At 54.2% G+C, this 48,467-nt stretch carries 35 protein-coding genes and 6 pseudogenes; 23 read left to right on the top strand and 18 right to left on the bottom strand.

Annotated elements, in window-relative coordinates:
- A partial coding sequence (locus tag JWR98_RS10100) for a cbb3-type cytochrome c oxidase subunit I (protein ID WP_205489930.1) occupies nt 1–971 on the bottom strand: 971 nt, incomplete at its 3' end.
- Between the two features lie 78 nt (nt 972–1,049).
- Here JWR98_RS10100 and JWR98_RS10095 point away from each other — a divergent pair.
- On the top strand, nt 1,050–1,742 hold the full coding sequence (locus JWR98_RS10095) for an alpha/beta family hydrolase (protein ID WP_205489928.1): 693 nt from the start codon (nt 1,050–1,052) through the stop codon (nt 1,740–1,742).
- Nucleotides 1,743–1,889: 147 nt separating this feature from the next.
- Here the strand turns inward: JWR98_RS10095 and JWR98_RS10090 are convergent, their stop codons facing one another.
- Nucleotides 1,890–3,455: a methyl-accepting chemotaxis protein gene (locus JWR98_RS10090; protein ID WP_003175454.1), complete on the bottom strand. Its 1,566-nt coding sequence runs from the start codon at nt 3,453–3,455 to the stop codon at nt 1,890–1,892.
- Nucleotides 3,456–4,229: 774 nt separating this feature from the next.
- Here JWR98_RS10090 and JWR98_RS10085 point away from each other — a divergent pair.
- The 5 genes and pseudogenes from JWR98_RS10085 to rfbC all read left to right on the top strand — a co-directional run bounded on the left by JWR98_RS10085 (nt 4,230) and on the right by rfbC (nt 8,602).
- Nucleotides 4,230–5,202: pseudogene (locus JWR98_RS10085) on the top strand (glycosyltransferase family 2 protein).
- A gap of 4 nt (nt 5,203–5,206) precedes the next feature.
- Nucleotides 5,207–6,277, top strand: a complete 1,071-nt coding sequence (rfbB, locus tag JWR98_RS10080) for a dTDP-glucose 4,6-dehydratase (RefSeq protein ID WP_205489926.1) — start codon at nt 5,207–5,209, stop codon at nt 6,275–6,277.
- Nucleotides 6,274–7,170 carry a dTDP-4-dehydrorhamnose reductase gene (gene rfbD / locus JWR98_RS10075; RefSeq protein ID WP_205489924.1) on the top strand — a complete coding sequence of 299 codons (897 nt, stop codon included), beginning with the start codon at nt 6,274–6,276 and terminating at the stop codon, nt 7,168–7,170. The genes rfbB and rfbD overlap by 4 nt, the downstream gene beginning before the upstream one ends.
- Before the next feature lie 2 nt (nt 7,171–7,172).
- Entirely contained in the window at nt 7,173–8,057 is an 885-nt protein-coding gene (gene rfbA / locus JWR98_RS10070) for a glucose-1-phosphate thymidylyltransferase RfbA (protein WP_205489936.1), read from the top strand.
- Nucleotides 8,057–8,602: a dTDP-4-dehydrorhamnose 3,5-epimerase gene (gene rfbC / locus JWR98_RS10065; RefSeq protein WP_205489922.1), complete on the top strand. Its 546-nt coding sequence runs from the start codon at nt 8,057–8,059 to the stop codon at nt 8,600–8,602. The genes rfbA and rfbC overlap by 1 nt, the downstream gene beginning before the upstream one ends.
- Nucleotides 8,603–8,865: 263 nt before the next feature.
- Here rfbC and JWR98_RS29365 read toward each other — a convergent pair.
- A pseudogene (locus JWR98_RS29365) lies at nt 8,866–9,308 on the bottom strand (DNA adenine methylase); the annotation flags it as partial.
- Between JWR98_RS29365 and JWR98_RS10060 the strand changes: the two are divergent.
- From JWR98_RS10060 to JWR98_RS10025, 8 genes and pseudogenes are all read left to right on the top strand, one after another.
- Nucleotides 9,309–9,708: pseudogene (locus JWR98_RS10060) on the top strand (IS66 family transposase); the annotation flags it as partial.
- Nucleotides 9,709–10,123: 415 nt separating this feature from the next.
- Nucleotides 10,124–11,149: a glycosyltransferase gene (locus JWR98_RS10055; RefSeq protein ID WP_205489921.1), complete on the top strand. Its 1,026-nt coding sequence runs from the start codon at nt 10,124–10,126 to the stop codon at nt 11,147–11,149.
- Entirely contained in the window at nt 11,149–12,330 is a 1,182-nt protein-coding gene (locus JWR98_RS10050; protein ID WP_205489920.1) for an NAD(P)/FAD-dependent oxidoreductase, read from the top strand. Before JWR98_RS10055 ends, JWR98_RS10050 begins: the two co-directional genes overlap by 1 nt.
- Nucleotides 12,323–13,117: an NAD-dependent epimerase/dehydratase family protein gene (locus JWR98_RS10045; RefSeq protein WP_205489919.1), complete on the top strand. Its 795-nt coding sequence runs from the start codon at nt 12,323–12,325 to the stop codon at nt 13,115–13,117. Before JWR98_RS10050 ends, JWR98_RS10045 begins: the two co-directional genes overlap by 8 nt.
- Nucleotides 13,114–13,950, top strand: a complete 837-nt coding sequence (locus tag JWR98_RS10040) for a sugar phosphate isomerase/epimerase family protein (protein ID WP_205489918.1) — start codon at nt 13,114–13,116, stop codon at nt 13,948–13,950. The genes JWR98_RS10045 and JWR98_RS10040 overlap by 4 nt, the downstream gene beginning before the upstream one ends.
- A gap of 2 nt (nt 13,951–13,952) precedes the next feature.
- Entirely contained in the window at nt 13,953–14,309 is a 357-nt protein-coding gene (locus JWR98_RS10035; RefSeq protein WP_205489934.1) for an SMR family transporter, read from the top strand.
- Between the two features lie 11 nt (nt 14,310–14,320).
- Nucleotides 14,321–15,139: a glycosyltransferase family 2 protein gene (locus JWR98_RS10030; RefSeq protein WP_205489917.1), complete on the top strand. Its 819-nt coding sequence runs from the start codon at nt 14,321–14,323 to the stop codon at nt 15,137–15,139.
- Between the two features lie 64 nt (nt 15,140–15,203).
- A complete protein-coding gene (locus JWR98_RS10025; protein WP_205489916.1) occupies nt 15,204–17,168 on the top strand; it encodes a hypothetical protein in 1,965 nt (654 codons plus the stop codon).
- Between the two features lie 503 nt (nt 17,169–17,671).
- On the opposite strand, the gene tnpC (JWR98_RS10020) is transcribed toward JWR98_RS10025, so the two are convergent.
- Together tnpC (JWR98_RS10020) and tnpB (JWR98_RS10015) are read right to left on the bottom strand one after the other, a co-directional pair.
- Entirely contained in the window at nt 17,672–19,204 is a 1,533-nt protein-coding gene (tnpC, locus tag JWR98_RS10020; RefSeq protein ID WP_205489915.1) for an IS66 family transposase, read from the bottom strand.
- A gap of 18 nt (nt 19,205–19,222) precedes the next feature.
- Nucleotides 19,223–19,570, bottom strand: coding sequence for an IS66 family insertion sequence element accessory protein TnpB (tnpB, locus tag JWR98_RS10015; protein ID WP_225908657.1), 348 nt, complete (start codon nt 19,568–19,570; stop codon nt 19,223–19,225).
- Nucleotides 19,571–19,667: 97 nt separating this feature from the next.
- On the opposite strand from tnpB (JWR98_RS10015), the pseudogene JWR98_RS10010 reads away from it, so the two are divergent.
- The 3 genes and pseudogenes from JWR98_RS10010 to JWR98_RS10000 form a co-directional block, all read left to right on the top strand.
- Nucleotides 19,668–20,514 (top strand): annotated as a pseudogene (locus JWR98_RS10010) (IS630 family transposase); the annotation flags it as partial.
- A gap of 182 nt (nt 20,515–20,696) precedes the next feature.
- Nucleotides 20,697–21,920 carry an acyltransferase family protein gene (locus tag JWR98_RS10005; protein ID WP_205489913.1) on the top strand — a complete coding sequence of 408 codons (1,224 nt, stop codon included), beginning with the start codon at nt 20,697–20,699 and terminating at the stop codon, nt 21,918–21,920.
- Nucleotides 21,921–21,922: 2 nt separating this feature from the next.
- On the top strand, nt 21,923–22,384 hold the full coding sequence (locus JWR98_RS10000) for a hypothetical protein (protein WP_205489911.1): 462 nt from the start codon (nt 21,923–21,925) through the stop codon (nt 22,382–22,384).
- Nucleotides 22,385–22,655: 271 nt separating this feature from the next.
- Here the strand turns inward: JWR98_RS10000 and tnpC (JWR98_RS09995) are convergent.
- The 3 genes and pseudogenes from tnpC (JWR98_RS09995) to tnpB (JWR98_RS29360) form a co-directional block, all read right to left on the bottom strand.
- Nucleotides 22,656–23,736, bottom strand: a pseudogene (tnpC, locus tag JWR98_RS09995) (IS66 family transposase); the annotation flags it as partial.
- 65 nt (nt 23,737–23,801) lie between these two features.
- A complete protein-coding gene (locus tag JWR98_RS29745) occupies nt 23,802–23,879 on the bottom strand; it encodes a hypothetical protein (RefSeq protein WP_263974481.1) in 78 nt (25 codons plus the stop codon).
- 5 nt (nt 23,880–23,884) lie between these two features.
- Complete coding sequence (gene tnpB / locus JWR98_RS29360; RefSeq protein WP_263974266.1) at nt 23,885–24,049, bottom strand: IS66 family insertion sequence element accessory protein TnpB; 165 nt, start codon at nt 24,047–24,049, stop codon at nt 23,885–23,887.
- A 213-nt stretch (nt 24,050–24,262) separates the two neighbouring features.
- On the opposite strand from tnpB (JWR98_RS29360), the gene JWR98_RS09985 reads away from it, so the two are divergent.
- On the top strand, nt 24,263–24,454 hold the full coding sequence (locus tag JWR98_RS09985; RefSeq protein WP_205489932.1) for a DUF2514 family protein: 192 nt from the start codon (nt 24,263–24,265) through the stop codon (nt 24,452–24,454).
- 23 nt (nt 24,455–24,477) lie between these two features.
- Here JWR98_RS09985 and JWR98_RS09980 read toward each other — a convergent pair whose 3' ends face one another.
- Complete coding sequence (locus JWR98_RS09980; RefSeq protein WP_205489909.1) at nt 24,478–26,022, bottom strand: hypothetical protein; 1,545 nt, start codon at nt 26,020–26,022, stop codon at nt 24,478–24,480.
- Nucleotides 26,023–26,313: 291 nt separating this feature from the next.
- Between JWR98_RS09980 and JWR98_RS09975 the strand changes: the two are divergent.
- Nucleotides 26,314–26,504, top strand: a pseudogene (locus tag JWR98_RS09975) (DNA adenine methylase); the annotation flags it as partial.
- An 81-nt stretch (nt 26,505–26,585) separates the two neighbouring features.
- Here the strand turns inward: JWR98_RS09975 and JWR98_RS09970 are convergent.
- The 7 genes from JWR98_RS09970 to JWR98_RS09940 form a co-directional block, all read right to left on the bottom strand.
- Nucleotides 26,586–27,542, bottom strand: coding sequence for an NAD-dependent epimerase/dehydratase family protein (locus JWR98_RS09970; RefSeq protein WP_205489907.1), 957 nt, complete (start codon nt 27,540–27,542; stop codon nt 26,586–26,588).
- Nucleotides 27,539–28,951: a glycosyltransferase gene (locus JWR98_RS09965; RefSeq protein WP_205489905.1), complete on the bottom strand. Its 1,413-nt coding sequence runs from the start codon at nt 28,949–28,951 to the stop codon at nt 27,539–27,541. Before JWR98_RS09965 ends, JWR98_RS09970 begins: the two co-directional genes overlap by 4 nt.
- Before the next feature lie 150 nt (nt 28,952–29,101).
- Nucleotides 29,102–29,911: a glycosyltransferase gene (locus JWR98_RS09960; protein ID WP_205489903.1), complete on the bottom strand. Its 810-nt coding sequence runs from the start codon at nt 29,909–29,911 to the stop codon at nt 29,102–29,104.
- Nucleotides 29,833–30,432: a glycosyltransferase gene (locus JWR98_RS09955; protein WP_205489901.1), complete on the bottom strand. Its 600-nt coding sequence runs from the start codon at nt 30,430–30,432 to the stop codon at nt 29,833–29,835. Before JWR98_RS09955 ends, JWR98_RS09960 begins: the two co-directional genes overlap by 79 nt.
- Nucleotides 30,429–34,553 carry a methyltransferase domain-containing protein gene (locus tag JWR98_RS09950; RefSeq protein WP_205489899.1) on the bottom strand — a complete coding sequence of 1,375 codons (4,125 nt, stop codon included), beginning with the start codon at nt 34,551–34,553 and terminating at the stop codon, nt 30,429–30,431. Before JWR98_RS09950 ends, JWR98_RS09955 begins: the two co-directional genes overlap by 4 nt.
- Nucleotides 34,554–34,557: 4 nt before the next feature.
- Complete coding sequence (locus JWR98_RS09945; RefSeq protein WP_205489897.1) at nt 34,558–35,877, bottom strand: ABC transporter ATP-binding protein; 1,320 nt, start codon at nt 35,875–35,877, stop codon at nt 34,558–34,560.
- The gene (locus tag JWR98_RS09940; RefSeq protein WP_205489895.1) at nt 35,867–36,700 is read right to left on the bottom strand and encodes an ABC transporter permease; all 834 of its coding nucleotides are present in this window, start codon (nt 36,698–36,700) and stop codon (nt 35,867–35,869) included. Before JWR98_RS09940 ends, JWR98_RS09945 begins: the two co-directional genes overlap by 11 nt.
- A gap of 799 nt (nt 36,701–37,499) precedes the next feature.
- On the opposite strand from JWR98_RS09940, the gene JWR98_RS09935 reads away from it, so the two are divergent.
- Nucleotides 37,500–37,958, top strand: a complete 459-nt coding sequence (locus JWR98_RS09935; RefSeq protein ID WP_205489894.1) for a hypothetical protein — start codon at nt 37,500–37,502, stop codon at nt 37,956–37,958.
- 199 nt (nt 37,959–38,157) lie between these two features.
- On the opposite strand, the gene JWR98_RS09930 is transcribed toward JWR98_RS09935, so the two are convergent.
- Both JWR98_RS09930 and JWR98_RS09925 read right to left on the bottom strand, forming a co-directional pair.
- Nucleotides 38,158–39,057, bottom strand: coding sequence for an EamA family transporter (locus tag JWR98_RS09930; RefSeq protein WP_205489892.1), 900 nt, complete (start codon nt 39,055–39,057; stop codon nt 38,158–38,160).
- A 64-nt stretch (nt 39,058–39,121) separates the two neighbouring features.
- Complete coding sequence (locus tag JWR98_RS09925; RefSeq protein ID WP_425273177.1) at nt 39,122–40,675, bottom strand: methyl-accepting chemotaxis protein; 1,554 nt, start codon at nt 40,673–40,675, stop codon at nt 39,122–39,124.
- 462 nt (nt 40,676–41,137) lie between these two features.
- Here JWR98_RS09925 and aceK point away from each other — a divergent pair, with 462 nt between their 5' ends.
- The 3 genes from aceK to JWR98_RS09910 all read left to right on the top strand — a co-directional run bounded on the left by aceK (nt 41,138) and on the right by JWR98_RS09910 (nt 48,331).
- Nucleotides 41,138–42,847 (top strand): bifunctional isocitrate dehydrogenase kinase/phosphatase, encoded by a 1,710-nt coding sequence (aceK, locus tag JWR98_RS09920; RefSeq protein WP_205489888.1) that lies wholly within the window; start codon nt 41,138–41,140, stop codon nt 42,845–42,847.
- 109 nt (nt 42,848–42,956) lie between these two features.
- Nucleotides 42,957–46,868 (top strand): ATP-dependent RNA helicase HrpA, encoded by a 3,912-nt coding sequence (hrpA, locus tag JWR98_RS09915; protein WP_078734187.1) that lies wholly within the window; start codon nt 42,957–42,959, stop codon nt 46,866–46,868.
- Between the two features lie 341 nt (nt 46,869–47,209).
- Nucleotides 47,210–48,331 carry a beta-ketoacyl-ACP synthase III gene (locus JWR98_RS09910; RefSeq protein ID WP_078734186.1) on the top strand — a complete coding sequence of 374 codons (1,122 nt, stop codon included), beginning with the start codon at nt 47,210–47,212 and terminating at the stop codon, nt 48,329–48,331.
- The last annotated feature ends 136 nt before the right edge of the window (nt 48,332–48,467 follow it).

Below are 48,467 nucleotides of genomic sequence, written 5' to 3'. Positions count from 1 at the left end.
CCTTCGAAGGTCGACATGCCGTAGAACGCCAGGGAAACGACGAGGAAGCGCAGGATCGGGTCGCTGCGCAACTTATGCCAGGCGCCCGAGAGGGTCATCATGCCGTTGATCATGCCGCCCCAGCTCGGTGCCAGCAGCACCAAAGACATCACCATGCCCAGCGACTGTGCCCAGTCCGGCAGCGCGGTGTAGTGCAAGTGGTGAGGGCCGGCCCAGATGTACAGGGTGATCAGTGCCCAGAAGTGCACGATGGACAAGCGATAGGAATACACCGGACGCTCGGCCTGCTTGGGCACGAAGTAGTACATCATCCCCAGGAAGCCGGCGGTGAGGAAAAAGCCTACCGCGTTGTGCCCATACCACCACTGCACCATGGCATCCGTCGCACCGCCGTACAGCGAGTAGGACTTGGTCAGGCTGACCGGGATTTCCAGGTTGTTGACGATATGCAGGATCGCCACGGTGATGATGAACGCACCGAAGAACCAGTTACCGACGTAGATATGCTTGGTGTTGCGCTTCATCACCGTGCCGAAGAACACAATGGCGTAGGCCACCCAGACAATGGTGATCAGGATGTCGATCGGCCATTCCAGCTCGGCGTATTCCTTGGAGCTGGTATAGCCCAGCGGCAAAGTGATAGCGGCCAGGAGGATAACCAACTGCCAACCCCAGAAGCAGAACGCGGCGATTTTCGGCGCGAACAGCTGAGTCTGGCAGGTGCGTTGCACCGAGTAGAACGAGCTGGCGAACAGTGCGCAGCCGCCGAAGGCGAAGATCACCGCGTTGGTGTGCAGCGGGCGCAAGCGGCCGAAGCTGGTCCAGGGCAAATCGAAGTTGAGCGCAGGCCAGACCAATTGGGCGGCGAGAAAAACCCCGAGCCCCATGCCGACGATGCCCCACACCACCGTCATAATGGCGAATTGGCGGACCACCTTGTAGTTATAGGCGGTACTTAAAGTAGTGTTCATGGTTCCCCATCCACGGTTCAACCCAAGCAAAGCGGCACTTGGGCTGGAGTTATAGGCAGACTGAATAGCGAGGCAAGCATGGGCAAAGAGCACAAGGCCAGTATTGACGGGGATCAATGGGCGCGGTGTGCGCGTGAACACGGCTGGTTGTGGGACCTCGCCTCGAACGCGGCTGCGGCTGCGCCACCGACGCTGATCCTGGCCCATGGTGCCGGTGCGCCGATGGACTCGGCGTTCATGAACGACATGGCTGCACGCCTTGCCGCACACGGCGTGAACGTATTGCGCTTCGAGTTTCCCTACATGGCCCAGCGCCGGCTGGACGGCGGCAAACGCCCGCCGAACCCGGCGCCGAAACTGCTGGAGGCCTGGCGTGAGGCGTACGCTGAGGTGCGGCGCCATGTCGCTGGGAAACTGGCCATCGGCGGCAAGTCCATGGGCGGGCGCATGGCCAGTTTATTGGCTGATGAAGTGGGGGCTGATGGGCTGGTGTGCCTGGGATACCCGTTTTATGCGGTGGGCAAGCCCGAGAAACCACGGGTCGAGCATTTGGCCCGGCTGAAAACGCCGACGCTGATCGTGCAGGGCGAGCGCGATGCCCTGGGGAACCGGGCGGCAGTGGAGGGGTATGACTTATCGCCGAGCATCGAAGTGATGTGGCTGGTGGCGGGGGATCATGATTTGAAGCCGTTGAAGGCGTCCGGGTTTAGCCATGAGCAGCATCTGGAGGCGGCGGCGGTGAAGGTGGCCGGGTTTCTCGGCGGCCTATAGGGCCCTATCGGGGGCAAGTCGAATCGTCGCACCGCCCCTCCCACATTTGACTGTATTCACAAATCAAAATGGGGGAGGTGGCTGGTCCCAATGCCGGTCAGTCAAACGCAGATCCCCTGTGGGAGGGGGCTTGCCCCCGATAGCGGTCTACCGGTTAAAACGCTCCACCAGCGAGTACTGGCTATTGGCCGTATGCGTCAGCTCTTCACTCAACTGCGCCGAGTTCAGCGCCTGCTCCGAGGTCTGATCCGCCAACAGCGCAATGGTGCTGATATTGCGGCTGATCTCCTCGGCCACCGAGCTTTGCTCCTCGGTCGCGGCCGCGATCTGGGTGGTCATGTCGGTGATATGCGCCACCGCTTCGCTGATCCCCACCAGCGCCTGGTCCGCTTCCATCACCCGCGCCACGCCTTCCTCGGCCTGGCGATGCCCGGCGTCCATGGTCTGCACGGCGGCGGCGGCGGTTTGCTGCAGCTTGGCGATCAGGGCATGGATCTGCCCGGTGGATTCGGCCGTGCGCTGCGCCAGTTGGCGAACCTCGTCAGCCACCACCGCAAAGCCACGGCCCATCTCACCGGCACGCGCCGCTTCGATGGCCGCGTTCAATGCCAGCAGGTTGGTCTGGTCGGCAATGCCCTTGATCACATCGACCACGCCGCCGATCTCATCGCTGTCCTTGGCCAACTGAGTCACGGTCACGCCCGTCTCCCCAACCGCCACCGACAAACGCTGAATCGCCTCGCGGGTTTCCCCGGCGATATCACGACCGCGACCAGTCAGGCGATTGGCCTCCTGGGTCGCATCGGCGGTGCGCTGCACATGGCTGGCCACTTCCTGAGTCGTGGCTGCCATCTGATTGACCGCCGTGGCCACCTGCTCGGTTTCGACGCGCTGGCGTTCCAGGCCGCTGGAGCTGTTGTGCGCCAGGGTGTTGGACTGCGCTGCCTGGTCGTTGAGATGCTCGGCCGTGTCCTGCAAGCGCGTAAGGCAAGTCTTCAGACGCGCCTCCTGGCTGAGAATCGACATCTCCAGGCGCGCCTGGGCGCCACGGCTGTCGGTGTACATCTGCGCGATCAACGGGTCGGACGTGGTCTGCTCGGCCAGGCGCAGCAGGCGCTTGAGGCCACGCTGCTGCCAGCTCAGGCCCAGCAGGCCCAACGGCACCGACAACCCCGCCGCCAGGGCAAAACCCCAGTGGGAATTGAACGACGCGCCGATCATGAAACTCACCTGGCTGATCAGGATAAACGGCACCCAGTCCTGCAACACCGGCAGCCACTTGTCCCGCTGGGGAACGGCCGACTTGCCCTGGTTGATGCGTTGATAGAGCGCCTCGGCCCGGCGGATCTGCTCGCTGGTGGGCTTGACGCGCACCGATTCGTAGCCGACCACCTGATTGCCGTCGAAGACCGGCGTCACATAGGCGTTAACCCAATAGTGATCGCCCGTCTTGCAGCGGTTCTTGACAATGCCCATCCATGGCAAGCCTTGTTTGAGCGTGGACCACATATGCCCGAACACCGCCGCCGGCACATCCGGGTGACGCACCAGGTTGTGCGGCGCGCGCAGCAGTTCTTCGCGGGAAAACCCACTGATCTCGACAAACGCGTCGTTGCAGTAAGTGATCACGCCTTTGGCGTCGGTGGTGGAGATCAATCGTTGCTGAGCGGGGAAGGTACGTTCGCGCTGGGTAACGGGCTGGTTATTACGCATGATTGTTCAATCCGCAAGGCTTTCAGGGGGTATCGGCCGGAGACGGGGGTTATTTAACTTATTTTTGCAATAATCCGTCGGCCGATATCAGGGGGCGACCTAGCCTTGAGCGGGTGAAGTGGCCGCGGCGCGAGACGGTCTGAATAGAGCGACGTGCCCCGGCCTATAATTGTACCGCCAGCGTTGAGCCCGCACCGATGATAGCGAGAGGGTTGGTGTTCATTTACAGCTCTAGTTCCAACGCCGCTCATATTTTCAGCTGACAAAGTGGTCACTTGCTATTTTGGAGCTGGTGACGATAAGTGTTGGGTAGCTTCAAACGAGCGTTGGTTATTCGCGGCCTAATGAAGTAGGCCGGGCTTGCCATCCACTACGCCACGCAGCTATTCAACGTTCGTTGATGCAAGTCAGTCTGCATTTACGAAGTCAAAGTATTCAACGCTAAATATGAATTGAACTTTTCATGATGGCATGAATCCCGCAGGTGATGCTGCAAAGGCTTCCTCTTGGGCGCTGCTTTTAGAGCGCAGTGGTGTTGTTTGGTTTGTAACGGGGGCGATGCAGGGGCGCGTCAGAATTTCAGAATTGGGTCGGGCTGAAATGCAGCCGCCATCGGTGCGGCCCCCGTCCCTGACGCGCTTGTAGGACCCACAGGGGCGCGACGGTTGGTCACCAGTGTGATTGTACTCACAGACCAATACTGCAATAATTCGCAAATTATTGTGGTCCATGTCCTGCATCCCCGTAGGATGTAGTTAGCTCGCAAGGGATATTGTGCCTATTTCCGCATCGTGTAGTTCCCCCAGCGCTCTGTCGGACGATGCTTGCTCTGCAAAAGTCGCGATTTTGATGTGCTCATACAACGGCGAAACCTTCGTTGCGGAGCAACTCGACTCCATTGAACGGCAGAGCCACCACGCCTGGACATTAGTTGTCTCGGATGATGGCTCCAAAGATGGCACTTTGGCGATTTTTAACCAGTACGCTGATCGTTGGGGCAGCGACCGGCTGAGCGTCGTGTCCGGACCGCAAAAAGGCTTCGTGGCCAATTTCCTCTCGCTGACGTGCCGTACTGATATCCAGGCGGATTATTTTGCATGGTGCGATCAGGACGATATCTGGGATGACGAGAAGCTGCAGGTGGCCGTCGACTGGCTGCGCAGCAGCCCTCGGACGTACCTGCCCTGTATTGCGGGCGCACGCGCTTGGTCAGTGATGCGGGCGTTGCGTTCGGTTTCTCTCCGCTTTTCTCCCTGCCTCCGCACTTCTCCAACGCACTCGTTCAGAGCATTGCGGGCGGCAATACCATGGTTTTCAACCAGGCTGCGCGGGAACTGATCACCGAGGCGGGTGCGAATGTCGTTGTCCCTTCGCATGATTGGTGGGCCTATCAGCTCGTCACGGGAGCGGGCGGGGTCGTTCACTACGACCCGTGCCTAGAATGCAATACCGCCAGCATGATGAAAATTTGATTGGCAGCAATTCCGGCTGGGCAGCGCGCCTGGCTCGGGTATGGATGATTTTTCAAGGACGTTTTTACGAGTGGAACGATCAGAATATTCGTGCGCTCGAAGCCATGCAGCATCGTCTTTGCAAAGAGCATCAAACGACCCTCGCGCGCTTCAAGCGTGCGCGCAGTCAAACATTATTTAGACGAGTGCTGGGGTTCCGGTCGGCTGGTTTGTACCGGCAGACGTTGATGGGAAATCTCGGGCTAATTCTTGCAACACTACTGAAAAAGATCTGACTCAATGACTATCTTAGTAACCGGCGGTGCTGGCTTTATTGGTGCAAACTTTGTACTGGACTGGGTTGCCCAGACGGATGAGCCGGTCATTAATCTGGATAAGCTGACGTACGCTGGCAATCTGGAGAACCTCAGCTCGCTCGAAGGTAACAAGCGCCACGTATTCGTACAGGGTGATATCGCCGATACGCAACTGGTCCAGCGCTTGCTCGCTGAATACCAGCCGCGCGCGATCCTGAACTTCGCTGCTGAATCCCACGTTGACCGCTCTATCCATGGCCCGGAAGATTTTATCGAGACCAATGTCGTCGGTACCTTCCGCCTGTTGGAAGCGGTGCGCGCCCACTGGAAGGCGCTGGATAGCGATGCGCAGCAAGCTTTCCGCTTCCTGCATGTCTCGACCGACGAGGTCTATGGTTCCCTAGGCAAGGACGATCCGGCATTTACCGAAACTCACCAGTACGAGCCCAACAGCCCATACTCGGCGAGCAAGGCGGCGAGCGATCACCTGGTCCGTGCCTACCACCATACCTATGGCCTGCCGGTACTGACGACCAATTGCTCGAACAACTACGGTCCGTATCACTTCCCGGAAAAACTGATCCCACTGATGATCGTTAACGCGTTGGCAGGCAAAGCCTTGCCGGTGTATGGCGACGGTCAGCAAATTCGCGACTGGCTGTACGTAAAAGACCATTGCAGCGCCATCCGCCGTGTACTGGAAGCCGGCACAGTGGGCGAGGTCTATAACGTAGGCGGCTGGAACGAAAAGCCGAACCTGGACATCGTCCACACCGTTTGCGCCCTGCTCGATGAGCTGCGCCCGCAAGCCGACGGCAAGCCTTACAGCGATCAGATCGCTTACGTAACGGATCGCCCAGGCCATGACCGCCGCTACGCCATCGATGCGCGCAAACTGGAACGTGAGTTGGGCTGGAAACCAGCCGAGACCTTCGAGACCGGTATCCGCAAGACGGTGGAGTGGTACTTGGACAACCAGGATTGGGTGAGCAATATCCAATCCGGTTCGTACCGCGAATGGGTAGAAAAGAACTACACCGAGCGCTCGGCATGAAGATCCTTCTACTTGGCAAAAATGGCCAGGTAGGGTGGGAATTACAACGCAGCCTGGCCCCATTGGGCCAGCTGCTTGCGTTGGATTCGAAAAGCCAGGACTACTGCGGCGATCTGAATGACCTGCAAGGCCTGGCCGCCACTGTGCAGCGGTTTGCGCCTGACGTCATCGTCAACGCAGCCGCGTACACCGCCGTCGACAAAGCCGAAAGCGAGCCCGCCCAAGCGCTGCGTGTCAACGCAGAAGCCCCGGCGGTACTGGCTGCAGAAGCACTAAAGTTGAATGCACTGCTCGTGCACTATTCGACGGACTACGTGTTTGCGGGCGATGGCGATACACCTTGGCAGGAAACTGATCCGGTGGGGCCGCTGAGCGTCTACGGCACGACCAAGCTGCAAGGTGAGCAAGCCATTCAGGCCAGCGGTTGCGCGCATCTGATCTTTCGCACCAGTTGGGTGTACGCAGCGCGTGGCAACAACTTCGCCAAGACCATGCTGCGTCTGGCCAGGGAGCGCGACAGCCTCAACGTGATTGACGATCAGTTCGGCACGCCGACTGGCGCGGACCTGCTGGCCGACATCACCGCCCATGCGATTCGTGCACTGCACTTGAACCCGCAATTGAGTGGGGTCTATCACCTCGCGGCAGCGGGGGAGACCACTTGGCACCGCTACGCTCGTTTCGTCCTCGAACAGGCGCAAGCGGCCGGTGTTCAGCTTTCGGTAACGCCTGCGAACGTGGGTGCAATTACCACCGCAGCCTACCCGACGCCCGCCAAGCGCCCCGGCAACTCCCGACTTAACACTCAAAAACTGCAGAATGCCTTCTCACTGCGCCTGCCTGAATGGCAGGACGGCGTGGCACGGATGCTCATAGAAATTCTAGAGAAATGAACATGCTTAAACGTAAAGGAATTATTTTGGCCGGCGGTTCAGGCACACGTCTGCACCCTGCAACCTTGGCGATTTCCAAGCAGTTGCTGCCGGTTTACGACAAGCCGATGATCTACTATCCGCTGACCACGCTGATGCTGGCGGGGATTCGCGACATCCTGATCATTTCCACGCCGCAGGACACTCCGCGTTTTGAACAGCTGTTGGGTGACGGCAGCAAATGGGGCTTGAATATTTCCTACGCCGTGCAGGCGTCCCCGGACGGCCTGGCCCAGGCGTTCATCATCGGTGAAGACTTTATTGGTAACGATCTGTCGGCGCTGGTGTTGGGTGACAATATTTATCACGGCCATAATTTCAATGAGCTGCTCAAAAGCGCGATGCACCGTGAGGACGGCGCCAGTGTGTTCGCCTACCACGTGAACGACCCGGAGCGTTATGGTGTCGTCGAGTTCGACGCGCAGGGCAAGGCAATTAGCCTGGAAGAGAAACCACTCGAGCCCAAGTCGAACTACGCCGTCACGGGTCTGTATTTCTATGACCGGGATGTGGTTGAAATCGCCAAGAGCATCAAGCCGTCGCCACGTGGCGAGCTGGAAATCACTGATCTCAATCGTGTTTACATGGAACGTGGCGGTCTTTCTGTTGAAATCATGGGGCGGGGTTATGCCTGGCTTGACACTGGGACACATGAGTCCCTTCTTGAGGCGAGTCACTTTATCGCTACTCTGGAGCATCGCCAGGGCCTTAAAGTCGCATGTCCCGAGGAAATCGCGTTTCGACAGAAGTGGATCGATACGGAGCAGTTGGAGCGGTTGGCAGCACCTCTGACTAAAAATGGATACGGGCAATACCTCAAGCGGCTTCTGAGCGAGACCATCTACTGATGAAAGCAACACCATTAGCCATAGCTGAAGTCGTGCTATTTGAACCGAAGGTATTCGGTGACAATCGGGGTTTCTTCTTTGAGAGCTTCAACCACCAACAGTTTGAAAATGCTATCGGTCGTCCTGTGCAATTTGTCCAAGACAACCATTCGCGATCGGCAAGGGGTGTGTTGCGCGGGCTGCATTACCAGATCCACCAGGCTCAAGGGAAGCTGGTGCGTGTAGTCCAAGGTGAAGTGTTTGATGTTGCTGTGGACATTCGTCGAAGTTCCCCGACCTTCGGCAAATGGGTGGGTACGTATTTGTCTGCCGAAAACAAACACCAGCTATGGGTGCCGGAAGGCTTCGCTCATGGTTTTGTGGTGCTCTCTGAAACAGCAGAGTTTCTTTATAAAACAACGGATTACTATGCTCCTGAACATGAGCGTAGCATTCGTTGGGATGATCCTGCCCTGGCTATTGATTGGCCATTTGAAGGGGATGTTGTATTGGCTGCTAAGGATGCGAATGCCAAGGTTCTCGACGAAGCGGATGTCTTTATATAATGGTAAATCGCGCAGGTCTTCTGAGTAGAAAGCTGCGCGAGATACTTACAGAAAATAGTTGTCTCGTGAGGTTTGTTATTTGGCCGTGTACATATCTGGTTGAAAGGGTGGCCTGCGCGTTAACAGCAACACCAACTATAAAAAAGGCCCCAATTGCGGAAAGTGCGGAGGTCTTTTTTTGTCACTATTGATGGATTATCCCGTTTGCAAAAAATCTGGGACATCCTCTAAGAGTTGCCTCAAGCCGGTATCTGTTTCTGGGTTTATAGAACTCCAGGCGAACAGAAACGGACACCTGTATCTAACCAATCCCACCAATCAATAACAACCTGGGCACTGACTTCAGCCTTCCCCTGTCGCTGGTTTGTGTTGCAATAGCGAATGTCCAGCGTCTCGACGTGGAGGTTATATAATCCGTCGAATCTCTGGGCGATCGTTGATGCTGACTATCACCTTGCCCTTACAGCGGCGCATGAAGTCGGCCACCGCTCATAGCTTTCAGATAGTTTTCAAACGGGAGCTTCACGCCATAGCGGGTGGCCTGCCAGTAAGGTGGGGTCGTAATGGTAGGTGTGGGCATGGTCGTGGCGTTCAGCGCATTCAAGAGAGGGAGGATTCTCAACATAAATTCCAGGCTCGCGCTGCCAAGCGGCCGAGAGGCTTTCTCCATTCACAGTAAGTTGATTGCCGGTCCGGTAGTGGTGGAGCTGGACCGCCGAATCAGCTAGTGATCCTTCTTGATTACTCGACCAGCCGAGCGCAAGAGGTACCGTTGCACCTGCTCGAAGGTTATCGCGGCTATCTGATGACCGGCGATTACGCCGGCTATAACACCTTGGGCGTGCAGACTGGTATCGAACGTTTAGGCCGCTGGGCCCATGCGCGACGCAAGTTTGTCGAGGCGCAAAAAGTGCGACCCAAGGGCAAAACCAGACGTGCCGATATAGCTCTGAATCTGATCAGTAGGCTGTACGGGATATCGAGCGAGATTTAAAGAAGTCGGCGATGAACATCGTCATGAAGGCCGACAGTAAAACAGCCTCTCGGTTCTGGCGCAGTTACACGCCTGGCTGGAGAAGACGTGGTCTGATTGCGTGGCTCAAAATCCCTCTGCAGCACACCTGGTATCCAGCTCTCTCGCCCGTTTCAAGTCAGCAGATACTGATGCCCTACAGCGACTAAGCTGCCGCTAAAGCCAATAGGTCCAGATACTCCAAAGACTGAGCGGAAGGGTAGATTCCTGATGCTAAAAAAGTACTCTTTTGCTAGTATGGTGCCCATTTTGTTCCGGCGAGAGCAGGAGCGGGTCGCGCGGACCGTGAAATCCTCTACGTACACGTCCAAGATCAGCTTGAGGCTTCCAGGGCGAATAATGCCCAAACTTGTGTCGTGTGCATGAAGTCTTCCTCTTCAGGATTTTATGAAGCTGGAAGCGCCACCGTTGCGCGGGATACATTTTTTCGCTATTGCTCGGATTGGTGTTCTAGCAGGAGCTTTCAGCCATTCACTTAAGAGTAAGAAATGTCCTTTTATCCGTGTTTTTTGTCTGTCGTTTTTGTAGTGAGAAATCAGGCAGCAAGCCTGGAAAGCACCCTGTCTGACGCAGTGGCGGCCATTGCAGGCATAGTCAGTGACTATGAATTGATCGTGGTGGATAACGCCTCGGACGATGACAGCATTTCAGTGCTGAAACAGCTCACTAGTGAGAATGGCCTGGCCAATTTGCAGGTGTACGCGTTGACCAAAGAGGTCGATGCGGATACCGCCTCTTGGGTTGGACTGGAGAACGCGCTTGGCGATTTCGTTGTCGTGGTTGATCCTCTTGTCGACGACATTGGCTTCGCACCGAAAATGCTCGATTGCGCAGTCAGCGGTGCTGATGTGGTGTTTGCCAATAATTCACAAAAACCCGCACAAAGCCTTGCTTATCGTGGGGCTAACATCGTTTTCCATAGCATCTACAACCGCTTCAATGGCGTCCATCTAGCCAAAGAGGCACCGCAATATCGAATCCTGAGCAAACGGGTCATCAATTTCATCCTGCAACATCCGCAGCCGGTAATGACCTACAGACATTTGCCTGCCACCGGTGGATTCGCGCGCGCGTACCTGGATTACAGCTCTGCGCCCAAGTCCTCCAGACCCAAGCGCTTGGGGGAGAGCATTGACCGTGGCATGCGTTTGCTGGTCTCGACGACACGTACACCGATGCGTTTAGTCACGACGCTTTCCCTTTTTGGTGCCATCTCCAATGTGGTGTACAGCGTCTATGTGCTGGCGATCGGCATTTTAAAAACAGATGTTGCACCAGGATGGGTCAGTTTTTCGCTACAACAATCGGGCATGTTCTTTCTGATCTCGCTTGTTCTGCTGGTTTTGGGTGAATACATCCTGAACATGGCCAGCCTGTCGAATGAAGGCCCGCTGTATCATGTAGCCCAGGAGTTCACCAGTGCCCGCATGACTCGGCTTGAAAAACTGAATATCGAAACAGTGGTGTCGGATTCAGATAAGGCGACAGAACCCACTCGTGAATTCGTTTCCTGATGTCGCATCTCGATCCACACCCACCGTCTCAGGATGCCGTGATTATTGGTGGGGGATTTTATGGCGCGGCTATTGCGGTCTATCTGGCCAGGCAACGCGGCCTCAAGCGCATCGTGCTGATTGAGCGAGAGCCCGCGCTACTGATGCGCGCCTCTTACAACAATCAGGCGCGTGTGCATAACGGTTATCACTACCCACGCAGCTTCACGACTGCGTATAGAAGTCGGGTTAACCTGCCTAAATTTATCCGGGACTGGCCGCTCGCCATAAAGAAAGACTTCACCAAGCTCTACGCTATCTCCCGACGCAACTCGAAGGTCACGGCCAAACAGTTTGAACGCTTCTGCCAGCAAATCGGGGCGGATATCAAACCGGCAGATTCCATGTTGCGAGACCTATTTGAGCCTCGTTTGATCGAGGATGTATACCTCGTTGAGGAGTACGCGTTTGACACCACGCAACTAGCGAGCTGGGCAGAGCGCGAACTAAAAGAAAACGGTGTTCAGGTCCGCTATCAAACTCGGGCGACCGCGATTTCGAAAGGGGCTCAGGGGGCTTTGCAAGTTGTCGTCGAAAGGCATCAGGGAGAGCAGGAGGTTCTCAGTAGTCGTTATGTATTTAACTGCACCTATAGCAGCCTTAATCAGTTCAAGGGTGATTTCCCTGGCGTTAGTACGGGCCTCAAGCAGGAAATCACGGAAATGGCCCTGATGCAGATGCCTCCGTCACTCGAAGGTCTAGGTGTCACGGTGATGGATGGCCCGTTTTTCTCCATGATGCCCTTCCCTGCGCGTGGACTGCATACCTTGTCCCATGTTCGCTATACACCGCACCTGAGCTGGAGTGACCAGCAAGGGTTAGATCCTTACGAAAAGCTACGCCATTACAAGCGCGACACTCGCGTGGACAGGATGGTCCGGGATGTGGGGCGTTATATGCCCGAGGTATTGAAAGCCAAATACATGGACTCGTTATTCGAGGTCAAGACCGTTCTGCTGAAAAACGAAGGCGATGACGGAAGGCCAATCCTTTTTGAGAAGCACGCAGAGTTGCCCGGATGTTATTCGGTCCTCGGCGGTAAGATTGATAATATTTATGACGTCTTTGAAACCCTCGAAGCTGAAAACATCACCAGCATTGACGATCAAGAAAAAACTAAATTTGGAGTGGTGAATGTTTAATTCGCTTATTGGTTATTCGGGCTACGTAGGCGGCACCCTTCTCAAACAGGAAAGTTTCACCTCTCTTTATCGTTCAACTAATATTGGCGATATTGATAACCAGTCATTTGATACGGTGGTGTGTGCTGGTGCTCCGGCGCAAAAGTGGATCGCCAATCGGGAGCCGGAAGCCGATCGTCAAAAAATCGAGGCACTGATTGCGCACCTCAGAACCGTCAAGTGCCAGACCTTCATCCTGATCAGTACCGTGGATGTCTTCAAGAGTCCCCTGGGCGTTGACGAAGACACGCCTGTCGATGAGGCGGACCTGCATGCCTATGGTTTGCATCGCAGATTGCTGGAGAAATTCGTCGAAGAGCACTTCCCTAACCATCTAATTGTGCGTCTGCCAGGCCTGGTAGGCCCAGGGTTGCGCAAGAATGTCATTTTCGATTTTCTCAATGACAACAACCTTCAGGCCATTGATAGCCGCGGCGTGTTCCAGTTTTACCCAATGGTCAACCTTTGGTATGACATTCAAACCGCCCTCGCTGCTGGTTTGAAACTGGTTCACCTCACTGCCGGACCTGTCAGCGTGGCAGAGGTGTCTCAACAAGGCTTCGGTAAGACATTCACCAATACCTTGCCTAATCCCGCAGCGACCTATGACCTGCAGACCAAACATGCCCAGGTATTTGGTGCGACGGGGCACTATCAATACAGCGCCCGGGAAACGATCCAGGCCGTCAGGGCGTATGCGCAGTCGGAACCACTTGCGATCAAGGCCGATGTGAGGATAAACACATGAGGTTGGCGATTTCTAATATTGCGTGGGACGCCGCCGAAGATGAAGCGGTCGCAGTCCTGCTTCAGCGATTTGCAGTTGACGCTATAGATATTGCACCGAGCAAGTATTTTCCAGAGCCCACAAAGGCTACAAACGAAGATATCGCGGCTGTCAAAGACTGGTGGGCTCAGCGTGGGATTGAAATCACCGGCATGCAGGCGCTCTTGTTTGGTACCACGGGTTTGAACGTCTTTGGTTCCTCTGAAACCCAGGCGGCGTTGCTGGCGCATTTGACGGAGGTATGTCGAATCGGAGCCGGTTTGGGTGCGCACCGCTTGGTTTTTGGCTCCCCCAAAAATCGCGATCGTGGCGGATTGAACAATCAAGAGACCTCGGACATCGCTGTTTCTTTCTTTCGGCGGCTAGGCGATATCGCTTCCACCTGGGGGGTAACAATCTGCCTTGAGCCCAATCCTACTTGTTACGGCGCTAATTTCATGACCACCAGCGCAGAAACCGCCCTCGTGGTGAAGACGGTTGGGCATCCGGCCATCCGTATGCAGTTGGACACCGGAGCGCTCACGATCAATGGCGAAGATCCTCTGGCGGTTCTGCAAGACTGTGCCGCGCTGATTGGGCATGTACATGCCAGCGAACCTGACTTGTTGCCATTGGGTGACGGTGGCACTGAGCATGGGCAGGTAATGGCTGCCCTGGCGCAGTGCCTGCCCACTCATGTGGTCTCCATCGAGATGGTGGCGACCAGAGAAGAGCCGCATCTGGTATCGATTGAGCGCGCCCTTCAGGTGGCGACGCGGCATTATCGCCGGGCTGGTGTCGAGGTGAGCATATGAGCATGAAATGGCTAATACTGGTTCTAGGTATTCTCTCCAATGCTTCCGCCAGTGTTCTGGTGAAGATGGCCATGATGCCCCCACGCAAGTTTCCCTCACTCAGTGACCCATTGGCGGCGTTGAGTAATTGGCCATTTTGGCTGGGGCTTGGGCTATACGGCGCAGCCTTTCTGCTTTATGCCGCTGCCTTGGCGCGCCTGCCGTTGAACGTGGCACATCCTGTTCTGACCGCAGGTGCGGTAGCGACTGTCGCCTTGTTTTCGGTCGTGTTTTTTCGTGAATCCTTCCACTGGACTACAGGGGCAGGAATCGTATTGGTAATTGCTGGCGTCGGGCTGATTACTGCTCGGGTGGCGTGATGGAAAACATGATGAACTCTTCTGAAATTGTTCCTGCTGGCCGCGAATCATGGCAAGTCCCTTCTTTTGATACGCAACTCTGGCTGGGTCGCCAGCACCCCTGGTGCGTGGTGATTCCGGTAATCAATGAGGGCGAACGAATCAAGAGCCTGCTGGCCAGAATGGCAGCGCATAAAATTGAAAGTATTGCCGATATCATCATTGTCGACGGCGGTACAACGGACGGCTCGCTGGAGTTGCAAGCCTTGCAACAAGTCGGCGTGCGAGGTTTGCTGCTAAAGACTGCTCCTGGAAAACTCAGCGCCCAGCTTCGCTGCGCTTATGCCTTTGCGCTCGACCAGGGCTATGAGGGCATCGTTACCATTGATGGTAACGACAAAGATGACCCTGAGGCTATCTTGCGCTTTATTGATGCACTAAAACAGGGTGTCGATTTTGTGCAAGCCTCGCGGTTTGTGTCCGGTGGAGTGGCTGAGAACACACCTAAATCGCGCGATTTCGCTATTCGCTTTATCCATGCGCCCATGTTGAGTCTTTTCTCTGGTTTCAAGTGGACTGATACCACTCAAGGTTTTCGGGCTTATAGTCGGAAAATGCTGCTAGATCCAAAAGTCTCTTTGTTTCGTGATGTATTTGTGACATACGAGCTTTTGGCTTATCTTTCTTATCGGGCACCGAAGTTGGGTTATCGCTGTGTTGAATTAGCGACTGTTCGACGTTACCCAAAAGGTGAGGTGCCGACAAAGATCAGTGCTGTCAAAGGCAATTTGTTGGTGATTTCGGTTTTGTTTAAGTCTTGTTTTGGTATGTATAACCCGCAAAAACTATGATAGGTTGGTGTCTATGTTGTGTACTTATCGCTTTTTTGAATTTCACTAATTATAAGAGCTAGACATGTTATTGATAGGTAGTAAAAAGCATGGGTTCGCTTTGTCTTCAAAGTGCTTTATTTTCATTTACGCGGTTTTAGTCTTTTTCAGATTCTGGCTGACTGGTGACAGGGACATAGTTGCAACTAATAGTCCATATGATGAGTATTGGTATATAGAGAGCGCATCTAGGTATATTTGGGGAGGTGGATATACCCACATGGCTTTCGCTCAAATACCTACCTATTCAATTTGGCTGCTGAGTTTGAATTTTATAGGTATTCCTGCTCGGTTGGGTATCGATGCTCTTTGGATATGCTCCAGTCTTTATCTTGCCCTAGCGATTACACGGTTTACCCGTTGGAGAGTAGCAGGATTACTGGTATTCCTGCTGTTAGGTTTTCATCCTTATGCAATCATGGTTTTTGATCGCGGGCTTGCAGAAACATTGCTTGGCGCATTAACAGTTTTAACTCTGGCGGCAGGCATCGAAGTCTGGAATCTAAGAAGCGCAGAAAATTGCCTTGCTAAGCGGCTCTCCTATATTTTATTTGTTGCAGGTTTCGCCTTTGCCTATTTGACTCGCAAGGAAGGCATCGTTTTACTTGCACCCTTGATAGTCGTTCTTTTCTTTTCTTTTTTTCAGAAAGACGTTTGGTGGCATGGCCGCTATTGGCAGAAATTGGGGGCAAAACTAATTATCGCTCCTCTGCTTGCAACAATTTTTCTAGGTGGTGTGATTTCTGTCTGTAACTATAGTCGCCTGCATATGCTGGTGCTCAATGAGCTTTCCGCTCCTGGTTATCAAAGTGCGGTCAAAGCGTTGAATAGTATCGATGTTGGTCGTACTCCAAAGCACGCTACTGTTACTGCTGCTGCCCGATCTCTAGCGTATGAGGTAAGCCCAACATTTCGAGAGCTGGCTCCGTTTTTTGAAGGGCCAATCGGTAAAGAAATTGCAGCGCATCCTATTGCCGGATCAGATGGTGAAATAGGAAATGGCTGGTTCTATTGGGCTCTTCGTGATGCTGGTGCAACTGCTGGTTGGTTCACTAGTGCAAAAAAAGCTGATAAGAAGTTTTCCCAAATTGCCTTGGATATTAATAATGGTTTCGAACAGGGGAAACTTATAAAAAGGCCGTACGTACTATCCTCTTTTATAGATCCCGATATGGGTAAGTGGGTAGGGGATGTGCCTGATTCTACCTGGAAAACTTTCCTGCTGTTGATACTTCCTAGGTATCAATTTGAGCCACCTAATGAAACTGCGACACCAATACAATTTGAAAAATATGTATCCATTGATGGCCGAAGAAAAGTCCCCCAGGAACGCGGCATTTCTGGCTGGGTTGCAGCACCGTTAGGTAGTCTATTGGCTCTCGCCGGTGATGAAACGCCAAACAATTGGAAATCTATAGGTCCCCAGAGACGGGCTGATATTTCGGCGGAAGCTTACCCATTTCAACTTTCAGTCGGTGCAAACACCGTTCCAAAGTACATCTACTTAAAGGGTTTGAATGGCGAAATTTCGAAAGCAGATATTTCAAAAGTAAGGGCAGGTGATAGTATTTCTTTACAAGGAAAGGTTAACTCTGTTATCGGAGTGGACGAGGTCTCTAGCCTTAGTAGTTCTCGCTTAGATAAGGTTTTTGCATCTGCCAAAGCCGCTGGTTCAAACAATTATTTCCTTTATCAAATGTATAGTTTTATTGGGTACTTGCTTTCTGTAGCGATCGTGGTGGGCTTCATCCTGTCCGTGTTCGCTAATCATAAAGATATATCTTTTTTGATTCTAATTGTCATGGCCGGTTTGGCTGCCCGGTGCTTGACCCTGGGTATTCTGGATGCTAGTTCCTGGCCGGGCACGCAGGTCAGATATGTATTTCCTGCGCTTCCGTTTTTCGTCACTGCAGGTGTCATAGGGTTCTATGCAACTGTACGCTCGATTCAAACTATAGCCAGGCGTACTTGCGCCCCGCAGTCGTTGTAGCAATGATAGCTCCTGCCCTTCTATCCAGCAGAGATCGGCAGGTGTGGCGTTTTCGAATGCGGTTCTTGCTTTAGCTTTTGGTGCAAAACTAACAAAGCACAGAATCCGAGTGAACATGCGCTGATTAGTGTTTTTTTAGTGAAAACCAACTTAGTGGTGCTGGCGAAATTAATGTTCTATCACGTCTGAAGCTTACATCATTGTTGAACTTCTTGGCATTCAGTGAGGCAAATGAGAGCACTAGTGTCCTGAGCGGTTAGTTCGATTATCGAAAAACATGTCGATATACTAACCAGACGTCGGCCTCACTTAGCAGTAGTGCGCATGGCCAAACCTGCCGCCCCATTCGTTTTAACGCTATCTGACCAAGCCACACTGCAAGACTGATCGCGGATGGTCTGGCTGGCACAACGTCTCGGGCAGAGGGCCAAAATTCTGCTGTTATTGGCTGATGGATTGTAAGCGCTCCATAAACCCCACCTAGTCAAAAGCGGGCGGTGCGTTTAGCTGTGGGATCCAGGCTTGCAATTCCACGGCAACAGAGCTTCGTAATCTTCGACCGAGGATGCCTGTGGTAGACGCTCCAGTGCGTGGCGCAGCCACGCATAAGGCTCTTGGCCGTTGGCTTTGGCGGTCTCGACCAGGCTGTAAAGTTGAGCACTGGCCGTCGCGCCTTTGGGTGTATCGCTGAACAACCAGTTCTTCCTTCCGATGACGAAAGGCCGGATCGCGCGCTCGGCGGTATTGTTGTCGATGGGCAGGTAGCCTTGCTCGACGTATCGTTCCAGTTTGCTCCAGTTGTTTGCCAGGTAGGTCACAGCCTTGCCCAGTGCATTCTGCGTGGTCATGTATGGGTGCGTTTTTTCCATCCAGGCCTTCAGCTCACTCATCACCTTGAGACTTAAATCTTGACGTCCATTTTTCCGCCCCTCATCGCTGCTCTCTTTGAAGGCGATCTCGATGCCGTATAGTTTGCTGATCAGCTTCAGCGCTATATCCGCCCGGCCTGTCTTGCCTTTGGGTTGCACTTTTTGCGCTTCGACAAACTTACGGCGTGCATGAGCCCAGCACCCTAAACGCTCGACTCCGTCCTGCGCGCCAAGCGCGTTGTAACCGGCGTAATCATCGGTCATGAGATAGCCGCAGTAGCCATCGAGCAGGCGCGTTGGAACCTCCTGCGAGCGGCTGGTGGAGTAGTCAAAAAGGATCACTGGTTTGTCTGGCGGGCCACCGGTTTGCACCCACATCCAGGACTGACTGCTTGGCTCCCGGTCAGGCTCTTTCAACACCTGCACGCGTGTTTCATCGCAGTGGATGACCCGACTGGCCAAGAGGCTGTCGCGCATTAAATTCAGCAATGGCTGAAAGTGCTCACCGCATTGGATAACCCAGCGAGCCAGGGTCTGACGTGGAATATCGATGCCATGGCGGCCCAGTACTTTTTCAAAGCGGTGGAGCGGTAAACCGTCCACGTATTTGGTGGTCAGCAGCATCGCCAGAAAACTTGGGCTGGCCATGCTTTTTTCAATCAGTTGAGCCGGCTTGTCCGCAGTAACCGGGGCCGTTTCGCAGTCGCGACAACCGTAAACTTTACGAACGTGTTTGATCACTCGGATCTGCATCGGTACGATTTCAAGCTGCTCGCTGACTTCCTCGCCAATCGCGTGTTTACGGCAGCCGCAGGCACACGTCAGTTCATGCTCGGGAAGTTCGTGGATAACCTCGATACGTGGCAGGTCGGCAGGCAGCGGCTTGCGTTTGCCGCGACGCTTGCCTGGTGCGACAACCTCTTCTTCGACGTCTTCGTCGACAGGCTCGGCGATGCTTTCCGCCTCGTTGAAAAGGGCTAGCTGAGGCGTCGCCAGATCGGCTGTCTGCTCGGACTTACGTCCGAACAGGCGCTGGCGCAGTAGCGCGTTTTCTTCTTCAAGATGGACGATGCGGCCCTTATTAGACTCGCGCTCAATCAGCATCTGCTCTAGCAATTGCTTGAGTAGCGCGGGGTCGTCAGGAAGGTCTTTGGGCATCGAAATCATGCCCTGGATTATACCGAATCAGGCCACGAATCGTGGCGTCAAAACCTGATGGGGACGGTTACGCCAGAGGTCAAAACCGTCGAGCATCCAGTTGAGTTCCTGGACGGTCAGGACTATCGCCTCGTCGCTGGCATCGGGCGATGTTTTAAAGCGCTCGGATTCGAGGCGCTTGAGCCATAGGCAGAAGCCATTGCGCTCCCAATATAAAATCTTCACTCGGTTGCGGGGCTTGTTGAGGAAGACGAAAAGCACGGGGTCAAAAACCGCGACCTTAATGTCCAACTCGACCAGCGCAGCCAGGCCGTCGATGGACTTTCGGAAGTCGACGGGTTTGGGGATACAGATACACTTTTTCGACTTTTGCATCGGGTCGCATCATGGCGAACGAGCTCCAGAAAGAATCGGGAGCACAGCATCCGGGATCAGCTAAGCGCTTTGAATGTGGGGTTCATGGAGCGCTTACGATGGATTCACGTCCAAAGACGTCAGCCATCCGCTTCAGATCTCGGAGCCGATGGTTCAAATGGCGAAAGCGCTATCTGGAGGCGGGTCTTGAGGGCTTGAACGACCCGAAATCCTGACGTTGACCACTCGGCGCGTACCCCCCAGGAAGTCACTCACTGGAGCGTTCGTTTGATGGTCAAGTATTCGCGGGTCACCACGTGGCAGGTTCGTCAGGTCTGGGCCGCTTCCGACCTCAAATCCCATCGTCTGAAGACCTTCAAAATCAGCAGCGATCCTCATTTCGCCGACAAGGCGGTCGACGTGATCGGGCTCTATCTGAACTCGCCGGATAACACCCTGGTGTTGTCGGTTGACGAGAAAACCCTGATCCAGGCGTTGGATCGCACCCAACCGATGCTGCCGCTATCCCCAGGTCAATCGACACATGATTACAAACGCCATGGTACAGCAGTCTATACGCGGCATTCGACATAATGACCGGCCAAGTCATTGGGCGGTTTATCCGCGCCATCGAGTCAAGATACTTCTGGCTTTTCTGTAACAGATTGAGCGCAGCACGCCAGCTGGCCTGGATCGGCATGTGATCCTAGATAACAGTTCGATCCACAAAACTGCTGCATCAAGCAATGGCTGGAAAGCATTCGCGTTTCAAATTGCACTTTACATCGACAAGCGCGTCCTAGCTGAACGCCGTGGAAGGTTGGTTTGCACAACTGGAAAGACTAGCGCTGTACCGGGGCGCCCTTACCAGCGTCGCCGACCTGACGACGGCTAGCCGCCAATTTATCGAGGCTCACAATGAGCATTCAGCCGAGCCGTTCGAGTGGAATAAAACGGTTGAGGCCGCAACAGCTACGCACGCTCCTATCGCCTCATCCCAACTAATGAGACGCCTGGACCAGTGGTTACATCAAAAAAATTTGACATGGATCCGAGGCATCGACAATTTGAATACATGTCGTGTACTCCTTTAAATCAGAGTGACATAGCGATACCATATCCCCCCTTTTTTATCGTGGTACGAACTGTGAACGTTAAGCACAAATTGGACGCGCTGACGTCCCTGCGGTTTTTCGCTGCAGCGATGATCGTACTTACCCACGCGCACCCGATCTTTGGGTCATTCGGGATCGCCGAAGCCGCTCCGTTAGGCCAGGGCGTTTCATTTTTCTTTGTGCTTAGCGGATTCATTCTCGCCTATAACTACAAAGACTTCTCGAAAGATGGGTCTATCAAGCGGTTTTTGGTAGCTCGATTTGCGCGTGTGTGGCCGCTTCACTTCGTCACCTGCATCATGTGGATAGGGCTGATATTCCACTTTGACCGTTATACCTATTTCGGTGGGGAATCAGGCATGTTGCGGCTGATTTCAAACCTAACATTGGTTCAGTCTTGGATCCCCCTCAAACTGTGGGCCTTGTCATTCAATGGCGTCGCATGGAGCATTTCCAACGAAATGTTCTTCTACCTACTGTTCCCGCTGCTCATCGGGCTGTGGAGCAAGCATTGGGCGAAGCTATTCTTTGCTGCAACCCTCGTGGTGACCGCGTTCATCGTGGCCGGTAATGCCTTGGAATTGAAGTCTACCGACAATTATAACGGCGTAAGCTTGCTGGGAACGATCTACTTCAACCCAATGGTCAGGGTTTTCGAGTTCATGTTCGGGATTTTCTTGGCAAAAGTATTCATGACGCCAGCAATACATGAGTTCAAAGCCAGTACATTCGGCTGGTTGTATTTTGAACTGATGGCGCTCGCTCTGGTTGTCGCAGGTATGCTGCTGGCTGGCAATCCTGCACGGATTGCTGATACGTTTGGCACCGCTGCTGGCTATTACTTTCAACGCGAGGGTATCTGGCTTATTTGGGGCGTACTAATCCTGGTATTTGCTTTGAGCAAAGGGCCAATTGGTGCACTCCTATCGACCAAGCCGCTGGTCTTCTTGGGGGAAATCAGCTTCTCGCTTTACCTCGTTCATGCAATTCTGATCACATTTATTGAACCTTACACCGAAGCGATCAAACCTTACGGTCTTGCTGGATACGCAATATTCTGGACGATTGCATTAGCCTCATCGGCCCTGCTCTATAAAGGCATTGAGGACCCTTGCCGTTGCTTGATCATGAACGCATGGGATCGTCGCCACATATCCATGAAAGAAAATTTCAGATCAAGCTACGGCCCGGTTGCGATCAGCTGTGTTCTCGTGCTCACTGCCACCGTCGCTGCATTTCATCTGAATAGGTTCTGAAAATGAAGAAATATTGGTTGATCCCCGCTATCGCGGTAGCTGCAGTTGCAATGAGTATGATTTATTCAATGCTAAGCATAGAAAAGCCGAAAATTGTCGACGGAAAGGTCACATTTATTGATGGCACAACCATCTCTGAAGTAAAATATGAGTCGTCTGACTCCATTGACAAACACAAAGTCGCACTCATCAAAATCATCCCAGGAACACTTAGCGGGCTAAGTTTCGCCATTCACTTAAACGATTCAAATCAAAAGATAATCTCCAACGTAGGCGACTTCCCTCTGGTAAAGTACTGTCAAGGGAACAAGCTTCTCGAATGTATTATTCCTATCTCTCGCGAAGACTTTGAGAACGCCGTAACACTGGGCATCGCTGCATATGCGATACCTGGCCAGCTTGTTCAGATCAAGGAAGGCAGGGCTGATTGGGACGATCATCGCGCCATTTTCCCAACAAAGTAGCGCATGCCATTTACTAGATTTGAATCTAGGCGGATGGGCTTATTCAATTGAAAAACCGGCCAATTCAGCATTTCTGTCCACTTGAGGCAAAAGCTATCTAGTGTTTACCCCCATTGGCCTTGATGGCCTTGGGTGATCACCCAGCAATTCCTCCAATACCGAGCCTCCCAATTTGTTGCTGAACTATCGGCTATGGATGACTCGCGACGATGAGGGAAGAGTAAGCGCTCCATAAACCACCGAGCTCAAGGTTGGTGGCGCGCTCTCTGCTAGGAGATGCCAGCGAGCAGTTCCACGGCAACAAGGCTTCGTAATCTTCAATCGAGGATGCCGCTGGCAAGCGCTCAAGCGCGTGGCGCAGCCACGCATAGGGCTCCTGACCGTTGGCTTTGGCGGTTTCGACCAGGCTGTAAAGTTGAGCGCTGGCTGTAGCGCCTTTGGGCGTGTCGCTAAACAGCCAGTTCTTGCGTCCGATCACGAAGGGGCGGATCGCGCGCTCCGCGGCGTTGTTGTCGAGCGGTAAGTAGCCTTCCTCGACGTATCGCTCCAGTTTGCTCCAGTTGCTTGCCAGGTAACTGATGGCTTTGCCCAAGGCGTTCTGAGCGGTAACCTGTGGCTGCGTCTTTTCGAGCCAGCTTTCAACTGAGCAAGTATCGGCAAACTTTTTTCGTGACGGCCGACTTTGCGTTCAGCGTCACTGAAGTCTTTAAGGTCGCGCTCGATACCATACAGCTTGTTGATCAGGTCAAGTGCGATGTCGGCACGCCCCGTTTTGCCCTTGGGCTGCACTTTTTGTGCTTCAACGAACATGCGACGAACATGCGCCCAACAGCCTAAACGCTCGACGCCTTCCTGTGCGCCCAAGACGTTGTAACCGGCGTAATCATCGGTCATCACGTGTAACCGCGATAACCATCGAGCAGGCGCGTCGGCACCTCCTGCGCTCGGCTGGTGGAGTAGTTAAAAAGGATTACCGGCCTATCGGGTGGGCCGTCGGTTTGCACCCACATCCAGGAGTGGCTGCTTGCCTCGCGGTCGGGCTCTTTCAACACCTGCACCCGCGTTTCATCGCAGTGGATCACGCGGCTGCACAGCAGACTGTCGCGCATTAAATTCAGCAGCGGCTGGAAGTGCTCGCCGCACTGGATCACCCCGCGAGCCAAGGTCTGGCGCGGGATATCAATGCCGTGGCGGCCCAGCACTTTTTCAAATCGATGAAGCGGTAAACCGTCCACATATTTGGTGGTCAGCAGCATCGCCAGAGCGCTCGGGCTGGCCATGCTTTTTTCAATCAGTTGCGCTGGTTTGTCCGCCGTGACCGGTGCCGTTTCGCAGTCGCGGTAACTGTAGATGCCCGAGGTCAAAACCGTCGAGCATCCAGTCGAGTTCCTGACAGTCAATACAATTGCCTCGTCCGTTACAGCAGGCGATGTTTGAAGTACTCGGACTCCAGTTGCTCGGGCCAAAGGCAGAAGCCGTTGCGCTCCCAATACAAAATCTTCAACCGGTTGCGCGCCTTGTTGAGGAAGACAAAAAAAGCACGGGGTCGAACACCGCGGCCTTGATGTCCAGTTCGACAAGGGCAGCCAAGCCGTCGATGGATTTTCGGAAGTCGACGGGCTTGGGGTAGAGATACACTTTTTCGACTTTTGCGTCGGGACGCATCACGGCGAATGAGCTCCAGAAAGAAATCGGGAGCACAGCATCCGAACATCACGCGGCGGCTTTGAATGTGGGGTTTATGGAGCGCTTACCAATCAACAAGGTGGTCCAGAATGGTCAAGCGCTTATTGACACCGCTGCCGCTGCTGTCACTGCTGCTAATCGCGAGTCTGACCGGTTGCACAGCGCAGCCGATGGCGTTGCCGGTCGCATCGCATCGCAGCCAGTCAAGCCAGCGGCAATTCCTGCACTGCCGCCGCAAGCGCGGCAGCTACCCGCGCCGTCATGGTGCTTTCCGACGTGCTCAAGCGCGCTGATCAGCGAGCGGGCGACTTGGCTGGATTTGCTGACCAAAGCCGTGCCCGCGGAGTAACGTGCGAACAGGCGTATGATTCGCTTGGGAGATGATAGGGCGGTTTATTTTTTCTTGATTAAGTAGTCCGCCTCAACTCTTTTAAATTGCAAGCTATCAGTAGGTAGCCCCTGACAATTACAAACATGCATGCAGGTATAAACCCAAAGTACCAAAGTACGTAGTTCAGGTGGACGTGTATTGCCGAGTGCTTTTGCATCAGAATGAACCAGCTGAGTGGGGCAAGCAGAGTCACCAACACCAGCGCCGCATCCCGGCGAGCATTCGCGTCACGGATATAAAACTGTGCGACGAGTGATAATCCGGTAAGTAGCAGAAGCGTACTGAAAACATTGCTTCCCTCGAGCCAGAACAATACTGGAGTTTTCCACTCGTTTACGTATTCGCTGATTAAAAATGACAGGGGAATGTCTGGTCCACTGACCACCACTCCATTTAGCCGACCGAGCGCACTGTATTTCAACGCATCCCTTCCCAGCGTCTGGCTAATCCCTTCAGCTAGGGTGTCGGCGCGGTTTATAGCATGCACTAGTATGGCGATCAGAAAGCCAGCTACTGCCACCCCTCCCATAGTCACCGTCATTCGAATTGCTTTTTTCAGTCCTAATATCGGGCTTGCTCTGAACGGGTCGATCATAAACACCATGAGCGACATCAGTACGATTGATGAAGTATACTCATACCCAGCCAGAGACTTCAGGAAGATCAATGCCCCATACAGCGTAATAGCCACTAGGCGCGCGCGCGAGCTGGGAGGGCACCGATAGGCATACATCGCCATTACGGTCGGCAGGAACCAAAGGAAAGAAGCCCAGTATAAGTTTCTGGAAATCGCTACCACCCATGGCGAACCGACCATGCAAACAAAAAATACCGCAGCAAAAGTAGTTGATATGGTTAGCCCTATCTCGCGAATCATCAATGTCAATGCCAAGGCCATCATGGCGGACATCAAGAATTGGAGCGAAGAAACTGAATCAACAAGAGGAAAGTATTTGTAGGCGAAGGAAAGTGCGAGAGCCTGAATGCCGAACTGTTGCGGATATTGGTTAAAGCTAAACTCAATCTGATCGCCAAGTTTTATGGTTTCATCACTTTTGATGCTGTTTGGGTTAATAAAATCCCCTCTATAAGAAACTACATCATAAGGTCCTGATCTCTCGACGCTGTTTATGGCCCTGACTCGCTCGCCAGGGAATGTTATGTGTTGACCTGCTCTAACTTCGTTATTTGCATATCCGATTGAATTAACATCCGCTATTTTGATCAAAAGCTTATTGGCTGAGTTGCTGAATCCGTTTGTCCAATAGTCATCTGAAATCCTGGCTGTCTCTATTCCAGTTGGAGTATCGATTCGTTTATACACAGCAAGAACATTGGGCCCTTTAATGGGTTCCCCGCGCTCAATGAAACCCAAATTGCTATGGCCGGTGTCGATGCCGTTGGCATCAGCAAATATTTTGCCAAGAACTAATGCCTCAGACCCATCTCGCCAAGTCTTGAACTGAAAGTCAGATGTTGTTTTGAATAGGTTGAACTGGAATGCCATTAGCATAACTAGGAACGCTAGTGCAAATCTTGATTTTTTTATCGCAGCTTTCACGGATATTCCATTAAGAAAGGTAGTTTCCTTTGTCAGACTGTCGATCGTATCAGATGGCTCGGGTTTGATGAAGGCTTGCCGCAGGCACTGGAGGCTTGAGTGTGTGATGATTTAGTCAGGATGGGCATTGTCTGCAGTTGACGTGCTTTAGGTGGCTTGGTGTCTGGTCGGCAGAACGCCGGAAAGGGATGACCACTGTAGGAATATACAACGCTAAGTTATTGATTTTTATAGGCCGTAATGCGTGTTTCAAACATGACGTAAAATGGCGTTTTTTCCTTTTATATCAACATGCGTCCCCAGGCTGCGCCTGTTGAAGTTCTTAACGACATCAACGGCGACCTGGTGACGCTCTACCGCGTCGTACAGAACCACCTGGAGGAATTCGTGCGCCAGTTCAAATGGGCGCTCAGCTCCCGGCAGTGTTTGAATGGCAGAAGATGACCCGCCCTGAAACCCTCACCGACATCCAGCGCGTCGCATCAATCCGGTTAGGTCTTGCGGAACCCAAAGCGCTGTGACTCAAGCGTGTCCCGAAACCCTAAGATTTACGGGAGCGTTAGTCAGTCGCTTTCATCGGTCTTCGGTTTATGATCCATTTGGTTCATATACCATTCAATGGTACTGGTGAGGCCGTCTTCCAAATTGCGCTGGGCAGCCCAGCCCAGTTCCCGTTCCGCGAGGCTGCAATCTAAAACATTAATCGGGACATCGAATGGGCGCCCCGGTTTGTAAGTGCGCTCTATGGGCTTGTTGATGATCTTTTCAATAGTATTGACAAGCTCATTCAGCGATGTACCGGAGCCTGATCCAAGGTTGAAAACTTGATGTTTTCCATTATAGGCCAATGCTTTGATAAACGCGTCGGCAAGGTCTTTTATATAAATATAGTCGCGGGTAACACTACCATCACCCCATATTTCAATGGGTTTATTGGCAACGGCCCGGTTAATAAAGGCGGCGACCGCACCCTGAGCGGTCTCAATACGTTGACGTTCTCCATAGGGATTTGCAACGCGCAGAGTAATAGGTTGGATTCCATGCAGCTGGCTGTACAGGTACAGATATTTTTCGATTGTCAGCTTACTGATGCCGTAAGAAACTTCCGGCTCTGTAGGGTGGGTTTCGGGAATTGGCATCTGATGTGGGCGGCCGTACACGGTACCCCCTGAGGAAATAAACACAATTTTCTTGATATTTAGCTCAACCATTGAATCCAGCATGTTTAGTGTGCTGACAACGTTGGTTTGGATATCGTAAATGGTATCTTCATTGGAGGATTTGGGAAGGGTCGTTGATACTAGATGAAGTATCCCGTCTGTGCCTTCCATTGCGCTATGAAGGTTGTGCTTGCTCTGAAAGTCGCCAGTGATCCACTCAACCGATTCGTCTTCTGTAAATGCTCGATAAGGCTCCACTCGCGGGCGTTCGAAAATACGGAGGCTGTGCCCTTCTTTTAAAAGTTGATCTGCAATAGTGGACCCGATGAACCCGCCACCACCAAAAATTACATATTTCATACGTTCTCCTTTTTTTCGTACGGCCTTTTCATCAGCCTGATATACGCCTCGTCCAAGGCCTTGGCGTACATTTTTAAGGGGGAGCCTGCAATCCTTGGCGTCCGATGCGAGCCATTGATTTCAGTGATGGAATTAATCCTGCTTTCAAGTATATGGGCCAATGCCTGGCTGTCACCGGCAGGAAATAGCTCGACGTTGTCTTCGGTACTCAAATATTCCGTAATACCTGTGACATCGCTGGCTATCACAGGAGTACCGCTTGCCACGGCATTCAGTAATACTAAAGGAGCGTTTTCTCGCCAAATTGACGGAATAACAAGCGTGTCCAGCTCGGCCATCACGTCGCCAATCAGATCATGCGCGAAAGTGCCGGCGAACTGAATGCGCTGGTCTCCTGCACTCAGGGCCTTTAAAGACGCAACGTAGTCTGGATAGTGTTCCGTGTTACCGTATATTCTCACAACTACATTTCTGTTATTGATCGCTTTGATTGCGTCAAGCAAGACGTGACAGCCCTTATGAGCAACCAATGTGCCAATGAAACCAATGGTGAAATCTTGAGATCTGAAGTGTTCTCTGGCGATTAAATCACGCGTTGTGACAGGCGCCTCAATTGCATAGCGGAGTGCTTGTATCTTTGCCCTAGGAATGTTGTTGGCAAGTAATAACGATTCAAGCGACTGCGTGGGTGGCAGAATAAGATCTATTTTCGACAGATAACTTGTAATGGCAGAATTTCGATTTTTTAAATCGATAAAAACTCTTCGATATCGGGTTAGCTTAGTAATCGGCAGATGAGAAAAAAGCCGGAAAATTAAAGATATGAGTAGTGATGGTGTTTTTTTTGCCAGCGTTACTACGAATCGCTTATTGGTGTTTATTAACAGGTGTTTTAGGCAGTTTTCCGCGCGCGGTCCCGGGCCCAGACATTCAGATGAGCCCCAAGGTTTCAAAAGTTGGCAAGTTCTGCACGCCAGCCAATAGTCCGTGGGCGTGAATACTGTGGGAACTTTGCGCTGCAAACAGGATTTCAAACAGGATAACGTTAGATTTTTGAAATGAAAAAAATGGACCAGGTCCGGTACGAATGAGTCGAGAATAGCCTCAAATTCCGGAACCAAACTTTGATTGTAATACTCCTCCAAGACGGTCTCGGTGGTGAATTGTCCCTGCCTGTACGGCGTCCAGATCCGATGTACTATAAGCCCTTGATATTCATAGGTGTCGCTCGAATAGCCTTGCCCCTCTCGCAGGGCGCCTGTAACTATGCGCACGTCATAACCGATGCTGAGCATCGCTTTCGCGGTGGAGAGAACGAGCACTTCGGTTCCGGCACCGAACGTCGGGAAGAACTGATGCACGCAAAGCAATATGCGTGGGGCGCGATAGGGCAAGAGTGAGCTGCTCATACGGCCTCAGAGGGAGTCGGCATTTGCGCTACGTGCCTTGAATGCTGGATAAACAAAAGGAAGAACATACTGCCTAGCACCATACATCATGTTGTGCAACGAATTGCCATCATCCGTTTACTGGATAGATGGCAATCATCGGCTTAGTAATCAGGCGCCATACATGGCAAATGTTTCCCTTGCCATCATTTCTGGGGTCCGATCGTAGTGTGTAGTGGCAGCCATACCATAAAGGGTCGAAGGCGCCAACACCAAGCTGGATAGCTTTCTATACAAGTCGTCAGCGCTTCCTCTCGCAAACGCCTGACCATTGACCCCGGGTTCGAGAAACTCTGTCATACCCTGTACGTCGGAAACGAGCACCGGGGTATGTGTCGCCAACGCATTGAGCAGCACCAATGGGCTGTTTTCATACCACTTCGAAGGTACCACGAGAAGATCGAGATCCCTGAGGATTTTGACCATATCACCTTTGTCAAAGGTGCCCAGAAATTCGATATCGCCGCCGGTTGCCTTAGCCCTAAGGTCAGCCATATAGCCGGGATCCTGATCTGCTGGGCCATAGATCTTAAGGCGTGCTGCATTTTTTGGCAGCCTTTGGAATGCATCAATCAGCAGGTCGGTACCCTTATGGGGGGCGATCTGGCCAATGAAGCCGATGGTCGGGATGTGTCCGGCCGCGCGAGCGGGTTTTGCGGTGCGATCAATATCAATACCAAACCAGAGCGCGTGCATGGGCACTTTCACGTCGTTGGCCAGATAAGCTTTTTTCAGAAAGGCCGTCGGCGCAACGGCCCCCTTATAGCCCTGGTTATAGAGGGAAATAAGCGTGTCGGGACGTCGAGCGATGTCCTCAATCGTGCCATCTATTTCACCGTTCTTTAGCCCTGGCATTTTTCGCAGGAACGTCGCCGAGGTTGCGATGACTTTTGCAGCCGTTGCCGACTTGGCATAACCCATCCACCCACCGACTTTGCCGCGAGCGCTTCCTTGATATAGCACGCTACACAATTGGACCGACTCGGGGATGGCCCTGCGCAAAGCGCACCATCCGCAGCTTCCAATTTATTGTTAAGGCAAAAACCAAAGAAGTCGGTGAAGGTGGCATAAGTAGGAATGCCCAGCGCTGAGGTGGCTTCCAGCAGCACGGAGGTATGATTAATCAAATGAGTGACATGCACCACATCCGGCTTCAATTCAGACAGCAGTGATTTGAGTATCTCGCGCATTTCTGGTTGATAGTACGTCTCTTTGATACGACTGTGCGGTACCTTATTTTTGTCCACGCAGATAACCTTAATGCCCTCATATTCGAAATGAGAGAGGAGGTTTTCTGTTGCGGGCTCACCCTGAAAAATCGCACTGACGACAGTCACGTCATGGCCCCAAGCGGCGTAATTCTTCGCCAGCTCCAAGGTGTAGGTTTCTGTCCCATAGAAGTGGTCAGGGAAGAAACAATGTACAAAAAAGACGATTTTCATTTTTTCTTTTCAACCATGATGTCGCTGTAAATGTTCTGATAACCCTTAATCATTGCCTGAATTGAAAAATTATTCTGGGCCCTTTTTCTATGGAGTTCAGCGATTTTTAGGCGACGCGGAGTGTCTTCAAGCAAAGATACAATGATATTAGCCAGTGCCTCGGAGTTTCCGGGCGGTGCAAGCAGAGAAGCGTCTTCGACGATTTCTCCTATCGCACCAATATCGAAGCCTACCACCGGCACGCGCATATTCATCGCAAACGGGCTGACTTGGCCGAAACTCTCTTTCCAGACAGGCGCCACAAAAATCTTCATGCGTTCATAGATGGCGGGCAGAGCGTCATAAGATACATAACCAGTGAACTCAAAGTTTTCAGCAACACCCGCCTCTTCGGTAGCCTTCATGAAAGGCTCCATCAAACTGCCACCTCCCACGATCAACACCTTGGTTGACGGTTTTTTCTGGACCGCCAGGATGAAAGGCATAATGGACTCGGCATTGAGTTTATCCCCTTCAAGGCGGTAAACCATCCCAATGCAGTCTTCTTTAGGCTTGCGATTATTCCGTGATTGAAACATGGCGAAATCCGAACCCGGATAAACTGTCACATGTTCAGACTGGTCTTTACCAAATACACGCCTTACATAGTCGCTAACATATACGTAGCGTTTGATAGCCTCCGAGTAATACGGCATCACCGGAGTATTGATATTTTGAATAACCGGAATGTTCAAGGTTTCTGCGGCCTGTATCGACTTGGCGTACCAAGGCTCGTCACAATCACCCCAATAGTGCATGTGGATAAAGTCAGGGCGAATCTCTTCAAATAGCTTTACGAACGGAGCTTCGTCATTAGGGAAGCGAACCTCTTCAACAGGTATTCCAATATAAGCTGGGGGTTGAGGTGCGAAGCTGGTCACGATCCTCTGATCGTATTGACCGCCAAGGTACTCGTAAATATCGACTACTAGTCGCGATGAGCCCCCAGTCATGAAGTTGGCGATTACATGTACGACAACTGGCCGAGTACTGGCGATTTTTTTGGGTTGTTTTACTAAATAGCCGGATTCAGGCGCCGTACCGACAGCTAAGTTTGCATTGTTGGCACGAAAACTTTGGATAATAGGACGCAAGGTGACGCGTAGACGATTTCTTAATGCGGACGGCATGATCAGGCTGCCGCTCAAATAAATAATTTTAGCAATGCCGCGCATTGATACCGGGCGTGCTGCAATAGCGTCCCGCCAGCGCAGGAGTCGGGTTTGGCTTAATTGGTTAAAGCGAGATTTTTCTTGCTCTATTGCATGAGTCCAGCTCTTCTGTTCTTCTGATAGCTGCACCACAGTCCTTTCTAACTGCTCCTTCAGTGAATTAATGACATCATCCTTTTCGCTAATAGTGGCGTTAAGACGGTTAACTTCCATGTCCAGCTTAGTAAGCTGAGAGTCATTTTGAAGGAGTTGCAAGTTGGCCTCGAGACTTTTCTGGTGTGTGTTGGCGAGCAATGAGTCTTTTTCTAAAATTATACGATTGAGCCGATCTATCTCATGTCCTTTTTCGCTTAGTTGAAAATCTTTTTGTTCATGAGCCACGTTAGTGCTGAAAAGCTCTTGCCCTATTTCACTGAGGCGTGAGTCTTTTTCCGCAATCGTGGTTTGAAGACGGCTTACCTCAGACCCCAGCTCTCGAAGGTAGGCGTCTTTTTCAATCAAAAGCATGTTTAGGCGGCTGATCTCAACACCGAGATCGTTAAGCAGGGATTCTTTTTGGTGTGTTGTGGAGCTCAGAGTGGCGATCTGTTCGCCTACCTCATTCAGCCGCACATCTTTTTCAACAATAACATTGTCTAGATGACTAAGTTTTTGACCAATCTCATTCAATAGATTGTTTTTTGCATCAATCAGTAAGTTCAGTCTATGAAGTTCTTGACCGGTCTGGTTGAGCGCTTGGTCCTTTTCAATTGTGTGGCTGTAAATTTCATTGACTTCACGCTTCGCCGTTTCGGATACTTCGCTCAATATAATATCTTTATTGACTAGGAGCTTGTTGAGTCGATCAATTTCGATGCGCATCTTCTCAAGCTGTCGTAATTGCGAGATCCGATCACGTTGCAGTTGGTGCCACCACTGCGGGGTCTTATGCTCTGCGTTGTCTGCGTAACGCAATGCGTAAGCACAGGCGGTAGCATACTCAACGATAGCGCCAAGTTCATACAAACCGAAGTCACTCGGGTTATCAAGCGACCCATAGGCCGTTTTCCAGTCGAGTTTTAACGCCGCTTCAGCGCAATTCAGGCCTTGCCGCCAATAACCTACCGCAACCTGAGTGTTAGATCGGCCGGACTCTATCAGGCCGAGATTCAGATAGGCATGGATTTGCTTGGTAATAAGTGTAGGGCTATAGTCGGCGCAGTTGAATGCAGCGCAGGCTAAATAATATGAAACAGCTTTTTCAGTTTCACCAAATTTTTGCCAGAGCTGCGCAATCAGATAGCACAGGGAAACCTGCCATCTCATTTGTTGAGGTGTCGACGAGGAGGCTTGTAAATAAGGCAGACATTGTTCTTCGAAAAGCTCAATGTCAGACCATCCGCTTTCTCCGCAGGAATATATTTGATAGCCCGATACACACAGCGCAGCGCCCAAGTCCGGAGTCGTGGTCGTTGCACTCAGTGCGACCTGGGTGCTGATGGTGTTAAGCAGTCGGGCATTAGTAATTCGATGGCCGATGGTGACCATGCCTTTAACCAACCAGGGGTTGTCGTAGTCTTCAAATCGCGTTACATGCCAGTCTGGGTTATCCGGATACTGGTCATACGTGGTTTCCTCATACGGCACATGAGCGCCTTCTATCGGTGTTTTCATCCCGACCAGCAAGCACCATTCGCATTCCGGATCATCACTGGCGAGTGTGTCGACGCTGGTTTGAAAAAGTTGGCGTGTTCCGACCGCCCATTGATTGTTTTTCTTGTATTGATCTGCGGTTTGCCCGAACGCTGATTCGACAAGAAAGTGCTGCTGCGTTTCCTCAAGGATTTTGTTCCACGTATAGACATGGAAATGGAAGGGGTTTGGATCTTCCCCTGTCTCGTCGGACCAATCGTTAGGTACAGATAACACGATACGCCCGGCAGGCGTCAGTACCCGATAGAACTCGGCCATCAGCGATTTCGGGTCTTGCACATGCTCCAGCGTTTCAAAGGAGGTGATCAGATCAATCGAGTTGTCAGGGATGTCAAACAGCGCTTCGGGCAGCCATCCTTCGTTGAAGCGCAACTGCGTGGACTGGGCTGCAAAATTCAGCTTGGCGTATTCAATCGCGTATTCGCTTCCATCAATACCCAGCACGCTACTGGCATCGGAACACTTGCGTAAAAGGTAAGAGCCGTAACCCAGGCCGCACGCGGCATCCAGCACTCGATCCCCCGGCCGAATATACCGGCTGGCCAATACATACCGAATGATATGAGCGTCGGAGCGACTACCCGGTTCACGGGTCATGTCCATGTGCAGGTCACGCTCTTCCACAAGCGCGGCGAGGGGATACTTTTGCGCCGCTTCGACTGGAATTTTCTCCAGCGGAATAGCGACTTTTCCTTGTTCTTTTTGAAGGGCCTGGTAATCGTTCACCCTGTAATAAGCTGCATGCTTACGCGCGCCAGCCTGAAAAAACTGGGCTTCGCAGTACTTCCTGAACGCTGAAGCTTGAGAGGGTTCCGGGTGGTCCAAATACAAAAATATGTTAGCGCTTGAGACGCGAATAATCTCATCTACGAAATGCGCAGCAAGCGTACCTTGTTGCGGAAGCGCAGTGACTAAGACGGTGATAAATTGGCCGTCGGTGAAAGGAAGGTCTTCGCCCTCGAGTTGTAGAAAGCGTCCGCTAATCCGCTGCTTGCAGTACTCAGTTTGGGCTGGGTCCATTCCCAAATTGGTGACTTGAACGCCGCTGGCCAAAAAATACTGCATCAGGGGCAGGTCTGAAGGGCCTATATGTAAGATCGCGCCGTTTCCGCAACTCCCAAGCAATTGTTCAGCAATCTTTGCTATTTCATCGTTAGGCATGAAAGTCGGGGTGTAGGTCGAAGCGCATTCAGTAACATCAGCGGCATTAAAAGTCATCTGTTCAACCCTTTATAGAAATGGCTTTCATGCGAAGGTCCATGACTCCGCCGAAATGATATTCACGAGGTTTCGTCGCTATGGAGAAAAAAGCCGCCTCGTCACGCCAATGGATGATGCGCTGCTCCGCGTAGTAAGGTTTACCTTCGTGCGAGATCGCGGCCTGAACTTCATAAAGATTTACACCGAGGCTGCAGACAAACTCGAAGTCAACAGTAAATACCTCTCCAGCAGCAAACTGTTTGTTCCAGAAATAATCGCCATCACAGATCTTTGCATCGATGGCCATGTCTTGGTTCAGCGTTCCCCAGGAATAAATTTTTACGCCTTCTTTGTTTCGCAACCGAATTCCGACGTTGAGGTTGCTCAGGTCAGTATGGCTGACACACTCCACGCGCAATATTGCGGTTTCGGTGGGGTAGAACACTTGTTTCTCTGTTCCGTCCGTGTCGAGGACTTTTACAGAGATGACTTCGGCGTCAAAATTACCGAACGAAAACTTGTCCGGCGCTTTGCTTTTAACTGACGCTCCCGTCTGAGTTTTATTGGAAACGACATTTGTCAAGTGGGCCAGGTACGCGCTCTCTTGCTCATGCAAGTCTCGACGGTAATCTAAAATGACTTCTGCCGAGGGGCCGACACTCTGGATTCTGCCGTTGGACAGGAAAATTGCACGTTGGGTGAGTGTCCGTACCGACTCTTCGTCATGGGAGACGAACAGTAATGTCGTACCACTACTGGTCAGCATTTCGATACGTTCGTAGCAGCGCTTCTGAAACAGGGCGTCACCGACGGCGAGCGCTTCATCAACAATTAAGATGTCCGGTTTTAGATTGGCTTGTACGGAAAACGCAAGCCTGACGAACATGCCGCTGGAATAGGTTTTAACGGGTTGATCGATAAATGTGCCGATATCAGCGAACGAAAGTATGTCATCCATTAACTCATCGGTCTGGCTTCGATTCAGGCCGTGAATGGCACAATTGAGGTAGACGTTTTCACGACCACTAAAGTCGGGATTGAAACCCGACCCCAATTCCAGTAGTGCGGCAATCCTTCCGTTTACGTTTACAGTGCCGGAGGTGGGGGACAATGTGCCACAAATAATTTGCAAGAGCGTCGACTTGCCCGAGCCATTTTTACCGATGATGCCGACTGATTCGCCACGCGCGATTTCGAAATTTATATCGTTAAGCGCCCAAAACTCTTTGTGCTTTTTCAACGTGGGGAGAAACATTTGCAGCAGGCGGTCCTGAGCTTTTTCATACATGTTGAAACGCTTGGACAGGCCACTGACACTGATAGCCACTTCGTTAGAGTACATCGGCGAAACCTGCACGAGTTTTTTGGAAAAAGGCATAACCTAAGGCACAGGTGATAACTCCGATACCGAAGCCTATGCCGAGACTGCCCCAGTCTGGAAGTTGTCCAAAGAGCAACGTGGCGCGCGCGTTTTCAATCACGGCCGTTAGCGGGTTCAGATAGAGCCAGCCCTGATACTGTTCTGGAAGTGCCGATATTGGATAGAATACCGGCGATAAAAAGAGCAGTGCTGTAACGGCCATGCCAGTGATTTGTCCGATATCTCTTATATAAGTTCCCAGCGCGGCCAGTAACCATGAAATACCCATCATCATAAATACAAGCGGCATAATGATAATTGGAAAATACAATGCCGTTAGTGGGATCGTATGGTTAAAGAATAACTGGGTTGCCAGTAAGACGCTAAGGCTGACAGCGAAATGGAATAAGGCATTGAGTATCGAAGTCATGCTGAGCACTTCAATTGGGAATACCACTTTTTTTACGTAGTTAACGTTGCTCAAAATCAACTTGGGGGCGGAGTTGATGCACTCTGCGCAGAACCCATGAATGATCAGTCCTGCGAACAGGATGAGTGCAAAATCTACCTTTGATTCTGAGCCGAGGCCAGCTCCCCAGCGTGCTTTAAATACTGTAGAAAATACGAATGTATAAATAGTGAGTAAGAGGAGCGGATTTATAAATGACCATGCCACACCCATGACCGAGCCACGATAACGGGAAGAAATTTCCCTTTGGGTCAGTTGGAATATCAACTGACGGTGCAGGAAGCCACTTTTTAGCATCTGCCAGGGAGAGAGTGGTTGAGCGGTATGCATTTCCATTAGTTGGTTCTAGCCTGATGTAAATTTAGAACGCATTGATGAATACGATCAATTTTAGATTCGTGTTGACCATCACCCAATATGTCCATGTTTTCTGTCTGGGACTCACTTAGGGATTTGGCCCTGCGCATTAAAGCCTTGACATTCATGGTGATTATCGGGTTCCGGTTCGCATGACTCATTCAAACGCTTGCTCGATTATGTAAAAAAGGGTGCCAATGTCGGCAAAGCGCAGAGTTTAGCTTCGTTGGCATTATGGGACTAGCGATAATTTTCCGTATGAGAAAGCTTAATCTTTCGTAGGTAGCATGGGACCATAGCAACGCGCGATGGTGCTGTGTTGTGAGTCTCATCGATAAAAAACCGTTGTTTGGGGCAGAATTAGCCTCCCCCGAGCCGGCGCTTTCATCTCTGAGCGGGCTCGCAGTTTCATCTGCATTGAGCATTCACTGATCATCCGACAAGTGGTTGCACCTTCGAGGGATATTCTTCAGCTAAGGTCTGTCCGACGCCAGAGTGTTACTTTGACATCAGGCGTCGCCCGGCTTGATATCGTAGCGGGTATAGACGGCTTGAAGCGGTTCGACGGGTCGTTAAACTAGAGGAAAGGGGATGCGTTCGTCACTTGGCTGTCTATCGTTTTCATTTCTTGCTATGCCAGTTCCAGTGTGCGCGATCAGGTTGTCGAGCAGTGCCACTGACGGCAATCATCCTATGACCATGCCGTGATGCCCTTTAGTTGTGCATTACTCGTCGACCGAATTTTTTGCATTTTAATTGAATTGGATATGAATTAAGCATGAGCAAATTTTGGATTATCTCCGCCGTGGTCATCGCGGCTGTAGTAGCTGGTGTGATTTACACCTCGACGGCTACGGTAAGCCCAGCGGTGTCAAAGAGCGTTGTGTTTGTCGATGGCACCACGATTTCAGATCTGCGTTTCGATTCCACCGACTCATCGGACAAGCATAAGCTGGCAGTGATGAAGGTTGTTCCCGGTAAGGAAAGCGGTCTCTCATTTGCGGTTCACTTGAATGATGACAAGCAAAATATCGCAGAAAATGTTGGTGATTTTGCGTTGGCGAAGTTTTGTACGGGGGGCGATGTACTCACATGCGCCATCCCGATTTCTCTGAATGGCTTCGAGCGCTCCAAATCGCTGGGGGTTGTTGTCTACAGCAAGCCGGACGCTCAATTACAAGTGAAAGAAGGGCGTTCGGACTGGGACGGACATCGCGCCATTTTCCCAACGAATTGATTGCCCGCTCTATGCCAATCTCGGCGTAGGGGGGCAGTTGTCTAAACTCATACCAGCATTTCAGTAATGGCTTTAGGGACGTGTTGCTCAGCCACTATGGGGTGAGCGCGCAGGGCGGATCCGAGCTCGCCTCTGCGCCGCGCAGTTTTTATCCAAGCATCAGGAAACTCATGCTGTGGAGCCGGACGACGTTGATCTTTTATGACTGCATCTTGGTCAGACGTCTCACCCCCAACACCAACCCCAACGCCCCCCCAATCAACACCCCGCCATACACATGCGCCATCGACAACGGCTCCCCCAACAACAATGCCCCCCACAACACCCCAAACGGCGGGATCAAAAACGTCGTGGTCATCGACTTCACTGGTCCGATTGCGGTCAGCAGCCGGAAGTACAGCACGTACGCCAGCGCCGTACACACCAACCCCAACCCCAGTAACGACGTCCACACCTGCCACCCGCCCCAACTCGCGGGCGGGTGGCTGATGGCGCTGTAGGCGAAGAGCGGCAGCAGAAACAGCGTTGCGCCGAGCATGCTGCCCAGCGCCGACAGCCGGCTGTCCAACCCGCCACGCTGGTCCAGCCAACGTCGCGCCAGGAATCCGGCAAAGCCATAGCAGGTGGTTGCCAGCAAACAGGCGAGTGCGCCCATCAACAATTCCAGGTCAAACGCCACTGGCCCGGCGCGGGTCAGTACGCCGACGCCGAGCAGGCCCAGGAATACGCCGGCGACTTTCGAGGGGGTGAGGCGTTCGCTGAAGAACAGCCCGCCGATCAATACGCCCATCAGCGGTGTGGTGGCGTTGAAGATCGCCGAGTAGCCGGCCGGCAGGACCTGGGCGGCCACGGAGTACATCGTCGCGGGGATGCCGGAGTTGATCACGCCCAGCAACAGGACGGTCTTGAATTTGCCTTGGAAATCCCATTTCACGCGCATCACCGCCAACATCGCCAGCAACCCGGCGGCGGCGATGGACACGCGGAAAAACGCGGTCGGCACGCTGCCGATCTCTGGCGCGATGATGCGCATGAACAGGAAACTTGCGCCCCAGATGGCCGCCAGGCCCAACAGGTACAGGGTGTCGACAGCTCTCACGGAATAGTCCTGTGTCAATAAGGTCGCGAGTGTTGCCCAGTGGCCTGCTCGACACAATCACTGTTTACACGATGAACCGCGTCACCAGGCCGTTGAGGTCGACCGCCAGGCGTGACAGTTCCTGGCTGGCGGCGCAGGTTTGGGTGGCGCCGGCGGCGGTCTGGGTGGACAGGTCGCGGATGTTCACCAGGCTGCGGTCGACTTCGCGGGCCACCAGTGCCTGTTGTTCGGCGGCGCTGGCGATGACCAGGTTGCGCTGGCTGATCTGCGAGATGGCGGCGGTGATCTTCTCCAGGGCGTTGCCGGCGCCGTTGGCGCGTTGCAGGGTCTGGCCGGCGTGTTCGGCGCTGCTGTTGAGGGCGTCGACGGTGTCCTGGGTGCCTTGCTGGATGGCGCTGATCATCTGCTCGATTTCTTCGGTGGAGTCCTGGGTGCGCTGGGCGAGCGAGCGCACCTCATCGGCGACCACAGCAAAGCCGCGTCCGGCTTCGCCTGCGCGGGCGGCTTCAATCGCGGCGTTGAGGGCCAGCAGGTTGGTTTGCCCTGCGATGCCGCGGATCACTTCCAGCACCTTGCTGATGTCCTGTGCCTTTACCGCCAGGCCTTCGGCCTTGTTCGAGGCGCCGAGCACTTCGTCCACCAGGTTCTGGATCGAGCTGATGGTTTCGCTGATCTGGTAGTGGCCGTGCTTGCTGTCTTCGTCCGAGGCCTGGGACGCTTCGGCGCTGGACACGGCATTGCCTGCCACCTCGTCCACGGCGGCGCTCATTTGGTTGACGGCGGTGGCGGCCTGTTCGATTTCATCGTTCTGCGCTTGAAGGCCACGGGTGCTCTGGTCCATCACCGAGCTCATCTCTTCGGCGGCCGAGGCCAGTTGCTGCGCGGATTCGCTGATGCCCCTGATGGTGCTCTGCAACTGCGCTTGCATGCTGGCCAGGGCGCCGAGCAGTTGGGCCGGTTCGTCGTTGCCCTGCACCTTGATCGGCTGGCTCAAGTCACCGGCGGCGATGGTGCGCGCCACGCTCAGGGCCTGGCCGATGGGCGCGGTGATACTGCGGGTCAACAGCCAAGCCAGCAGCAAGGTGGCGAGCAGTGCGACAGCGATGATCAGGCCGACGATCCACTGCGCGTTTGCGTACGTCTGCGCGGCGGAATCCGCGGCGGTTTCGACGCCGTTCTGATTGAAGGCGATCAGGCCTTCGAGGCTCTGGCTGAGGACCGTCCCTTGGGGGGCAAGGCGGCTGACGAGCAGGTCGAGGGCGTCCTGTTGCTGGTCTTTGTCCACCAGCGCGGTCATCTGGCCGACGATGGCGAGGTAGGTCGCCACATGGCTCTTGAGGGTTTTCAGCAGTTGGCGTTCTTCGTCGTTGCTCAGCAAGGCTTCATGCCGGTCAAGCAAGGCTTGCAGTTCGCTGCCGGTGCGGGTGATCAGGCCTCGGCTGGTGTCACGCACCCGCGATTCGTCGGTGCTCACCATGCGCAGGGACTCCAGACGCACCGTGGCCACCAGGGCTGCGCTGTCGTGGATGTTCTCGATGCTTGGCATCCAGTTCTTTTCAATGATCAGCGCACTTTCGCGCAGCTTGGCCATCTGGCCCAGGGCAAACATCCCCACCATCACCAGCAGACTGGCCAACACTGCAAAACTCAGACTGGCGCGCAGGCCGATCCGCATATTCCTGAATGACATCTCAATGCTCCTTGTGCGATTAGAACCTGCTCCCGGGTCGGTCTTTTGACCTTGTCAGGGCGGGAGAGGGCGCGCTGTATATCAAAGTGCCATTAATGTGGTAATCAGGGTTTCCCTTAGTTGGATCCAAAGTGCGCGCGGGGCAGGGGGTTCGACCGAGCCAGTGGTTGCCTGTGTTTAACCGGCCAGGCCAAGCGTTCAGAGGCGTGCAGGCAAACGCCGAGGCGACTGGCGCGCGCATTTATTGACCGCTTGGTCGACTTATCAAAATTGAAAATAAATGTAAGGACTGCGCGATGGTGTAAAAGACGCCACGAAAAATCGCCCTTCTCCTGCCCACCGGTACTGGCTAAGCTCAGGACTTCCCGATGCCCGTTCGAGGTTTCCCGCATGCCGCAGTCCGCCCTCGCCATCGCCCGGATGATCCTCGATGGTTTCGACGATTACCGTGAGCACTTCCGCCAGATCACCGACGGCGCCCGCGAGCGTTTCGAGAAGGCTCAGTGGCAGCAGGGGCAGGCGGCATCGGCGGCGCGTATCAACCTGTATGAGGAGAAAGTCCTTGAGGTGACCACGCGCCTGCGCGCCGGCGTCGATGTCGCGCTGTTGCTGGACATCGACGCCTGGCCGCTGGTGAAAAGCGCCTACATCGGCCTGATCGACCTGCGCTTTGACGATGAGCTGTCCGAGACCTGGTACAACTCGATCTTCTGCGGCCTGTTCAGCCACGACCTGATCAGCGACGGCTGCATGTTCATCCACACCACCCGGCCTAGCCTGCGCCGGGCGCGGGCGGCGCAGACCCGCACGTATGCGCCGGCCGGCAATATCCCAGGCGTGCTGGCGCAGATCTTTGCAGACTTCAGTTTCAGCGAGCCCTATGCCGATTTGAGCGCCGACCTGCAGCGCCTCGAAGCGCAACTGCGCGAGAACCTGCCGGACTGGGTCTGCAAGGACCCGGACCTCAAGGTCGAGCTGTTTGCCTCGGTGCTGTACCGCAACAAGGGCGCCTACCTCGTAGGACGCATCTACACCCGCGACGAACAATGGCCCCTGGTGATCCCGCTGCTGCACCGCGAAGGGCAGGGCATCCAGATCGATGCGTTGATCACCGACGAAGCCGAGGTGTCGATCATCTTCTCGTTCACCCGTTCCTATTTCATGGTCGACGTGCCGGTGCCGGCCGAATTCATCGGCTTTCTCAAACGCATCCTGCCGGGCAAGCACATCGCCGAGCTGTATACCTCCATCGGCTTTTACAAGCACGGCAAGTCGGAGTTCTACCGTGCGCTGATCAACCACCTGGCGACCACCGACGATCAATTCATCATGGCCCCCGGCGTGCGCGGCATGGTCATGAGCGTGTTTACCCTGCCGGGCTTCAACACCGTGTTCAAGATCATCAAGGACCGTTTCTCACCGTCGAAAAACGTCAACCGCGCCACGGTGATCGAGAAGTACCGCCTGGTCAAAAGCGTCGACCGCGTGGGGCGCATGGCCGACACCCAGGAGTTCGCCGATTTCCGTTTTCCCTTGAGCAAGTTCGAGCCCGAGTGCCTGGCCGAGTTGCTGGAAGTCGCCGCCGGCACGGTCGAAGTGGAGGGCGACACCGTGCTGATTCGCCACTGCTGGACGGAGCGGCGCATGACCCCACTCAACCTCTACCTCGACAACGCCAACCCCGCGCAGGTGCGCGAAGCCCTGGAAGACTACGGCCTGGCAATCAAGCAACTGGCGGCGGCGAATATCTTCCCCGGCGACATGCTGCTCAAGAACTTCGGCGTCACCCGCCATGGCCGCGTGGTGTTCTACGACTACGACGAGATCTGTTTTCTCACCGAAGCCAACTTCCGCCATATCCCCGCGCCGCGTACTCCGGAGGACGAAATGGCCTCCGAACCCTGGTACTCCATTGGCCCGCTGGACGTGTTCCCGGAAGAATTCCCGCCGTTCCTGTTTGCCGATGCCGGCCAGCGCAAGCTGTTCGACGAGTTGCATGGCGAGTTGTACAACGCCGATTACTGGAAGAGCCTGCAAGACGCGATTCGCGCCGGCAAGGTGATCGACGTGTTCCCGTATCGCAGGAAAGAGCAGCGATAAGCGTCAAGATGTAAAAGCAGTGTTGCTCTTCCTTGAAGCTTGACGCTAGCCACTGCTTTTCTGCCACACTTGCCGGCCGTGCATAAACAGCTGACCTTCAAAGTACCTGATGACTGACCAAGCACCCACTATCGACCAACTGCTCAAAAACCTCGATCACGCCATGCTCGCCGACCGCCAGCGCTTGCGCCGGCAGTTGCTTGAGCTGCGCAAGAAACCCGACGAGGAGAAGCTGGCGCAGTGGGTGACACGCATGCAGGCGTCCTGCGCTCAGGTCACGGCGCGGCGCGCGAGCCTGCCCGTGATCCGTTACGACGACAGCCTGCCGATTGCGGCCAAGCGCGACGAGATCAAAGCGGCGCTGCAAAAGCATCAGGTGCTGATCATTGCCGGCGAAACCGGCTCGGGTAAAACCACCCAGTTGCCGAAAATCTGCCTGGAGATCGGCCGCGGCCAGTTCGGCCTGATCGGTCACACCCAGCCACGTCGAATCGCCGCGCGCAGCGTCGCCAGCCGCGTGGCCGAAGAGTTGGCCACACCGCTCGGTGCGCTGGTCGGCTATCAAGTGCGCTTCGAAGACCAGAGCGATTCCAACACCCTGATCAAGCTGATGACCGACGGCATCCTGCTGGCGGAAACCCAGAACGACCGGTACCTGGAACGCTACGACACGATCATCGTCGACGAAGCCCACGAACGCAGCCTGAACATCGACTTCCTGCTGGGCTATCTGAAGACCCTGCTGCCACGGCGTCCGGACCTGAAAGTCATCATCACCTCGGCGACCATCGATCTTGAGCGCTTTTCAAAGCACTTTGACGATGCGCCGATTGTCGAGGTCTCTGGCCGCACCTTCCCGGTGGACACCTGGTACCGCCCGCTGACCCTGGAGCAGGACGAGGAGGGCAACCGCGTCGAAGACGACTTGACTGTTGACCAGGCGATCCTCGCCACCCTCGACGAAATCGCCGCCTATGAGCGCAGTGAACGACGCAGCCCCGGTGATGTGCTGGTGTTTTTGCCGGGCGAGCGCGAGATCCGCGACGCCGCCGAGATGCTGCGCAAGGCCCAGCTCAAGCACACCGAGATTTTGCCGCTGTACGCGCGTCTGTCACCGGCCGAGCAGCAGCGGATTTTCCAGTCCCACCCGGGCCGCCGTGTGGTGCTGGCGACCAACGTCGCGGAAACCTCGCTGACCGTGCCGGGCATTCGCTATGTGATCGACAGCGGCACCGCGCGCATCAGCCGCTACAGCTACCGCGCCAAGGTGCAGCGCCTGCCGATCGAGGCGATTTCCCAGGCCAGCGCCAACCAGCGTAAAGGCCGTTGCGGCCGGGTCGAGCCGGGCATCTGTATCCGCTTGTACAGCGAAGAGGACTTTATCGGTCGCCCGGAATTTACCGACCCGGAGATCCTGCGCACCAACCTCGCAGCCGTGATCCTGCAGATGCTGCACCTGCGCCTGGGCGAGATCACCGATTTCCCGTTTATCGAACCGCCGGACGGCAAGGCCATCAGCGACGGTTTCAACCTGCTGCAAGAGCTGTCGGCGGTCGACCGCAACAGCCAGCTCACGCCGTTGGGCCGCCAACTGGCGCGCCTGCCCGTGGACCCGCGCATGGGCCGCATGCTGCTCGAAGCCGCCAAGCTCGGCAGTTTGCAGGAAGTACTGATCGTCGCCAGCGCCATGTCGATCCAGGACCCACGCGAGCGGCCGCCGGAGCGTCAGCAGGCCGCCGACCAGGCCCACGCCCAGTGGAAGGACCCGGATTCGGATTTCGCCGGGCTGGTCAACTTGTGGCGCGGCTTTGAAGAACAGCGCCAGGCATTGACCGCGAGCCCGCTGCGCAATTGGTGTCGCAAGAATTTCCTCAACTACTTGCGCCTGCGCGAGTGGCGCGACTCCCATCGCCAGTTGAGCCTGATCTGTCGTGACATGCAGTTGACCCTCAATAAAGAACCGGCGGATTACCCGAAACTGCACAAGGCGGTGCTGGTGGGCCTGCTCAGCCAGATCGGCCAGAAGACCGAAGACGGCGATTACCTCGGCGCGCGTCAACGGCGTTTCTGGATTCACCCGTCATCCGGTATCGGCAAAAAACGCCCGCAATGGCTGATGACCGCCGAGCTGGTGGAGACCACCAAGCTGTATGCGCGCATGGTGGCCAAGATCGATGCCGACTGGATCGAACCGCTGGCCGGGCACCTGATCAAGAAAAACCACTTCGAACCGCATTGGGAAAAAAAGCGCGGCCAAGTGGTCGCCTTTGAGCAGATCACCCTGTTCGGGCTGATCGTGGTGGGGCGCCGGCCGGTGCATTACGGGCCGATTGACCCGGTGGTGTCTCGTGAGCTGTTTATCCGCGAAGGGCTGGTGCGCGGCGAAATCCAATCGCGGGCCAGGTGCCTCACGGCCAACCAGCAATTGCTGGAACAGCTCGACGAACTGGAAGCCAAGGCGCGCCGCCGCGACATCCTGGCCGACGAAGAAACCCTGTACGCCTTCTACGATGCGCGCTTGCCGGCGGAGATCCACCAGACCGCGACCTTCGACAGTTGGTATAAGGTCAACAGCCAGAAAGACCCGCAGCTGCTGATCATGCGCGAGGAAGACGTGCTGGCCCGCGAAGCCAGTGAAGTCACCGCCGCGCATTACCCGGACACCCTGCACCTGGGCGACCTGGCCCTGGCGCTCAGCTACCATTTCGAGCCCAATCATCCGCGTGATGGCGTGACCCTGCGCGTACCGGCGCCGTTGCTGCCGGCCCTGCCGCCGGAGCGCCTGGAGTGGCTGGTGCCGGGGTTGATCGAAGCCAAGTGCATCGCGCTGGTGCGTAACCTGCCCAAGGCGCTGCGCAAGAACTTCGTGCCGGTGCCGGACTTCATCAAGGCCGCGCTGCAACGCATCGAATTCGCCCAAGGCTCGCTGCCCCAGGCGCTGGGCCGCGAATTGCTGCGCATGACGGGCGCGCGGGTCAGCGATGAGGCCTGGGCCGAAGCGGCGCAGCAGGTGGAAAACCATCTGAAGATGAACCTGGAAGTGGTCGACGCCCAAGGCAAGTTCCTTGGCGAAGGCCGCGACCTGGCTGAGCTGACCGCGCGTTTCGCCGAAGCCAGCCAAGCCGCGTTGGCCGTGCCGCAAACCGCGAAAAGCCAGCAGCCGGTGGAAGCCAAAGTGTTCGCGGCAGTGGCCGAGAAGACCCAGCAGAACATCGCCGGTCTGTCGATGACGGTGTATCCGGCGCTGGTGGAAGAAAACGGTACGGTCAAGGAAGGGCGTTTCTCTACTGCCGCCGAGGCCGAGTTTCAGCATCGCCGTGCCTTGCAACGCCTGCTGATGCAGCAATTGGCGGAGCCGGCCAAGTTCCTGCGTGGCAAATTGCCCGGCCTCACTGAGTTGGGCCTGATGTACCGCGAGTTGGGGCGTATCGACGCACTGGTGGAAGACATTCTGCTGGCCAGCCTCGACACCTGCGTGCTGGAAGGCGAAACCAGCCTGCCGCGTGATGGCGCGGGCCTGGCCGCCTTGGCCGAACGCAAGCGTGGCAGTTGGACCGAGCATGCCGAACGCCTGGCGCGCCTGACCCTGGAGGTGCTGAAACTCTGGCACGGCCTGCAAAAGCGCTTCAAAGGCAAGATCGACCTGGCCCAGGCCGTGGCGCTCAACGATATCAAGCAACAATTGAGCAACCTGGTGTACCCAGGGTTTGTGCGCGAAACCCCGGCGCAGTGGTTCAAGGAACTGCCGCGTTACCTCAAGGCCATCGAACTGCGCCTGGAAAAACTGCCAGGCCAGGTGCAAAAAGACCGGGTGTGGAGCGGCGAACTCAGCGGATTATGGGCGCAGTACCAGAACCGCCTGAACAAGCATGCCCAGGAAGGCAAGCGCGACCCTCAGTTGGAACTCTACCGCTGGTGGCTGGAGGAATATCGGGTGTCATTGTTTGGCCAGCAGTTGGGCACCAAGGTACCGATCTCCGACAAGCGCTTGAGCAAGCAGTGGGGCCAGGTAGAGCCCTGAAGCTTGACCCGTTTCTGCGCCCGGAACCGGTCCAATGTGGGAGGGAGCTTGCTCCCGATAGCGGTATGTCAGGTACAGATTCAGTGACTGACCACTATCGGGAGCAAGTCGAATCGTCGCACCGCCCCTCCCACATTAAAATGGGCAAATCTGCGAGAGGGCGCCAAATCCCTGGGTTTGTGGCAAACTTCGCCGCTATAAATACCGGGATCGTCGCAAAAGGCTGCGGCGCGATGGAATAAAGCAATGCCAGTTTGATGTCCGCAGCGCGGAATCGGACTACTTACAGTTTGGTACGACGGTACCAATATTATCTGCCTGACAGATCTAGAGGAACGACCGTGCATAACGTCGTCATCAGCGGCACTGGCCTGTACACCCCTGCCAACAGCATCTCCAACGAAGAGCTGGTGCAGTCTTTCAATACCTATGCGCAACAGTTCAACCAAGACAACGCGGCCGCCATCGAGCGCGGTGACGTGCAGGCGCTCACCGAGTCCAGCGCAGCTTTTATCGAGAAAGCGTCGGGCATCAAGAGCCGCTTTGTGATGGACAAGGACGGTATTCTCGACCCGCAGCGCATGACCCCGCGCCTGCCCGAGCGCAGCAATGACGAGTGGTCGGTACTCTGCCAGATGGCTGTCGGCGCCGCCGAACAAGCCCTGCAGCGCGCCGGCAAGACCGCCGCCGACATCGACGGCGTGATCGTCGCCTGCTCCAACCTGCAGCGCGCTTACCCGGCCATCGCCATCGAAGTCCAGGAAGCCCTGGGCATCGAAGGGTTTGGTTTTGACATGAACGTGGCGTGCTCCTCGGCCACCTTCGGTATCCAGAACGCCGCCAACAGCATCCGGCTGGGCCAGGCGCGGGCGATCTTGATGGTCAACCCCGAGGTCTGCACCGGCCACCTGAACTTCCGCGACCGCGACAGTCACTTCATCTTCGGTGACGCGGCCACGGCGGTCGTGCTCGAACGCGCCGACCTGGCAACCTCCGAGCATCAGTTCGACGTGGTGAGCACCAAGCTGCTGACCAAGTTCTCCAATACCATCCGCAACAATTTCGGCTTCCTCAACCGCGCGGCGGAAGAAGGCATCGGCGCGCCGGACAAACTGTTCGTGCAGGAAGGCCGCAAAGTCTTCCGCGATGTGTGCCCAATGGTGGCCGAACTGATCGGCGTGCACCTGGCGGAAAACCAGCTGGAGGTGGCCGATGTGAAACGCTTCTGGCTGCACCAGGCCAACCTGAGCATGAACCACCTGATCGTGAAGAAACTGCTGGGCCGCGAAGCGACAGTGGAAGAAGCGCCGGTGATCCTCGACACTTACGCCAACACCAGCTCGGCGGGTTCGGTGATTGCGTTTCACACCTATCAGGATGACTTGCCCAAGGGCGCCGTGGCGGTACTCAGCTCGTTTGGCGCCGGCTATTCGATCGGTAGCGTGATCCTGCGTAAACGTTGACCGCAGCCGATGTGGGAGGGTGCTTGCCCTAATGCCAGTCAGTTAAGAGTTAAAAAGGCAAAAAGTAACCTGTGGCGAGGGAGCTTGCTCCCGTTGGGCAGCGAAGCGGCCCCAAGAATGGGACTGCTGCGCAGTC

The organism is Pseudomonas lactucae (assembly GCF_016937615.1).
Taxonomy (GTDB): domain Bacteria; phylum Pseudomonadota; class Gammaproteobacteria; order Pseudomonadales; family Pseudomonadaceae; genus Aquipseudomonas; species Aquipseudomonas lactucae.
Note: the sequence above shows the minus strand (reverse complement) of the source record. Positions and strands in the feature narration are given on the sequence as shown.

Excerpts from the sequence above, each read along its gene's own strand:
- rfbA (WP_205489936.1), top strand. The coding sequence starts at position 7,173 with ATGCTTAAACGTAAAGGAATTATTTTGGCCGGCGGTTCAGGCACACGT.
- JWR98_RS10045 (WP_205489919.1), top strand. The coding sequence starts at position 12,323 with ATGTTTAATTCGCTTATTGGTTATTCGGGCTACGTAGGCGGCACCCTT.
- aceK (WP_205489888.1), top strand. The coding sequence starts at position 41,138 with ATGCCGCAGTCCGCCCTCGCCATCGCCCGGATGATCCTCGATGGTTTC.
- JWR98_RS10055 (WP_205489921.1), top strand. The coding sequence starts at position 10,124 with ATGTCCTTTTATCCGTGTTTTTTGTCTGTCGTTTTTGTAGTGAGAAAT.
- JWR98_RS09945 (WP_205489897.1), bottom strand. The coding sequence starts at position 35,877 with ATGTACTCTAACGAAGTGGCTATCAGTGTCAGTGGCCTGTCCAAGCGT.
- tnpC (WP_205489915.1), bottom strand. The coding sequence starts at position 19,204 with ATGATTTCGATGCCCAAAGACCTTCCTGACGACCCCGCGCTACTCAAG.
- JWR98_RS10090 (WP_003175454.1), bottom strand. The coding sequence starts at position 3,455 with ATGCGTAATAACCAGCCCGTTACCCAGCGCGAACGTACCTTCCCCGCT.
- JWR98_RS10000 (WP_205489911.1), top strand. The coding sequence starts at position 21,923 with ATGAAGAAATATTGGTTGATCCCCGCTATCGCGGTAGCTGCAGTTGCA.
- rfbB (WP_205489926.1), top strand. The coding sequence starts at position 5,207 with ATGACTATCTTAGTAACCGGCGGTGCTGGCTTTATTGGTGCAAACTTT.
- JWR98_RS10030 (WP_205489917.1), top strand. The coding sequence starts at position 14,321 with ATGAACTCTTCTGAAATTGTTCCTGCTGGCCGCGAATCATGGCAAGTC.
- hrpA (WP_078734187.1), top strand. The coding sequence starts at position 42,957 with ATGACTGACCAAGCACCCACTATCGACCAACTGCTCAAAAACCTCGAT.
- JWR98_RS10040 (WP_205489918.1), top strand. The coding sequence starts at position 13,114 with ATGAGGTTGGCGATTTCTAATATTGCGTGGGACGCCGCCGAAGATGAA.
- JWR98_RS09950 (WP_205489899.1), bottom strand. The coding sequence starts at position 34,553 with ATGACTTTTAATGCCGCTGATGTTACTGAATGCGCTTCGACCTACACC.
- tnpB (WP_225908657.1), bottom strand. The coding sequence starts at position 19,570 with ATGCAAAAGTCGAAAAAGTGTATCTGTATCCCCAAACCCGTCGACTTC.
- JWR98_RS09940 (WP_205489895.1), bottom strand. The coding sequence starts at position 36,700 with ATGGAAATGCATACCGCTCAACCACTCTCTCCCTGGCAGATGCTAAAA.
- JWR98_RS09955 (WP_205489901.1), bottom strand. The coding sequence starts at position 30,432 with ATGAAAATCGTCTTTTTTGTACATTGTTTCTTCCCTGACCACTTCTAT.
- JWR98_RS09965 (WP_205489905.1), bottom strand. The coding sequence starts at position 28,951 with ATGAGCAGCTCACTCTTGCCCTATCGCGCCCCACGCATATTGCTTTGC.
- JWR98_RS10095 (WP_205489928.1), top strand. The coding sequence starts at position 1,050 with ATGGGCAAAGAGCACAAGGCCAGTATTGACGGGGATCAATGGGCGCGG.
- JWR98_RS09970 (WP_205489907.1), bottom strand. The coding sequence starts at position 27,542 with ATGAAATATGTAATTTTTGGTGGTGGCGGGTTCATCGGGTCCACTATT.
- JWR98_RS09925 (WP_425273177.1), bottom strand. The coding sequence starts at position 40,675 with ATGGTGGGGATGTTTGCCCTGGGCCAGATGGCCAAGCTGCGCGAAAGT.
- JWR98_RS09935 (WP_205489894.1), top strand. The coding sequence starts at position 37,500 with ATGAGCAAATTTTGGATTATCTCCGCCGTGGTCATCGCGGCTGTAGTA.
- JWR98_RS10025 (WP_205489916.1), top strand. The coding sequence starts at position 15,204 with ATGTTATTGATAGGTAGTAAAAAGCATGGGTTCGCTTTGTCTTCAAAG.
- tnpB (WP_263974266.1), bottom strand. The coding sequence starts at position 24,049 with ATGCGTCCCGACGCAAAAGTCGAAAAAGTGTATCTCTACCCCAAGCCC.
- JWR98_RS10035 (WP_205489934.1), top strand. The coding sequence starts at position 13,953 with ATGAAATGGCTAATACTGGTTCTAGGTATTCTCTCCAATGCTTCCGCC.
- rfbC (WP_205489922.1), top strand. The coding sequence starts at position 8,057 with ATGAAAGCAACACCATTAGCCATAGCTGAAGTCGTGCTATTTGAACCG.
- rfbD (WP_205489924.1), top strand. The coding sequence starts at position 6,274 with ATGAAGATCCTTCTACTTGGCAAAAATGGCCAGGTAGGGTGGGAATTA.
- JWR98_RS09960 (WP_205489903.1), bottom strand. The coding sequence starts at position 29,911 with ATGGGTTATGCCAAGTCGGCAACGGCTGCAAAAGTCATCGCAACCTCG.
- JWR98_RS10050 (WP_205489920.1), top strand. The coding sequence starts at position 11,149 with ATGTCGCATCTCGATCCACACCCACCGTCTCAGGATGCCGTGATTATT.